The 57,671-nt window shown below is 33.7% G+C and carries 58 protein-coding genes, 1 tRNA gene, 1 pseudogene and 1 riboswitch (1 of these 61 running past the window's edge); of the genes and pseudogenes, 28 read left to right on the forward strand and 32 right to left on the reverse strand.

The features are described 5' to 3' along the window. Nucleotides 1-180: 180 nt before the first annotated feature. Nucleotides 181-1,092, forward strand: coding sequence for a carbohydrate kinase family protein (locus tag K8B81_RS12325; RefSeq protein WP_223681862.1), 912 nt, complete (start codon nucleotides 181-183; stop codon nucleotides 1,090-1,092). Nucleotides 1,093-1,306: 214 nt separating this feature from the next. Further along, entirely contained in the window at nucleotides 1,307-2,302 is a 996-nt protein-coding gene (locus K8B81_RS12330; RefSeq protein ID WP_223682054.1) for a substrate-binding domain-containing protein, read from the forward strand. Between the two features lie 61 nt (nucleotides 2,303-2,363). Here the strand turns inward: K8B81_RS12330 and K8B81_RS12335 are convergent, their stop codons facing one another. From K8B81_RS12335 to istA, 4 genes are all read right to left on the reverse strand, one after another. Further along, on the reverse strand, nucleotides 2,364-2,621 hold the full coding sequence (locus tag K8B81_RS12335; protein ID WP_223681864.1) for a hypothetical protein: 258 nt from the start codon (nucleotides 2,619-2,621) through the stop codon (nucleotides 2,364-2,366). A 508-nt stretch (nucleotides 2,622-3,129) separates the two neighbouring features. After that, nucleotides 3,130-3,597, reverse strand: coding sequence for an ATP-binding protein (locus K8B81_RS20980; protein ID WP_262902724.1), 468 nt, complete (start codon nucleotides 3,595-3,597; stop codon nucleotides 3,130-3,132). Next, nucleotides 3,582-3,869, reverse strand: a complete 288-nt coding sequence (locus K8B81_RS20985) for an ATP-binding protein (protein ID WP_262902725.1) — start codon at nucleotides 3,867-3,869, stop codon at nucleotides 3,582-3,584. Before K8B81_RS20985 ends, K8B81_RS20980 begins: the two co-directional genes overlap by 16 nt. Before the next feature lie 16 nt (nucleotides 3,870-3,885). Then, entirely contained in the window at nucleotides 3,886-5,433 is a 1,548-nt protein-coding gene (gene istA, locus K8B81_RS12345) for an IS21 family transposase (RefSeq protein WP_223681866.1), read from the reverse strand. Nucleotides 5,434-5,619: 186 nt separating this feature from the next. Here istA and K8B81_RS12350 point away from each other — a divergent pair, with 186 nt between their 5' ends. Continuing rightward, the gene (locus tag K8B81_RS12350) at nucleotides 5,620-6,048 is read left to right on the forward strand and encodes a hypothetical protein (RefSeq protein ID WP_223681867.1); all 429 of its coding nucleotides are present in this window, start codon (nucleotides 5,620-5,622) and stop codon (nucleotides 6,046-6,048) included. Nucleotides 6,049-6,092: 44 nt separating this feature from the next. On the opposite strand, the gene K8B81_RS12355 is transcribed toward K8B81_RS12350, so the two are convergent. Then, nucleotides 6,093-6,166, reverse strand: a tRNA-Met gene (locus tag K8B81_RS12355). 152 nt (nucleotides 6,167-6,318) lie between these two features. Between K8B81_RS12355 and K8B81_RS12360 the strand changes: the two genes are divergently transcribed. Continuing rightward, entirely contained in the window at nucleotides 6,319-6,711 is a 393-nt protein-coding gene (locus K8B81_RS12360; protein WP_163398998.1) for an START-like domain-containing protein, read from the forward strand. A gap of 54 nt (nucleotides 6,712-6,765) precedes the next feature. Next, a complete protein-coding gene (locus tag K8B81_RS12365) occupies nucleotides 6,766-7,602 on the forward strand; it encodes an aminotransferase class IV (protein WP_223681869.1) in 837 nt (278 codons plus the stop codon). On the opposite strand, the gene K8B81_RS12370 is transcribed toward K8B81_RS12365, so the two are convergent. The 5 genes from K8B81_RS12370 to K8B81_RS12390 form a co-directional block, all read right to left on the reverse strand. Beyond that, entirely contained in the window at nucleotides 7,599-8,159 is a 561-nt protein-coding gene (locus K8B81_RS12370; protein ID WP_223681871.1) for a YqgE/AlgH family protein, read from the reverse strand. The two genes, K8B81_RS12365 and K8B81_RS12370, sit on opposite strands and share 4 nt — an antisense overlap. 127 nt (nucleotides 8,160-8,286) lie before the next feature. Then, complete coding sequence (locus tag K8B81_RS12375; protein ID WP_223681873.1) at nucleotides 8,287-8,559, reverse strand: HU family DNA-binding protein; 273 nt, start codon at nucleotides 8,557-8,559, stop codon at nucleotides 8,287-8,289. Nucleotides 8,560-8,739: 180 nt separating this feature from the next. After that, entirely contained in the window at nucleotides 8,740-9,687 is a 948-nt protein-coding gene (fmt, locus tag K8B81_RS12380) for a methionyl-tRNA formyltransferase (RefSeq protein ID WP_223681875.1), read from the reverse strand. Continuing rightward, nucleotides 9,687-11,582 carry a RecQ family ATP-dependent DNA helicase gene (locus tag K8B81_RS12385; protein ID WP_223681876.1) on the reverse strand — a complete coding sequence of 632 codons (1,896 nt, stop codon included), beginning with the start codon at nucleotides 11,580-11,582 and terminating at the stop codon, nucleotides 9,687-9,689. Before K8B81_RS12385 ends, fmt begins: the two co-directional genes overlap by 1 nt. A gap of 66 nt (nucleotides 11,583-11,648) precedes the next feature. Beyond that, nucleotides 11,649-12,182: an AAA family ATPase gene (locus K8B81_RS12390; RefSeq protein WP_223681877.1), complete on the reverse strand. Its 534-nt coding sequence runs from the start codon at nucleotides 12,180-12,182 to the stop codon at nucleotides 11,649-11,651. Between the two features lie 318 nt (nucleotides 12,183-12,500). Between K8B81_RS12390 and K8B81_RS12395 the strand changes: the two genes are divergently transcribed. From K8B81_RS12395 to K8B81_RS12410, 4 genes are all read left to right on the forward strand, one after another. After that, the gene (locus tag K8B81_RS12395) at nucleotides 12,501-12,797 is read left to right on the forward strand and encodes a DUF493 family protein (RefSeq protein WP_209565298.1); all 297 of its coding nucleotides are present in this window, start codon (nucleotides 12,501-12,503) and stop codon (nucleotides 12,795-12,797) included. Between the two features lie 3 nt (nucleotides 12,798-12,800). After that, the gene (locus K8B81_RS12400; protein WP_223681879.1) at nucleotides 12,801-13,517 is read left to right on the forward strand and encodes a DUF4290 domain-containing protein; all 717 of its coding nucleotides are present in this window, start codon (nucleotides 12,801-12,803) and stop codon (nucleotides 13,515-13,517) included. A gap of 89 nt (nucleotides 13,518-13,606) precedes the next feature. Then, nucleotides 13,607-14,920 carry a UDP-N-acetylglucosamine 1-carboxyvinyltransferase gene (gene murA / locus K8B81_RS12405; protein ID WP_223681881.1) on the forward strand — a complete coding sequence of 438 codons (1,314 nt, stop codon included), beginning with the start codon at nucleotides 13,607-13,609 and terminating at the stop codon, nucleotides 14,918-14,920. Nucleotides 14,921-15,002: 82 nt separating this feature from the next. After that, complete coding sequence (locus K8B81_RS12410) at nucleotides 15,003-15,878, forward strand: cation diffusion facilitator family transporter (RefSeq protein ID WP_223681882.1); 876 nt, start codon at nucleotides 15,003-15,005, stop codon at nucleotides 15,876-15,878. 91 nt (nucleotides 15,879-15,969) lie between these two features. Here K8B81_RS12410 and K8B81_RS12415 read toward each other — a convergent pair. From K8B81_RS12415 to K8B81_RS12430, 4 genes and pseudogenes are all read right to left on the reverse strand, one after another. Beyond that, a pseudogene (locus tag K8B81_RS12415) lies at nucleotides 15,970-16,288 on the reverse strand (GIY-YIG nuclease family protein). Nucleotides 16,289-16,434: 146 nt separating this feature from the next. Then, a complete protein-coding gene (locus tag K8B81_RS12420; RefSeq protein ID WP_223681883.1) occupies nucleotides 16,435-18,924 on the reverse strand; it encodes a DUF5686 and carboxypeptidase regulatory-like domain-containing protein in 2,490 nt (829 codons plus the stop codon). Between the two features lie 70 nt (nucleotides 18,925-18,994). Beyond that, nucleotides 18,995-19,408, reverse strand: coding sequence for a type II 3-dehydroquinate dehydratase (gene aroQ / locus K8B81_RS12425; RefSeq protein WP_223681885.1), 414 nt, complete (start codon nucleotides 19,406-19,408; stop codon nucleotides 18,995-18,997). 132 nt (nucleotides 19,409-19,540) lie between these two features. Continuing rightward, nucleotides 19,541-20,101, reverse strand: coding sequence for a porin family protein (locus K8B81_RS12430; RefSeq protein ID WP_223681887.1), 561 nt, complete (start codon nucleotides 20,099-20,101; stop codon nucleotides 19,541-19,543). A 349-nt stretch (nucleotides 20,102-20,450) separates the two neighbouring features. Here K8B81_RS12430 and K8B81_RS12435 point away from each other — a divergent pair, with 349 nt between their 5' ends. After that, nucleotides 20,451-21,035, forward strand: coding sequence for an outer membrane beta-barrel protein (locus tag K8B81_RS12435; protein WP_223681888.1), 585 nt, complete (start codon nucleotides 20,451-20,453; stop codon nucleotides 21,033-21,035). A gap of 80 nt (nucleotides 21,036-21,115) precedes the next feature. Next, the gene (gene xerD, locus K8B81_RS12440) at nucleotides 21,116-22,012 is read left to right on the forward strand and encodes a site-specific tyrosine recombinase XerD (RefSeq protein WP_223681889.1); all 897 of its coding nucleotides are present in this window, start codon (nucleotides 21,116-21,118) and stop codon (nucleotides 22,010-22,012) included. A gap of 89 nt (nucleotides 22,013-22,101) precedes the next feature. Here the strand turns inward: xerD and rny are convergent, their stop codons facing one another. The 3 genes from rny to K8B81_RS12455 all read right to left on the reverse strand — a co-directional run bounded on the left by rny (nucleotide 22,102) and on the right by K8B81_RS12455 (nucleotide 24,458). Further along, the gene (rny, locus tag K8B81_RS12445) at nucleotides 22,102-23,661 is read right to left on the reverse strand and encodes a ribonuclease Y (RefSeq protein WP_223681891.1); all 1,560 of its coding nucleotides are present in this window, start codon (nucleotides 23,659-23,661) and stop codon (nucleotides 22,102-22,104) included. A gap of 207 nt (nucleotides 23,662-23,868) precedes the next feature. Beyond that, the gene (locus tag K8B81_RS12450; protein WP_223681892.1) at nucleotides 23,869-24,162 is read right to left on the reverse strand and encodes a cell division protein ZapA; all 294 of its coding nucleotides are present in this window, start codon (nucleotides 24,160-24,162) and stop codon (nucleotides 23,869-23,871) included. Nucleotides 24,163-24,167: 5 nt separating this feature from the next. Next, entirely contained in the window at nucleotides 24,168-24,458 is a 291-nt protein-coding gene (locus K8B81_RS12455; protein ID WP_163398981.1) for a hypothetical protein, read from the reverse strand. Between the two features lie 179 nt (nucleotides 24,459-24,637). Between K8B81_RS12455 and K8B81_RS12460 the strand changes: the two genes are divergently transcribed. Genes K8B81_RS12460 through K8B81_RS12475 form a run of 4 tightly spaced genes read left to right on the forward strand, consistent with a single transcriptional unit; the run spans nucleotide 24,638 to nucleotide 30,196 of the window. Further along, a complete protein-coding gene (locus tag K8B81_RS12460; protein WP_223681894.1) occupies nucleotides 24,638-26,332 on the forward strand; it encodes a M23 family metallopeptidase in 1,695 nt (564 codons plus the stop codon). Nucleotides 26,333-26,343: 11 nt separating this feature from the next. Next, nucleotides 26,344-28,809, forward strand: coding sequence for a TonB-dependent receptor (locus tag K8B81_RS12465; RefSeq protein WP_223681895.1), 2,466 nt, complete (start codon nucleotides 26,344-26,346; stop codon nucleotides 28,807-28,809). A 40-nt stretch (nucleotides 28,810-28,849) separates the two neighbouring features. Beyond that, the gene (locus K8B81_RS12470) at nucleotides 28,850-29,446 is read left to right on the forward strand and encodes a hypothetical protein (protein ID WP_223681897.1); all 597 of its coding nucleotides are present in this window, start codon (nucleotides 28,850-28,852) and stop codon (nucleotides 29,444-29,446) included. 30 nt (nucleotides 29,447-29,476) lie between these two features. After that, on the forward strand, nucleotides 29,477-30,196 hold the full coding sequence (locus K8B81_RS12475) for a CREC-EF hand family protein (RefSeq protein WP_223681899.1): 720 nt from the start codon (nucleotides 29,477-29,479) through the stop codon (nucleotides 30,194-30,196). 166 nt (nucleotides 30,197-30,362) lie between these two features. On the opposite strand, the gene K8B81_RS12480 is transcribed toward K8B81_RS12475, so the two are convergent. The 5 genes from K8B81_RS12480 to K8B81_RS12500 form a co-directional block, all read right to left on the reverse strand. Next, a complete protein-coding gene (locus K8B81_RS12480; protein WP_223681901.1) occupies nucleotides 30,363-31,064 on the reverse strand; it encodes a hypothetical protein in 702 nt (233 codons plus the stop codon). Between the two features lie 131 nt (nucleotides 31,065-31,195). Next, nucleotides 31,196-33,025, reverse strand: a complete 1,830-nt coding sequence (locus K8B81_RS12485) for an ABC transporter ATP-binding protein (protein WP_223681903.1) — start codon at nucleotides 33,023-33,025, stop codon at nucleotides 31,196-31,198. Nucleotides 33,026-33,221: 196 nt separating this feature from the next. Next, nucleotides 33,222-34,949, reverse strand: coding sequence for a phospho-sugar mutase (locus K8B81_RS12490; RefSeq protein WP_223681905.1), 1,728 nt, complete (start codon nucleotides 34,947-34,949; stop codon nucleotides 33,222-33,224). Nucleotides 34,950-35,079: 130 nt separating this feature from the next. Then, entirely contained in the window at nucleotides 35,080-36,036 is a 957-nt protein-coding gene (locus K8B81_RS12495) for a glycosyltransferase family 2 protein (protein ID WP_223681906.1), read from the reverse strand. An 8-nt stretch (nucleotides 36,037-36,044) separates the two neighbouring features. Then, a complete protein-coding gene (locus K8B81_RS12500; protein WP_223681908.1) occupies nucleotides 36,045-36,575 on the reverse strand; it encodes a DUF4199 domain-containing protein in 531 nt (176 codons plus the stop codon). 249 nt (nucleotides 36,576-36,824) lie between these two features. Here K8B81_RS12500 and K8B81_RS12505 point away from each other — a divergent pair, with 249 nt between their 5' ends. From K8B81_RS12505 to K8B81_RS12530, 6 genes are all read left to right on the forward strand, one after another. Then, on the forward strand, nucleotides 36,825-37,079 hold the full coding sequence (locus K8B81_RS12505) for a type B 50S ribosomal protein L31 (RefSeq protein WP_011921626.1): 255 nt from the start codon (nucleotides 36,825-36,827) through the stop codon (nucleotides 37,077-37,079). Between the two features lie 142 nt (nucleotides 37,080-37,221). Continuing rightward, nucleotides 37,222-37,797 carry a Crp/Fnr family transcriptional regulator gene (locus tag K8B81_RS12510; protein WP_223681910.1) on the forward strand — a complete coding sequence of 192 codons (576 nt, stop codon included), beginning with the start codon at nucleotides 37,222-37,224 and terminating at the stop codon, nucleotides 37,795-37,797. Nucleotides 37,798-37,850: 53 nt separating this feature from the next. Next, nucleotides 37,851-38,270 (forward strand): hypothetical protein, encoded by a 420-nt coding sequence (locus K8B81_RS12515; RefSeq protein ID WP_223681912.1) that lies wholly within the window; start codon nucleotides 37,851-37,853, stop codon nucleotides 38,268-38,270. Between the two features lie 5 nt (nucleotides 38,271-38,275). Then, nucleotides 38,276-38,803, forward strand: coding sequence for a nuclear transport factor 2 family protein (locus K8B81_RS12520; RefSeq protein ID WP_223681913.1), 528 nt, complete (start codon nucleotides 38,276-38,278; stop codon nucleotides 38,801-38,803). A 130-nt stretch (nucleotides 38,804-38,933) separates the two neighbouring features. Then, a complete protein-coding gene (locus K8B81_RS12525) occupies nucleotides 38,934-40,109 on the forward strand; it encodes a GlmU family protein (RefSeq protein ID WP_223681914.1) in 1,176 nt (391 codons plus the stop codon). 233 nt (nucleotides 40,110-40,342) lie between these two features. Beyond that, a complete protein-coding gene (locus K8B81_RS12530) occupies nucleotides 40,343-41,977 on the forward strand; it encodes an ABC-F family ATP-binding cassette domain-containing protein (protein WP_223681915.1) in 1,635 nt (544 codons plus the stop codon). 86 nt (nucleotides 41,978-42,063) lie between these two features. Here the strand turns inward: K8B81_RS12530 and K8B81_RS12535 are convergent, their stop codons facing one another. Next, on the reverse strand, nucleotides 42,064-43,560 hold the full coding sequence (locus tag K8B81_RS12535) for a S41 family peptidase (RefSeq protein ID WP_223681916.1): 1,497 nt from the start codon (nucleotides 43,558-43,560) through the stop codon (nucleotides 42,064-42,066). 232 nt (nucleotides 43,561-43,792) lie between these two features. Between K8B81_RS12535 and K8B81_RS12540 the strand changes: the two genes are divergently transcribed. From K8B81_RS12540 to yiaA, 5 genes are all read left to right on the forward strand, one after another. Then, nucleotides 43,793-44,302 carry an RNA polymerase sigma factor gene (locus K8B81_RS12540; RefSeq protein WP_223681917.1) on the forward strand — a complete coding sequence of 170 codons (510 nt, stop codon included), beginning with the start codon at nucleotides 43,793-43,795 and terminating at the stop codon, nucleotides 44,300-44,302. Then, the gene (locus tag K8B81_RS12545; RefSeq protein WP_223681918.1) at nucleotides 44,289-44,747 is read left to right on the forward strand and encodes a hypothetical protein; all 459 of its coding nucleotides are present in this window, start codon (nucleotides 44,289-44,291) and stop codon (nucleotides 44,745-44,747) included. The genes K8B81_RS12540 and K8B81_RS12545 overlap by 14 nt, the downstream gene beginning before the upstream one ends. A 63-nt stretch (nucleotides 44,748-44,810) precedes the next feature. Further along, nucleotides 44,811-45,338, forward strand: coding sequence for a DUF4252 domain-containing protein (locus K8B81_RS12550; protein WP_223682055.1), 528 nt, complete (start codon nucleotides 44,811-44,813; stop codon nucleotides 45,336-45,338). 11 nt (nucleotides 45,339-45,349) lie between these two features. Next, complete coding sequence (locus K8B81_RS12555) at nucleotides 45,350-45,889, forward strand: DUF4252 domain-containing protein (protein WP_223681919.1); 540 nt, start codon at nucleotides 45,350-45,352, stop codon at nucleotides 45,887-45,889. 178 nt (nucleotides 45,890-46,067) lie between these two features. Continuing rightward, nucleotides 46,068-46,466, forward strand: coding sequence for an inner membrane protein YiaA (gene yiaA / locus K8B81_RS12560; protein ID WP_223681921.1), 399 nt, complete (start codon nucleotides 46,068-46,070; stop codon nucleotides 46,464-46,466). 70 nt (nucleotides 46,467-46,536) lie between these two features. Here the strand turns inward: yiaA and carB are convergent, their stop codons facing one another. Together carB and rpmH are read right to left on the reverse strand one after the other, a co-directional pair. Then, entirely contained in the window at nucleotides 46,537-49,392 is a 2,856-nt protein-coding gene (gene carB, locus K8B81_RS12565) for a carbamoyl-phosphate synthase large subunit (RefSeq protein ID WP_223681922.1), read from the reverse strand. Nucleotides 49,393-49,538: 146 nt separating this feature from the next. Next, entirely contained in the window at nucleotides 49,539-49,700 is a 162-nt protein-coding gene (gene rpmH, locus K8B81_RS12570) for a 50S ribosomal protein L34 (RefSeq protein ID WP_008464848.1), read from the reverse strand. Between the two features lie 167 nt (nucleotides 49,701-49,867). Between rpmH and K8B81_RS12575 the strand changes: the two genes are divergently transcribed. Continuing rightward, nucleotides 49,868-50,383 (forward strand): DUF2892 domain-containing protein, encoded by a 516-nt coding sequence (locus tag K8B81_RS12575; protein WP_223681924.1) that lies wholly within the window; start codon nucleotides 49,868-49,870, stop codon nucleotides 50,381-50,383. A gap of 310 nt (nucleotides 50,384-50,693) precedes the next feature. Here the strand turns inward: K8B81_RS12575 and K8B81_RS12580 are convergent, their stop codons facing one another. Next, on the reverse strand, nucleotides 50,694-51,350 hold the full coding sequence (locus K8B81_RS12580; RefSeq protein WP_223681926.1) for an alpha/beta hydrolase family protein: 657 nt from the start codon (nucleotides 51,348-51,350) through the stop codon (nucleotides 50,694-50,696). Between the two features lie 258 nt (nucleotides 51,351-51,608). Between K8B81_RS12580 and K8B81_RS12585 the strand changes: the two genes are divergently transcribed. Continuing rightward, a complete protein-coding gene (locus K8B81_RS12585) occupies nucleotides 51,609-51,917 on the forward strand; it encodes a GNAT family N-acetyltransferase (protein ID WP_223681928.1) in 309 nt (102 codons plus the stop codon). A 137-nt stretch (nucleotides 51,918-52,054) separates the two neighbouring features. Here the strand turns inward: K8B81_RS12585 and K8B81_RS12590 are convergent, their stop codons facing one another. From K8B81_RS12590 to cobT, 6 genes are all read right to left on the reverse strand, one after another. After that, nucleotides 52,055-53,095, reverse strand: a complete 1,041-nt coding sequence (locus tag K8B81_RS12590; protein WP_223681929.1) for a YncE family protein — start codon at nucleotides 53,093-53,095, stop codon at nucleotides 52,055-52,057. A 4-nt stretch (nucleotides 53,096-53,099) separates the two neighbouring features. Then, nucleotides 53,100-54,878, reverse strand: a complete 1,779-nt coding sequence (locus K8B81_RS12595) for a TonB-dependent receptor plug domain-containing protein (RefSeq protein ID WP_223681930.1) — start codon at nucleotides 54,876-54,878, stop codon at nucleotides 53,100-53,102. Between the two features lie 102 nt (nucleotides 54,879-54,980). After that, a riboswitch (cobalamin riboswitch) is annotated at nucleotides 54,981-55,210 on the reverse strand. A gap of 56 nt (nucleotides 55,211-55,266) precedes the next feature. Continuing rightward, nucleotides 55,267-55,803 carry an alpha-ribazole phosphatase gene (cobC, locus tag K8B81_RS12600; protein WP_223681931.1) on the reverse strand — a complete coding sequence of 179 codons (537 nt, stop codon included), beginning with the start codon at nucleotides 55,801-55,803 and terminating at the stop codon, nucleotides 55,267-55,269. After that, nucleotides 55,788-56,573, reverse strand: coding sequence for an adenosylcobinamide-GDP ribazoletransferase (locus K8B81_RS12605; RefSeq protein ID WP_223681932.1), 786 nt, complete (start codon nucleotides 56,571-56,573; stop codon nucleotides 55,788-55,790). The genes cobC and K8B81_RS12605 overlap by 16 nt, the downstream gene beginning before the upstream one ends. A 239-nt stretch (nucleotides 56,574-56,812) precedes the next feature. Then, nucleotides 56,813-57,250, reverse strand: coding sequence for an IS200/IS605 family transposase (gene tnpA, locus K8B81_RS12610; RefSeq protein ID WP_223681933.1), 438 nt, complete (start codon nucleotides 57,248-57,250; stop codon nucleotides 56,813-56,815). 61 nt (nucleotides 57,251-57,311) lie between these two features. Beyond that, nucleotides 57,312-57,671, reverse strand: partial view of a nicotinate-nucleotide--dimethylbenzimidazole phosphoribosyltransferase gene (gene cobT / locus K8B81_RS12615; RefSeq protein WP_223681934.1) — the 3' end only. It continues 1,320 nt past the right edge of the window; the window shows 360 of its 1,680 coding nt (coding positions 1,321-1,680); its start codon lies off the right edge, out of view — the gene reads right to left on this strand; the stop codon is at nucleotides 57,312-57,314.

Genomic DNA, 57,671 nt, shown 5'->3' on the forward strand with positions numbered 1-57,671 from the left:
AAAGACTACTTTTGAAGCTATACACACACCGCAATTTAATTAAATTGCAAGAATTAGGAAAGCGAAAACTTTCCTTTTTTTTATGCCACAAAAAAAGCTGCCTCACTTTTGAGACAGCCTCTTTTTTATGAAATGAATTATGTTTTTATTTTAAATCGTAATTTTAGAAAAAAAAGTATAATGAACAACAATAAAAAAATAAAAGTCCTAGCCTTTGGAGAAATTCTTTGGGATATTTTTGAAAACGAAAAAAAGATTGGAGGAGCACCATTAAATGTGGCCATGCGAATGAAAAGCCTGGGTTGTGAAGTCTCCATAATTAGCGGTGTAGGAAATGATGAAGACGGGCATACACTTCTTCATGAAGTGGAAACGTTAGGAATTGATACTAATACAATTTCACAATCAGAAACATTTCCTACAGGTCTGGTAAAGGTAACATTAGATAAAAATGGCTCTGCAATTTACGATATTCATTATCCATCTGCCTGGGATAAAATAGAAATGAACGAGTATGCTCAAAAATTGGTAAAGAATGCAGATGTTTTAATTTACGGAAGTTTGGTCTGCAGGGATGATGTATCAAGAAAATCTTTAGAATCATTATTACAAAATGAAGTTTTTAAAGTATTTGATGTCAATTTAAGAAAGCCGCATTATTCATATAGAATTCTGGAGAAATTGATGCTGGAGGCAAATTTCATAAAATTTAATGATGAAGAAATTCTTGAAATTGCAAAAGAGTTGCAATCTCCTTTTGCCTCCTTAGAAGAAAATATGAATTTCATAGCTGCTAAGACCAATACACCATCGATTTGTGTAACAAAAGGCGAACACGGAGCAGTATTGTTATGGCAAGGGACATTGTATGAAAATACAGGTTATGCTGTCCGGGTTGTTGATACGGTAGGGGCAGGCGACTCGTTTTTAGCTTCGTTAATTACCTGTTTGCTTACAGGTAGTACACCTCAAAAAGCGATTGATTTTGCTTGTGCAGTGGGTGCTTTGGTTGCTGCATCAGCTGGCGCAAATCCGGACATCTCTTTAGCAGAAATTCAGAAAATGATTTCAGCAGATAATGATGAAAAATAAGAATTTGAATTTGTTTTCTGATTAAAATGATTGCTGTTTTTTTTTGTTTAAGATCAGCGAAGTGTAGTGAACTATTAAGTATTTATACACATTCTTTTGTAAATCTATGTCAAAAAAATAGGCAGAAAAAGATATATGGAATAATTAAATTAATTTTATAACTTTAATTCAATTATTTAACTTAAAGGCAAAAAATATCATAACAATAAAAAAAATAGCAGAACTAGCCAATGTTTCGCCTGGAACAGTGGACAGGATTATTCATAAACGCGGTCAGGTATCGCAGGAGAATATAGATAAGGTAAATGCCATTATTAAAAAACACGGATTTAAACGAAATATTTTTGCAAGTAACTTGGCTTCAAACAAAAAATGCAAAATAGCGGTCTTTTTACCTAAATCCGAAAAGCTGGAATACTGGGCAAGCCAGTTAAGCGGAATAGAAAAGGCAGCCGAAGAATTTAAAAAATTTGGTATCGAACTCCAGTATTTTCTTTATGATTTTGAAAGTAGTTTATTTCAGAAAATGGTGGCTGAAGTGCTCGATTTTGAATGCGACGGATTGCTCTTTTCTCCTATTTTTCATGAAGAATCAATTGCATTTCTGGATGAATACAAAAAGAAGAACAAACCTCTAGTAATGATAGATTCTGATATTAAAGATAAAATAGATCATTATTATATTGGGCAGGACGCTTTTAAAAGTGGCTATTTAGCAGGACGTCTTATTAGTTTTGCAGTAAAAAGTGAGCGCAACGTACTTATAGTCAAAATAGCGAAAGAAATAGACAATACTTCTGTCTATCTGCAACGTATTAAAGGATTTTATGCTTTTTTTGAAGACCATCCTGAACTCACAAATTTTAGTTTCTCTGAAATTACCATAAAAGAACCGGATGCGAATCTGCTTAATCTGGAAACGTTTAAAAATATCAGCAGCATATTTGTTCCCAATTCCCGTGCTTATGTTGTTGCTCAGTTTTTACAGAAACACAATATAAAAGGAACAAGAATAATAGGTTACGATCTTTTGAAAGAAAATATAACCTATTTAAATTCGGGAATAATTGACTTTTTAATTAACCAGAAACCAGAAGAGCAGGGGTATATGGGAATAAATTACCTGTATAAAAAAATTATTTTACAGGAAAGCTTAGATGCTACTCATTTTATACCGTTGGATATAATTGTAAAAGAGAATTATATGTAAGTGTTACATGTAAAAAATATCATTTTTTACTTCAACTAAGGCTTTGTTTATTTATACAACGTTATTTCTCCTGTTCTAAATTATCAGCTGCAGAAATCTGGTCTAATATATTGGTTTGGTTGGGCGAAATGTAGTTTTTTGTTTCGATTGGTGTTTCTTTCCTAAACAGAATATCTAAGGCATTGTATAGTTTTAATAAAACATCCCTGTCTTCTTTTGCAATGTCTAAAGCCGTATTAAAATTAAAAACATAATTATTCGAATTACGTACTTCTACTTTTATCGTTTTCGATGTGATTTTAAATTTGACTATATCCATATTATTTGAAATGTGCTTGTGAGATTGCAAAGTTATCGTAATTAACTTTATAAAATTAATTTCTTCAAATTTAAAGTAACTAATTTCAAAAGTTTAAAATTTGTTTTGGCAAACTTTAGTAAAATCATGTATTGCTTTGAATGAAATATAATAAAAAACCCTTAAACATTTACTGTTTAAGGGTTTGCCTTTGTAGCCTTAACAGGACAGAATAATGAACTTTTTGCTAAAGATTTAGACCGTTTACTATGCATTCCCGCTAAACAGTAATCTGTTTTTAAGATGAACTTTTGTACATAATTAAGCATACCTCTTTACTTGATTTTTTTAGATTTAGAGTGTATGCTTGCAAATTCCAGTGATATTGACCAGCCAATTCCAATTTAAAGTGACCACCTGATTCCAATTCAAAATGACCACCTAATTCCGGAGCAAATTGACCACCTCCGTTTTTGATTAAAAACTATATTTTTTCATCTGTTAATTAGTATTCAAATATAATAAAATATCACTCCTTGTTTACTGCTCTTTTCTTTCTCATAGATTCGCCATGTAATTCAAGCCTGTGAGATTGGTGTATAAGCCGGTCTAATATTGCATCGGCTATTGTCTTTTCTCCGATTATATCATACCATCCCTGCACCGGGATCTGTGATGTCACGATGATCGAGCCGTTATTATGTCTGTCTTCTATGATCTCCAAAAGAGTAATCCGGTTATGGCTGTCAAGCGCCTGGAGTCCAAAATCATCAAGTATTATAACATCCTGTCTTTGTATTTTGGTGAGTTCCCGCAGATAAGTCCCATCTGCTTTAGCTATTTTCAGTTTAGCAAACAATTTTGAGGTATTAAAATAACTCACCTTAAACCCCTGTATGCAGGCTTGATAGCCTAATGCGGTGCCTAAATAGCTTTTACCGACACCGGTGCTTCCAGTGATTAAAATATTTTCGTTTTTCTCTATATAAATTCGCATTCTGCCAGACGCAGCACCATGTTTCGGTCTAGGTTGCGTGATACATCAAAATTGATGCTTTCAATATTTGATTTGTAATGGAACTTGGCATTAGTGATACTCCGTTCAATACGGCGATTATATCTTTCATCCCATTCTGCATCGATAATCATCGATACAAACTGATCAAGGGTGTAATGATCGGTTTTTCCGCTTTCAATGGCTGTTTTAAAGGCATTAAACATGCCATAAAGCTTCATCTGTTTCATTTTGGCAACTGTGGATTCATTCATTTTTTCGAGATTTAATTTAGTTATAATAATGTTTTCCTCTTATGTTACTGTGATTGGGAAGTTCCTGCTCGGGCTCTTGATCAAAATCAATATGATCCAGATTGTTTTCTAAAATATTCTGTATGGTCTTAAAATTGTAAATTTTAAAATCAAGTGCCCGTCTGCAGGCATTTACCAGCCTCTGCCTGCCTACCTTTTTTTCAAAATTGAGTATCCCCAGACAGCTTTTATAGGCCTGTTCCGGATGATTTCTGCTTTCGATTATCTGCATTATATATTCTCCTACCGACTCATCAATATTATTTGCCCATTCAATGAAGCGGGCGGCGCTCCATTGGGCTACAAATTGATGCGTGCTGGCTAAATGCTCAGGGGTTGTTGTGTAGACATAAGGTTTGTAGTTTCGTGGATGTACGGCTATTCGATTGTATTTATAATAAATCTCTACCGTTGATTTGGTATATAACAGCTTTGCTTTCTTTTTCACATACTGGTACGGAACGCTGTAATAATTTTTGTCCTGGCTTAATTGAACATGACCGTTCTGCATCACTGTTGCAAAAGACTGGTATTTGATTTCAAAACGATCTTGCGGCAGCGGACGCAGCTTTTCCTTTTCGTCTTCTAAAAATAATTCCAAACGGGAATAAGGACGCCCTGTCAGCTTTCTATTGTTATGAGAGTCAAGCAATGTCCAGATCTGCTGGTTCAATTCTTCAAGAGAAAAGAACTTGGTTTCTTTCAGAGAGGCATAAATCCTTCGATATAATATCTTGACGGCTCCTTCAACTAATGATTTGTCTCTGGGTCTGTAAGCTCTGGCAGGCAGGATTGTAGTTTCGTAGTGTTCTGCTAAATCAGCCAGGGTTTCATTGATTGTCGGTTCAAAACGGCTGCTTTTTATTACTGCAGATTTTAAATTATCCGGAACAATGGCAGCAGGAGTGCCTTCAAAAAAACGCATGGCATTTTCCACCGAGTCAACAAAGCTTTCCTTCTGCTGGCTCATGGAAGCTTCAGCATACGTGTATTGGCTAGCGCCTAATATTGCTACAAAAAACTGCACTTCTTTGGTTTCTCCGGTATCTGTATCAATAATAGAGAGTGTCTTTCCGGCATAATCAACATACATTTTATCACCAGCCTTATGGTTCATATGCATAACCGGATTGACTCGTCTGCCCCATACTTTGTAATGATGGGCAAATTGAGAACTCCTGTAGCCATCTGGATTTACAGCAATATATTGCTCCCACATGTGCTGTACGGTAACGCCAACTTTCTTTAGTTCGCGTTCCATCTTAGGAAAAAAATCATAAAGGGTCTGTAATCTCGGGCTAATGGCCTCTACACTGGTCTGGGAGAATAAAAGTTCCAGCTCTGCATCGGTTTTCTGGTCGATTAATTCAAAACTTAATCCGAGAACTTCAAATAAAGAAATATATTTCTTTACCGTATTTCTTGAAAGGGATAAGTAGCTACTTATAAACAACTTACTCTTTCCATTACAATAAAATTTAATTGCTTTTCTAATTTTACTCATGTCTGTTATTTTGTTTGCCATAATCCGTATATTTTTAACGAATGTATGGTTCTAACAACATGAAAAAATCAATAGTTTTTAATAGTTAATCAACCACAAAATCTGGTGGTCAATTTGCTCCGGAATTAGGTGGTCAGTTTGCTCCGGAACGGGTGGTCAATTTATTCCGGAAAATGGTGGTCAAATTGACTGGTTTTTCCACATGACATGCTGATGCGTAATTATGAAAGTTTCGCTTCAGTTTTTGATGACAGACGAAAAAATGTAGTTGCCGAGATAGAGAAGTGCAATTTAAAACTTGGCAAGGCCAGGGATCTGCTGTTTGCAGAAAAACTTGATGCAGATGATTACAAAGAAATAAAAGACGAATGCAAGATTCGAATAGAAGATTTGGAGTTAGAACTTTCTGCTTACCTCTCAGAACGAAAAAATCATAGTATTAAACAAAACCTAAATAGTGCCTTGTCCAGTATTAGCAGTATCTCAGCTCTGTACAGGGAAGGAGATATTGAAACAAAAAGATATATTGTACGTTCGATATATCCCGAAAAGTTGGTATTTGACGGAAGCACGTATCGAACCCCAAGAGTAAATGTAATTGCGGAGTATATTTTTAGGAAGCACCTTAGGAGATAAAAAAAACCGGACAAATGATAAATTATATCAGTTGTCCGGTCTTGTAGCGAGGACGGGAGTTGAACCCGTGACCTCAGGGTTATGAATCCTGCGCTCTAACCAACTGAGCTACCTCGCCTGGACTGCAATCGAAATGTGTTCCTGATTGCGGGTGCAAAGATAGAAATAATATTAAAGCTTACAAGTATAAATCAAGAAAAAAAAATATTTTTAAAAATGCATTGTTTTTGGACAGATATTCTTATATTTCCAAAAAATTAAATGTATCACATGGATTCAAAAATACGTTACGAAATAGAGTTTCCAATCAATTCGTCGCCACAGTTATTATATCAATATATATCAACACCGTCAGGTTTATCAGAATGGTTTGCAGACAATGTAAACTCTAGAGGTGAGTTTTTTACTTTTATATGGAATGATTCGCAGGAAAAAGCGCGTCTTGCATCTAAAAAAACCGGTGAAAAAGTAAAGTTTAAATGGGTCGACGAGGCCAGTAAAGACACAGAGTATTTCTTTGAATTGCATATTTTGGTAGATGAATTAACCAAAGATGTTTCATTAATGGTGATTGATTTTGCGGAAAAAGAAGAAATAGGAGAGGCTAAACAATTGTGGGAGAATCAGATTTCAGATCTGAAACATCTTATAGGTTCTGTTTAGTAAAACTCTATTTTATGCCTTATATTTGCCCTGAACAAAATTCAGGGTTTTTTTATGATCAATTTTAACGGAAACATTGCACAGGGAGAAAATATACTAACTCAAAATCGTGCATTCTTGTATGGTGATGGTGTTTTTGAGACCCTGAAAATAGTAAATAACAGGGTTTTGTTTCTGGAGGATCATTATTTCAGGTTAATGGCTTCTATGCGTGTGGTGAGAATGGAAATTCCAATGGATTTCACTATGGAGTATTTTGAAGAACAGGTTTTAAATCTCGTTAATGAAATGGGTATCGCTGCATCGGCAAGAGCGAGAATAACGGTTTTTAGAAATGAAGGAGGATTGTATTTGCCAAAAACAAATTTAGTTTCTTATTTAATTCATGCAACACCTCTTGAAAGTGTCAATTATACTTTGAATACTGCAGCATATGAAGTTGATTTATATAAAGACTTCTATGTGACCAAGCAGTTATTGTCGTCGATTAAAACGACTAATAAGTTGATAAATGTTACCGGAAGTATTTTTGCTAATGAGAACGCTTTAGATAACTGTATTTTGCTTAATGATACTAAAAATGTTGTCGAGGTATTACAGGGAAATTTATTTATGCTTACAGGTAAAAAACTGACCACTCCACCAGTTTCTGAGGGTTGTTTGAATGGTGTTATGCGTAAACAAATTTTAGCATTAGCGAAAAAAATAGAAGGCATAGAGGTACTCGAAGAAATAATTTCACCATTCGATCTTCAGAAAGCAGATGAATTATTTCTGACAAATGTAATTACCGGGATTCAATCGATAACAAAATACCGAAAAAAAGAGTTTGCAAATAATTTTGCTCAGGTGCTAGTGCAAAAACTCAATGAATCCATTTCTGAAAATTAATTCAGATATGGATTCTCCGGTGCATTTGACCAGATGAGGTAATCGCCTCCAAGCTCCATAATTTGCTCTTTCCAAAAATGAGTGGCAGATTTTCCGATAATTTTATTTTTATAAGTGTTATCGGTTATGATCCAGGAATTCCCCTGCATTTCATTCTCAAGCTGATTTTCGTCCCAACCTGTATAACCTAAGAAAAAACGAATGTTGTTTTTGTGAATGGATCCGTCGTTTATTAAGTCTTTAGTCGATTCAAAATCACCACCCCAATAAATTCCATTAGAGATTTCGACACTATTTGGGATTAATTCAGGGATATTGTGAATAAAATATAGGTTATCCTGCTCTACAGGTCCCCCGTTGTATATTTTGAAATTCGCATCAATTTCTGGTATTAAGTCATTAATAGTGTATTTTAACGGCTTATTAATGATAAAACCTATTGATCCTTCTTTGTTATGGTCTGCTAATAAAATTACCGATCTGTTAAATGATAAATCTCCAATTATTGAAGGCTCGGCAATAAGCAGGTGTCCTTTTTTTAATTTTTCTGAAATCATACGGCTACAATTTTTATTAAATTTACTCATAAAATATTTAAAAAACCAATAAAATCGTTAAATCGTAAAAAAAAACCCTCAAAAATGAGGGTTTTAATTATATTATATGTGTAAGGAACTTTCTTACTTAGTTTACAGCTGCTTCTAATTCAGCTCCAGCTTTGAATTTTACAACATTCTTAGCGGCAATTTTGATCGTTTTTCCAGTTTGTGGGTTTCTACCGTCTCTTGCAGCTCTTGCAGATACTGACCAAGATCCAAATCCTACTAATGAAATTCTTCCACCTTTTTTCAAAGTAGTACCTACATTACCTAAAAAAGACTCTAAAGCTAATTTCGCCGCAGCTTTTGTAATTCCTGCATCAGCAGCGATAGCATCGATTAATTCTGATTTGTTCATAATAATTAGTTATTAATTGTTGGTTAAAAAAAATTGTTAATACACAAATTTAATAGGAAATCCGTTCCTTGCAAGTGATTTCTTTAAATTTAGCAAAAATTGTTAATAACTTGTTTTTTTTGTTCATAAAACAAAGCGTTTTAACGCTGAATACGGTTAGAGAGCCCTGTTTTGTTGGTATTAATAAAGTTTTGCATCCTCAGAAAAAGATACTCCATTTAATAATTCTGCAACCTGCATTCTTTTTTTGCCTGGTAATTGTAAGCTCACTAACTGTAAAAAACCATCCTCAACGGCAACTTTTAGCTCTTTTTTGCCGGAAATCAGTTTGCCAGTTTCTAGTGAATGTGCTTCTGAAACCAGTTTTGCTTCATATATTTTGATACTTATCTCTTCATTTTTGTCTTTCAGAAAACACCAGGATGCAGGGTATGGACTTAACCCGCGTATCAGATTATTGATTTCAATTCCGGACTTTGTCCAGTCTATTTTGCAGTTTTCTTTATTTAATTTATAGGCTGTTTTAATATCGCTACTATCTTCCTGAATGGTGGTGCTTACATTTCCGTTTTCAATCACTTTTAAGGTGTCAATAACAGTTTTGCTTCCTAAATGCATTAAGCGGTCATGTAATTGTCCTGCATTTTCTTCTGGCTCAATAGCAATCTCGGAGTTTAAAATCATTGCCCCAGTATCAATTTTATCGTCTATAAAAAAAGTAGTAACACCTGTTTTTGTTTCTCCATTAATGATAGCCCAGTTTATTGGTGCTGCGCCACGATAATTCGGTAATAGGGATGCATGAAGATTAAAAGTCCCAAATTGTGGCATTTCCCAGACTACTTTTGGAAGCATTCTAAAAGCAACTACTATCTGCAAATTGGCATTCAGCGCTTTTAACTCTGCTAAAAATTCTTCATCTTTTAAATTCATAGGCTGTAGCAAAGTAAGGTTATTGGCCAGAGCATATTCTTTTACTGCCGAATATTTTATTTTTTGTCCGCGTCCCGCGGGTTTATCTGCTGCTGTAATAACACCTACAACTTCATAATTGTTTTTAAGAATGGTGTCCAGAATGCCAACTGCAAATTCCGGAGTTCCCATGAATATAATTCGTAATTTTTCCATTAGGTTTTTAAAGTGTATTTATTGTTCGCTAAAATAACGATATGATTGTTTTCTAATAATTGCTGGATTGCTGATAAAACATCTTTTGTATCCAGTTTTATCTTATTTTGAATTTCGCGCGAAGTTAATGCAGTTGTTTTCAATAAATGCAGGATTTTATCAGCAATTGAATCGGCTTCTGTGATTTTTCCTTTTTGAGTAATGCAATAGGAGCAGACTCCGCAATTTTCCATCGTTTCTTCTCCAAAATAATCTAAAACCAATCTGTTTTTACAGGTTTTATTTTCTTTTATATAATGCAGGACAGACAGTAATTGTTCTTTTTTTAGCTGATTCTGTTTTTCCAGATATTTTGAAACCCTGTTTATGGTAAGATCATCTTCCCGGACTTCATTGAATAAAATGGTAGCATCATTATTTTTTGATTTGTATTCGATAATTCCTTTTTCTTTCAGCTTTTCTAAAACAGCCAAAACCTCTTCTTCTGTATGGTGTGATTTTTTTGCAATTAATGAAAGATTAAAGGGTGTTTTCATTTCGTAAATTCCGGGATACGTTCTCAAAATAGCCAAAATGATTTCTTCGTCATTTGGATTCAGGCTCATATACCGGATCACTTCTTTCGATTCGATTAAAAACTGCATCGTAATCTTCTCTGAAAACTCCTGAGAAAGCGTAATGATCCCCTGTTGATTTAAAAACTGTAGTGAGTTGTATGTTTTTAATGTAGGGAAATCATATTTATCGCAAAAATGATTTAATTTAAAAGAAAAAGAATCATCTAGTCCTTCACCATAAGCAATCTGAAAATAATTGCAAAGCTTTACATACATGGTTTTTAAGAAATTTTTGTCTGGCAAAATACTTAAAAACTGCTGTTCTGTCTGGTTCGCATCAGAATTATTGTAGAGTAAAATAGAGAAAGCTTTTTCTCCATTTCGTCCCGCTCTTCCGGATTCCTGGTAATAATTTTCTAAGTTTTCAGGCAGCTGTGTATGAATAACCGTTTTTACGTTGTCTTTGTCGATCCCCATTCCAAAAGCATTTGTGGCAACAATAACCTGCGCCTGTTCAGACATCCACAATTGCATATTTTTGTCTTTTTCTTTGGCAGAAAGTCCACCGTGATAATAAGTAGCCCGAAATCCTAACGATTGTAATTGAGTTGACATGTTTAAACACGATTTCCTGTTTCGTACATATATTATGGACGGCTGTGGATTTTTCTTTAAAATTTGTTCAACCCGATACAATTTGTCTTCAATTTCGAACACCATGTACGCTATATTTTTTCTTTCAAATGATTGTTGGAAAAAATGGGGTTCTTTCAAACCTAATTCCGTTTTAATATCTTCAATGACCCTTGGGGTTGCTGTAGCAGTTAAAGCGAGAAAGGGAATCTTCGGAAAGTGTTTTTTAAGCTCTGAAATTTTCAGATAAGCAGGACGAAAATCATGTCCCCACTGCGAAACACAATGTGCTTCATCGATTGCGATTAAATTTACCGGAAGGTTTTTAATGCGTTCCAAAATCCAGTCAGACTGCAAACGCTCAGGAGAGAGGTATAAAAATTTATAATTTCCATATTGGCAGTTGTCAAGAAGATCGATAATTTCTTCAGCATGAATTCCGCCTGTAAGTGCAATCGCTTTAATATCCCGTTTTTGCAAATTCGCTACCTGATCTTTCATCAATGCAATCAAAGGCGAAACAACAAGACAAATCCCTGGCTTTATCATTGCGGGAACCTGAAAACAAATTGATTTCCCTCCACCTGTGGGAAGCAGTGCAAAAGTATCGTGGCCTTCTAAAACCGAATCAATAATTTCTTTTTGCAGTGGTCGGAAACTGGTATGTTTCCAGTATTTTAAAAGAATATCCTGTGCTTCCTGCATGACCAAAGTATTAAAGTTAAAAAATTTAGAAATCAGTTTCTAGTTTTGCAACTTTAAATCTGGCTGCTAAATTTTGTCTAATATATAAAGAATTCTGTTTTCAACTGTGTCTTTCGGGACTTCAATTAAATCATAACCATACCTTTTGTAAGTCTCAATAAGATGTTTTTGTATTTTCAGTGCCTGTTCGAAATTCTCGTAACGTTCTGTGTCGCTTTCGTAAATTTCTTCCCAGGGCGGTAAAATAAATGTTTTGGAGTATTTGAAATCCTCACAGGCTTTAGTGAAGTGTTCGGGATATGCATCACCAATATAGTCCATATAAGCAATAACGTCAGGGATTCCGCGGTCTATAAAAACTACATTATCAGGTTCTTCCAACGCGCTTTTGAATTGTTCAATACGGCCTTCAAGCAGCATTTCACTAAATAATAAAGGCTGTTCCAGAAATAATTGGTCAATACCGCGCTGTTGTGCTTCGAGAGTAACTTGTCTGGAAATTTCAGGGTAACAGCAATAGCCACGAGCGACTAATTCGTTTATTAGCGTAGATTTTCCTGTGCCAGGACCGCCAAGGAGAACTATGATTTCTTTTTGCACTATTCTAAAAATAAAGCGCAAATTTACCTAAAGTTATTTATAATTAAAAAGATTATTTATCAAAAGCGAAAGATTTGGTATTTTTTTAAAGTTGGGGCAATTATTTTTGCTAGTTATCTTTATACATTGAAACCCGCAATAAAATAATAATACATAGTGATAAATATAAAATGGTGATTTTGTATTAAAAAAAAACTTTAAAATTAAGTATTCTAAATAATGTATTTCATTTCAAAAATATACAACGCTTTAATATCTTTTTTCAATTTAAAATATCTAAAACCAAAACCGTATATTTGCGTTTATTTTTAATTACGAATGGAGAACGATAAAGAAAAAAACACCGCCGAATTTTACGAAAGATTAAAGGTAGAGCTGGACAATTCAAACACCTGGCCTGCAGAATATTTGTATAAATTTATAGTGCCTTCGGTAGCTGATAATGTGGAGCGAGTTGAAAAAGCTTTTGACAGGATGGGTGCGGTTATCAAAACAACAAAATCTAAAACAGGCAAATTTACCAGTGTTTCTGTAGATGTCACAATGAATAGTGCTGATGAGGTAATTGGCAAATACAAAGAGGTTTCTACAATAGAAGGTATAGTTTCATTATAAATTATGGTCGAAAAATATAAAAAACAAAACGCAAACGACGTTGTTTTTAATTTAGAATACAATTCTGAAAGACAGCGTTTACTTATTCCCGAATATGGTCGTCATTTGCAAAAACTGATTGATCAGGCGACTATGATTGAAGATGATGAAACGCGTAACAAAGCGGCAAAATACATCATTCAGGTAATGGGAAGCCTGAATCCGCATTTGCGTGATGTGCCGGATTTTCAACATAAATTATGGGATCAGCTTTTTATTATGTCTGATTTTAAATTAAATGTTGAGTCACCATATCCAATTCCGTCACGCGATGTATTACAGTTAAAACCTGATGTTTTGCAATATCCGCAAAACTTTCCTAAGTACAGGTTTTACGGCAATAACATTAAGTACATGATTGATGTTGCTAATAAGTGGGAGGAGGGCGAAATGAAAAATGCTTTGGTGATGGTGATTGCCAATCACATGAAAAAATCTTTCTTAAGCTGGAACAAAGACACCGTAAAAGACGATGTAATCTTTGAACATTTATACGAACTTTCAGGCGGAAAAATCAATTTATTGCAAAGTACAGAGGAGCTTTTAAATACAACTGATTTGATGCGTACCAACAAACGTATGTCGAATAAAATTTCTCAGCCCGGACAGCCAAAAATTCAAAATAATAAAAACAATAAAGGCGGTAAAAAACCTTTTCAGAAAAATAACAATCAGAAATAAAAGAGGGCTAAGATGCTAAGGGGCTAAAATGCTAATATTTTTGGCTCAAAAACTCAGAATCTCAGAACCTTAGAACCTAAAAGAAATCTATGGGAATTTTTAAAATCGAAGGAGGAACTCCTCTAAAAGGAGAAATCACTCCGCAAGGAGCAAAAAATGAGGCATTGCAAATTTTATGTGCTGTGCTTTTAACAGGAGAGAAGGTAAAAATTAATAACATTCCTGATATTATAGATATCAATAAATTAATCACTTTATTGGGTAATTTAGGGGTGAAAATCCAACGTAATGAACCAGGTTCGATAACATTTCAGGCAGATGAGGTTAATGTTGGGTATTTAGAAACCGAAGCTTTCAAAAAAGAAGGAGGAGCGCTTCGTGGTTCTATTATGATTGTAGGTCCGCTTTTAGCACGTTTCGGAAAAGGATATATTCCAAAACCAGGAGGAGATAAAATTGGACGTCGCAGATTAGATACACACTTTGAAGGTTTTATTAATCTTGGAGCAAAATTCAGATACAACAGGGAAGACCACTTTTACGGAGTAGAAACTCCGGAAGAAGGCCTTCAGGGTACAGATATGCTTTTAGACGAAGCGTCTGTAACGGGTACAGCTAACATCGTAATGGCGGCTGTTCTGGCTAAAGGAAAAACCACAGTTTACAATGCTGCTTGTGAGCCTTACTTACAACAGTTATGTAAAATGTTGAATTCCATGGGTGCTAAAATTACCGGATTGGGGTCTAACTTATTGACCATTGAAGGTGTGGAAAGCCTTGGAGGATGCGAGCACAGAATTCTTCCGGATATGATTGAAATTGGTTCATGGATTGGTCTTGCGGCTATGACAAAAAGTGAAATTACCATCAAAAATGTAAGCTGGGAAAACTTAGGTTTGATCCCGAATACTTTCAGAAAACTTGGAATTACCATTGAAAAACGTAATGACGATATTTACATTCCGGCTCACAAAGACGGATATGAAGTAAAAACTGATATCGACGGTTCTATCTTAACTATTGCCGATGCGCCATGGCCAGGATTTACGCCTGACTTATTGAGTATCGTTTTAGTTGTGGCAACGCAGGCAAAAGGAGATGTTTTAATTCATCAGAAAATGTTTGAAAGCCGTTTATTCTTCGTTGATAAACTAATTGATATGGGAGCAAAAATTATGTTATGTGATCCGCACAGAGCTGTGGTTATGGGGCATAATTTCGAATCTCAGCTGAAAGCAACGACAATGTCTTCTCCTGATATTCGTGCAGGAATCTCATTGTTGATTGCGGCGCTTTCAGCAAAAGGAACCAGCACAATTCAAAATATTGAGCAAATCGACCGTGGATACGAGCGCATTGACGAGCGTTTGAGAGCAATTGGAGCTAAAATCGTAAGAGCGTAACAAATACAACTGCGAATTCACCAATTATTTTAATAATTCAAATTGGTGAATTCTTAGCAAAAAAATAATAAATGTCCGTTAAATGACAAACGAACAAAAAGCTATAAAAGCTACATACTTTAGTATAGCCGGAAACACCTGCTTAGCCCTTGCAAAAGGCTTCGCAGGTTTTTTTGGCAATTCTTATGCCCTGATTGCAGATGCAATCGAATCGACTACGGATATATTTTCGTCATTTCTGGTTTTATTCGGAATCAAATATTCAAATAAACCGGCTGATGAAAATCATCCTTATGGTCATGGCAGGGCAGAACCTCTGATAACGTTTTTAGTTGTTGGGTTTTTAATTACATCAGCAACAATTATTGGTTATGAAAGTATAGCCAATATCCAGACTTCGCATGATTTGCCAAAGCCCTGGACATTGTATGTTTTGGGTGCGATTATTATCTGGAAAGAATACTCTTTTAGGTTAGTAATGAAACGCAGTAAACAAACCAATAGCACTGCTTTAGCTGCTGATGCATGGCATCATCGAAGTGATGCGATAACTTCTGTGGCAGCATTTATAGGGATTTCGCTTGCTTTGTTTATGGGAAAGGGATATGAGTCTGCAGATGACTGGGCGGCACTTTTTGCAGCCTGTTTTATTCTTTATAACAGCTATAAAATTTTCAGACCTGCACTTGGTGAAATTATGGATGAGCATTTAAACGATGATTTAGTAGAAATGATTCGTGTTACGGCTTTAACAGTCAAAGGAATTTTAGGTACCGAAAAATGTTTTATTCGTAAAGCCGGTATGAAATATCACGTTGATTTGCATGCTATAGTTTCGGCAAAAATTTCAGTAAAAGAGGGGCATGATCTGGCACATAAATTAAAAGATACGTTAAGGGAACAAATGCCTGAATTAGGACATGTTTTGATTCATGTAGAACCAGATGATTATAGTTAACGAAAGCTGATGAGTGTTTTTTGTCACTTCGACGAAAGGAGAAGTCACAGAGGTAGAACATTAGTTAGTGTAGATTAAAGGGTTAAGAAATTTATTCAAAATGATGATTTAAAAATTCGAATTCAGAGTTAAATTCTTTTATTAAAGATAGTTTTTTATCTCTTCTCCATTTTTTTATTTCTTTTTCTCTGGCTATAACCTCTTCAATCCAAACAAATTTTTCATAATAAATTAGAAATTCTATACCGTATTTTGAGGCAAAAGTTTTGTTTCCTGTTTCAATATTGCATTTGTGTTGTTGAAAGTCTAAGTTTTAAATTATTTGTAACTCCAATATAAAAAGTTAAGCGATTTTTATTTGTTAAAATATAAATATAATAAGTATGGTAACCTTCTTTTGGATTAAGCATAGAATTGGTTTTAGTGAATGTTGAGTTGATTTTGTTGCTAAGAGATGAAAAAAATAAGGATGATAAATAATTAATAATTTAAAATTTCTCTCCCTCAGTGATTTCTCCTTCGTCGAAATGACAATATTGAGGATATAACGTCTAATTTAATTCAACACATTCAAAATTTTCAACCCAAATACAACGCCATTTTGCTGAACACCGCCCTGATAAGAATGTATATAATCAATCCTGAATAATTTAAATTTTCCAAATCCCAGATTATCTAAACCAATGGTAAACTCAGAATACGGCTTTCTATCCGGAATTGCCAAAGAGTGAAATCCGATATTCATTGTTGATTTTAAGAGATTGATCAGAGGAATTTTATTGGTTACAAATCCCATGTCATTGTGTTCCAGATGCATTTCAAAATAACGGATGTTTGTACTGTTTGAATAGTAAGGCATCAGATTGAAAACATTCAAATAGCGGTCTGTCGTGCCGATATGAGTCTGGTTTCCGTTAAAATGCCTGTAATCTATAAAAGAAATGTTTTCAGCATTGAAGAATTTTCCGGCCCTGAAATTTGTTCCCAGAACTCCTTTATTTCCCAATGTCAAATCATATTGAACAGAGGCGCCGATTCTTTCAAATTCATATTTTTTATCGTTCGCAGCGAAGGCTTTTTCAAATGCTAAATAAACTGTTGGATACTTGTCATTTTTGAAATTATACCTTCCGTCTGGTCTTGAAATGTATTTATTTCCGAAATTAATTCTGGTTGTGATAAGTGTTTTAAATAAATGATGGGTCTCAAAAGCAGGTGTTGTGTAATCATTTGGTGCTAAAGGATTATTGGAGCTATAAAAATCATCTTTTTTGAAAAAAGAATAATCAGTAGTGTTGAACAATGGCTTTCGCTGTTCGTAGCCAATTTGCCCTGTCACATTAACTCCGTTCGCAATATCCTGGCCATAATTGATTTGTGCAAATTCTAAATTGTACAATTTCATATAATTGTCTTTAAAGAATAAAGAACTTATGGAATTGATAAGTTTAGTGATGGGTAGAGAATTATTAAACTGCATTGTTTTTACACCTCCCGAACCCCAAATTGTGGCATAATTAATAGCGTTGAAACGATGGCTGAATTCTCCTGTAACCCGAAAACGCTCATCTGAAAAACCGTAATTAAATGTTGTGCTTATCGAGGTGCTTTTTCCTTCTTCTTCGTTCCATTTTCTGAAAGAAAAGCCAGAATCAAAATTAAAGCCCTGAACAGTATTGAAACTTAAAGACGCAATATTCAGCAGCCCTTTATAATTAAACGAATATTTTTTGAATGTGTTTTTGTAATCATAACCCGTTAAAATGTCCCAAATTTTGAATTTGTTGTTTTTGGCATCAATTGAATCAGTGTATTTCCTGGATTTACGAATTGTAAGTAAGCTATCTTTTTTGATATAATCAGTACTCTCTTCTATGGTCAGAGGAATCGGACGTATTTCATTCCAAAAAGCATCATCTTTTTTGTTGGCATTGGCATCAAAAGCTACAATTTCATTTCCGAAAGTTTTCTTTTGAAAAGAATCCGGGAACTCATAATTGGAATAAACGTAATTGAATTTTCCGGAGAATTTGGTTCCAAAAAAGCCTGCATTAAAGGAAAGTGTCTGCGCATTTTTTGCCCAGATTTTATGGGCGGCATTATAACCGAAGCTCTGTTTTAAACTCATTACTTCGGTAAATTCATTTTTCATTCGATAGCCTTTAATTTCCAAATCTATGGCATAAATGGCAAAACTATCGTCAACGATATAAATGTATCCCTCAAATACAGGTTCTTTATCACGTTTAGGGATTACTTTGATTTTGTTAATCTGGTGATTATTGTTGTCATAAAAAGTGCTTTCAAGGTTGTATTTGTAATAACTGAAAGCATTATCTGCAATAGGCGAAATGAGTTTTACGTCAAAATCTAAAGTGTTGTCGTAGAAATCATAAGTTGATAAAGCAGCTGTGTTATAACTGTATCCTCTGTTGTTTCCTGAAATTTTTGAGGCAATAATTTTCTCTTTTAATTTCTCAGGTTTTTCAAAAGTGACTTTAGAAATGGTTTCAGAGAGATATAAAATGCCTGTCCCTGTTGAATCTAAATTAGAGGCCATGTCTTCGCCAAGATCGACTTTTTGCCCAAGGATTTTTTTAGGAAGATCTTTTACTTTAAACATTCCTTTCGAATAAAAGTCGGCTGTATATCTCGAAGTTTTTTCTGAGTTTTCCTTTTTATGGGCAATAGCACTTTTAATAATTGCGTTTGCAGGATTGTTTTTTGGATCAATAATGACTTCATTCAAAGTAAAACTTTCTTCAGCCATTTTTACATCCAGAATTACAGTTTTTGAATCTGAAGCCACAGAAAGCTTTTGGGTTTTGTAGCCCAGATACTGAAAAATGATTTTGTTTTTGCCAGGTTCTTTTACGGTTAATTGATAGTTTCCCTGCTCGTTTGATGTCGTTCCGAAATACGTATTCTCTTCAAAAACAGAAACAAAGGGGAGAGGATTCCCTTTGTCATCGGTTATGGTTCCTTTTATCTGTGCGAAATTGGAAATCGAAAAAAATAAGAAGGAAATTAAAGTATAATTTTTCATGTAAAAAGTTTCTCTTACAAAAATAAAATAAGTCGAAAATGAGCTTATTAATTATTTGTTAAATAACTCCTTACAGGAATGACTGAATAGCAAGTTCGTAACTTTTTAATCCGAAACCCAAAATAACCCCTTTTGCATTTCCGGATAAATACGATTGATGCCTGAAACTTTCTCTTGCATAAGTATTAGAAATATGGACTTCAATAACAGGAGTGGTTATCGCTTTCATCGCATCGCCCAGGCCAATTGATGTATGTGTATAAGCCCCTGCATTTAAAATAATTCCATCAAATGTAAAGCCCACTTCCTGAATTTTTCCAATCAGTTCGCCTTCAATATTACTTTGGTAATACGAAAGTTCAATATTGGGGAATTTTTGTTTCAGTGTTTCAAAATAATCTTCAAATGTCTGGCTTCCGTAAACTTCAGGTTCACGTTTTCCTAACAGATTTAAATTTGGACCGTTGATTATAGCAATTTTCATAAATAATTTGATTTAATTTAAGGTGGCTTGAATCCATTTTACATTTTACGGAAACCCTCTCACGCAGTTTGTAAAAATAAAAAAACCGCCCTAATTAACAGAACGGTTTTTATAAAAGTATGTGATATTATTTTAGAACATAAATCCAGCAGACAGTTGTACTGTTGAATTTTTAACATCTGCATTTTTTGAAGCTTCAGTTAATCCTAAACCATAGCGACCCTGAATGAAAAAGTTTTCAGTTATTTTGAATCCTAGTCCGGCATTTACACCGAATTCAAAAGTTTCACCATTTTCGATATCGAAATCATTCCTTTCACTTAATAAGAAAGAAGCCTGTGGACCAACTTCAAGGCTGAATGAATCACTCAAATAAAACTTAGCCATTACAGGAATAGATAAATAACCTAATTCATTTTTAAATTCTTGCCCTGCATTTTTATAAGAAGCTCCCTGAGTAGAATACAAAAGCTCTGGCTGAACAGCAAATCTGTCTAACAATTTAATTTCGGCAACTAAACCAGCATGGTAACTTGTGATTCCGTCTTTATCAAATTCAATACCTTCAAAACTTGCATCCCCTGTCTGATTTGCAAAGTTAACCCCTGCTTTAACTCCTATTTTTAATAACTGTGCCTGAATGGATGCAGCTGTTCCAAAAAACAAAATGACTGCTAAAAGTACTTTTTTCATAATGTTAATTTTAAGATTTTAGATATACAAAGTAACAGTAATAAAAACTCAGGATATTTATAATTATTGCTGTATTTAGTTTCAATATTTCCATTTTTTCATTTAGCATTATAATCTTCTACGGTAATTAATTGTGTAAATGAAAGAATTTTACTAACAATTAATAGCTTTTTTTTCTCACTATTTTTAGTGATTTTAAAAAATGTAATTATTTGATAGTTAGTTTTTTGTTTGTTTTAATAGGAATTTTTATAACATATTGAAGTGTTTTTTTTAGAATAATGTTTGGTTCGTTAGTGTCAAATGATATAGATTTGCCCCATAATTAACTTAATTAATTTAAAAAAAAATGAAAAAAATTGTTTTATCAATGGTTGCTGTTTTAGCTTTTGGATTTGCTAATGCACAAGATTCTACAGGAAAAGGATTTTCTAAAGGTAATGTTTTTATTTCTGGATCAGTTGGAATTAATTCTGAAAAAGAAGGAGATGTTAAAGAATCTGGATTTGAAATTGCTCCAAAAGTTGGTTTCTTTGTTACTGATAATATTGCTATCGGTGGTAGATTAGGATACAGATCTGACAAAGCTGAAAATGCAGTTACAGATACTAGAGACGAGGCAAGATTATCAGTTGGTGCTTTCGGTAGATACTATTTTACACCATCTTCTGATTTCTCTTTATTTGGTGAATTAGGAGTTGACTACAGTAGTGTTGATGATAAATTAGCTGATGCTAAAGCTAATGAAATTGGTGCAAACTTAGGATTAGGTTTAAGCTATTTCGTATCTAGCAATTTCGCTATTGAGGCTACATGGGCCGGATTAGGCTTTACTTCAAACGATAATGGTGGAGATGGAGTAGACAAAACTAATACTTTTGGTTTAGGAGCTAATCTTGATTCAATCAACTTAGGTGTTGTTTACAAATTCTAATTTGTAATTAAGCTTATATTTAAAACCTTCCCTAGTCCGGAAGGTTTTTTTATGCCCGAAAAATACGTTACTTTGCGAATATGAATTGGAAAACGTACATAAAAGATTATCAGTCATATTTAAGGATTGAGCGTGGTTTGTCCAAAAACACAATTGAAAATTATAGTTTTGATATTGAACGGCTCTATCTTTTTTTAGAAGAAGGTAAAATAGACGTTTCTCCAATAAAAATTTCAGATGAAACAGTGCAGCAGTTTATTTATTCGGTTTCAAAAGAAGTGAATCCACGTTCGCAGGCCAGGATTATTTCGGGCTTAAAAAGCTTTTTTAATTATTTGGTTTTTGAGGATTACCGCAATGATAATCCCATGGAGTTGATTGAAACGCCAAAAACAGGGCGTAAGCTTCCGGATACGCTATCAGTAGAAGAAATTGATAAATTGATAGCTGCGATAGATTTAAGTTCAAATGAAGGGGAAAGGAACAGGGCAATGCTTGAAACTTTGTACGGCTGCGGGCTTCGTGTTTCTGAATTAATTTCTTTAAAAATTTCAGACCTCTTTTTTGAAGAAGGATTTATTAAAATTACAGGAAAGGGCAATAAAGAACGTTTTGTTCCAATTGGCGATTTAACGCAAAAGTATATCACGATTTATCAAAAAGAAATAAGGAGTCATTTGAATATCAAAAAAGGCTATGAGGATACCTTGTTTTTAAACCGTAGAGGCAGTCAGTTAACCCGGGCTATGATTTTCACCATTATAAAAGATTTGGCGGTAAAAACGGGTTTAAATAAAAATATCAGTCCACATACTTTGAGGCATTCATTTGCTACGCATTTACTTGAAAATGGAGCTGATTTGCGTTCGATACAATTAATGCTTGGTCACGAATCTATAACTACCACAGAAATCTATGTTCATTTAGACAGAAGTTTTTTGAAAGAAGTAATGCATACTTTTCATCCCAGAAGATAATTTATCCTATTTTGAGGTTCAGTTTGAAATAGGAAATAAAAAAACTTCCCGTTGCTGAGAAGTTTTTTTACGAAAATATTTTTGTGAATTTATTTAGCAATATTTACTGCTCTGGTTTCACGAATAACGGTCACTTTTACCTGACCCGGATAAGTCATTTCAGTTTGGATTTTTTGTGAAATTTCGAAAGAAAGATTTGCCGCATTGTCATCAGAAACTTTCTCGCTTTCTACAATCACACGAAGTTCTCTACCCGCCTGGATTGCATAAGCGTTTTTAACACCGCTGAATCCGTAAGCTACATCTTCAAGATCTTTCAGACGTTGGATGTAAGAATCCAAAACCTGACGTCTTGCGCCTGGTCTGGCTCCTGAAATCGCATCACAAACCTGAATAATTGGTGATAATAAAGATTTCATTTCGATCTCGTCGTGGTGAGCTCCAATGGCGTTGCAAACTTCTTCTTTTTCACCATATTTCTCAGCCCATTGCATACCTAATAAAGCGTGAGGTAAATCGCTTTCAGTATCCGGAACTTTACCGATGTCATGAAGCAAACCGGCTCTTTTGGCTAGTTTTACGTTTAAGCCTAATTCGGCTGCCATGATACCACAAAGTTTAGAAACTTCTCTGGAGTGTTGTAATAAGTTTTGTCCGTAAGAAGAGCGGTATTTCATTCTTCCCACGACTTTAATTAATTCAGGGTGTAATCCGTGAATTCCTAAGTCTATAACCGTACGTTTCCCTACTTCGATAATTTCGTCATCAATTTGTTTGGCTGTTTTAGCGACAACTTCTTCAATTCTTGCCGGGTGAATACGTCCGTCAGTTACCAGTTTGTGTAATGACAAACGTGCAATCTCTCTACGCACTGGGTCGAAGCACGATAGGATAATAGCTTCTGGTGTATCGTCAACAATGATTTCTACTCCTGTAGCAGCTTCCAAGGCTCTAATATTACGGCCTTCACGACCGATAATTCTACCTTTAACATCATCAGATTCAATATTGAATACAGATACACAATTCTCTACCGCTTCTTCAGTTCCAACACGCTGAATCGTGTTAATGATGATTTTTTTAGCTTCTTGCTGAGCTGTAAGTTTTGCCTCTTCAATAGTTTCCTGAATGTGAGACATAGCTTTACTTTTAGCTTCAGCTTTTAATCCTTCTACTAATTGTTCTTTTGCTTCTTCAGCAGAAAGTCCTGAAATCACTTCCAGTTGCTGTAACTGACTTTTGTGTAGTTTTTCAACTTCAGCCTGTTTTTTGTCTAGAAGCTCAATTTTGTTGTTGTACTCCTGAGTTTTTGCTTCGAAATCGTCGTTTACTTTTTTAGCTTTAGATAATTCATTTGAAACTTGTGACTCTTTATCGCGAACTCTTTTTTCAACTTCGGCAACTTTTTTGTCACGTGCTAAAATTACTTGCTCGTGTTCTGCTTTTAATTCAATAAATTTTTCTTTTGCCTGAAGAATTTTGTCTTTTTTAATGTTTTCTGCCTCTAAATTGGCATCTTTTAAAATTGAAGCTGCTTCTTTTTTAGCATTTTTGATTAGGTTAGAAATATTACTTTTCTCGATAATTTTAGCTATTGCAAAACCTGCTGCAATACCTACAATACCAATAATGATCGTTATAGTGTCCATGTTTGTTAAAGGTTTTATATAAAAAAAGCCTACATTAATTGCTTGAATAAACTCGTAAAGACAAGTTTTGAGCTAACTCACTGTTCAAGTTTCCAAGCCGAAGCATGGCATACTATAGTAGCGACGATTTGCTCATTCTAATTTGTTAGTGTTGAGTTTACCAATTGTGAACTAATGTAGGCAGTATCTTAGTTTATGTAAAGAACGTTAATTTTCGAGATATTGATCTAATAGCAAATTTAATTTTTTAATTCTTTCGATGGTTTCAAGCGCATCGTTAGTATTATCAATTTGTTTTTGTTCTACTTGTGATGCAAATTGCAGGGCACACATAGCCAATACATCTTGTTTGTCGCGAACTGCGTAATTTTCTTCGAATTGCTTAATCATCGCATCAATTTTTCTGGAAGCACTTCTAAGTCCTTCTTCCTGGGCAGGCTCAACCGTTAACGGATAAACCCGGTCTGCAACTGATACTTTAATTTTAAGCTTTCCGTCCATATTTACTAGTCTGATAGTTGTGCAATACAGTAATCAATTTCGCGAATTAATGAATTTATTTTAAGCTTTGTCTCTCTCTTGTTATTGTCGCTGCCGAGCAACGAATTGGCTATCTTAAGTGTTTCATATTGCTTCTTCAAAGCTTCAATTTCTTCAGACTGTTTCTGGATAATTTGCGCTGCTTTGTTTAATTCTAATCGAAGATCCTGATTGTTTTTTTCTAAAGCTTTTGATTTTGCAAAAAGCTTTTCAACTTTATATTCAAGAGTATCAATTATTTCAGCAATTACACTCATTGTACATCCTATTCATTACTTAATCCTACAAAGTTAATATTCCTTTTTATTAATGCAATTTTTTATCGAATTTTTTGCATTAAAAATAATCAAATTCATGAAATTCAGTGATTTGTATTTTTGGGGGTTATCCTTCGGTTTTTCCCTCCTTAATTTTTATCTTAGCAAAAATGTTATCTATGAAATTTTCAGCGTTTTTTTTATTTTTTTACAGTTTTGTTTTTGCACAGGTTCAATATCCTAAGGATTATTTTCGCCCGCCACTTGATATTCCGATGCAGCTATCGGGTAATTTTGGAGAATTAAGGCCCAATCATTTCCATGCGGGATTCGATTTAAAAACCAATCAAAGAGAAGGCTTAAATGTATATGCTGTGGCAGATGGATATGTATCCAGAATAAAAATTTCGACTTTTGGAAATGGAAAGTGTATTTATATCACGCATCCAAACGGATTTACAACGGTTTACGGGCATTTACAGACAGCAGTAGGGCCAATTCAGGAATATATACATAAAACGCATTATAATGAAAAGTCATTTGAAATTGAAATGTTTCCGAAACCGGATGAACTCCCGGTTACCAAAGGTCAAATAATTGCACTTTCAGGGAATACAGGTTCTTCTGAAGGGCCGCATCTGCATTTTGAGTTTCGGGATACCAAAACAGAATTTGTAATAAATCCTATGTTTTTTGGATTTGATCAGCATATAGCAGATAATAAAAAACCAACTATTTCAAGTGTATTTGTTTATCCAATGGACAATGTAACGGTAAATCAGTCTAAACAGCCTTTATTGTTGAATCTTTCACTTCAAAAAGACGGGACATATCTGGCCGGTAAAGTAAAAGCTAATGGGAAAATTGGTTTCGGAATTAATGCTGTCGATTTTGATGATGTCTCAAAAAACAGAAATGGAGTTTTTAATGTGACAGGTTTTTTAAACGGAGATCCGAAATACAATTATCAGTTTAATACTTATTCTTTCGATGAGATGCGTTTTATTAATGCCTTTATCGATTACCCAAGATATAAAAGAACGGGTCAGCGTGTGCAAAAGTTATTTATGAAAACGCCTTTTGCACTCAGTATTATAAAAACAGATTCGCTTCGTGGAATTATTCCGGTTGAACCTAATCTGGCTTCAACTTACAAAATTGAGGTTTCTGATTATTTTGGTAACATGAATTCAGTTACTGTTCCAGTCGAATATGATTCAGAAGTACCGGTTGTAGATGAAGAGCCCATCACATCAAAATATCGCATCCAATACAATAAAGACTCAAATTTTGAAAAAGATAATATGTCTGTTTTTTTTCCTGCCGGAACTTTTTATGAAGATTTTAATTTGAATTTTGATGTAAAAAACAATCGGATTTATATTCACGAAGATGTTGTTCCGGTACATTCAAATTTTACTGTTACTATAAAGGACAGTACGTATTCTGAAGCTTTAAGGGATAAACTTTTTATTGCAAGAATAAGCGGTAACAGTAAAAGTTATAATGCTACTACCAGAAAAAATGATGTTTTTACTGCGAAATCAAAAATACTGGGGCAGTATGCTTTGGTTTTAGATACAATTGCGCCAGTAATACAAATTGCAAAACCTATTCAGGATAAATGGATTAGTGATGTTAAAACTATTCAGTTTGTAATTAGCGATAATTTATCCGGGATTAAATCTTATAATGGATATTTAAATGGTAATTGGATTTTATTTGAATATGACAATAAAACAAAAAAAATAATTCATCGTTTTGATGATAATATAGTGGCTGAAGGGGGTAACGATTTAAAAATTGAAGTAGTTGATAATGTAGGGAATTCTGCTATCTTTGAAGCTCACTTTTTTAGAAGTCAACAAAAGTAAAATCTAAGCGTTTGAATAATTTTAAATTAATAATTGTTTTCCTTTTTTTGTGGATTGGTTTTAATTCATCTGCTCAAAGTGCACGTGTAAAGGGGATTATTTTAGACACTGAGAGCCATCCGGTTGCAGATGTAAATATTACTTCAGGAGATAAAGCTGCAAAATCGAATGCTAAAGGTCATTTTGATATTTTTGTGCCTTCAAATAAAAAGGTAGTTCTGGTTTTTACACATATTTCTTTGAAAATGGTGACGTTAACGGTAAACTTAAAACCTTACGAAACATTTGTTTTTAACCCCGTTATGAATAACTCCGAAGAGCAAATGGGAGAAGTTTTTGTGTCTTCGAAAAATAAAAAACGTGTCCAGGGTATTACAGTCATTGATCCTGCTACGATAAAAAAAGTTCCAGGCACAAATGCAGGAATCGAAAATATACTGAAAACATTACCCGGTGTAAACTCAAACAATGAACTGAGTACACAATATGCTGTTCGTGGAGGTAATTATGATGAAAACCTGGTTTATGTAAACGAAATAGAAGTCTATCGCCCTTTTTTAATTCGGTCTGGTCAGCAGGAAGGATTGAGCTTTACAAATACAGATTTGGTACAAAACGTAGATTTTTCAGCTGGAGGTTTTCAGGCTAAATTTGGAGATAAATTATCTTCTGTTTTAGATATAACTTATAGAAAACCAATTCAGTTTGGAGCATCAGTCGAAGCGAGTTTTCTCGGTGGAAGCATTTCTGTTGATGCGGTTTCAAAAAATAAAAAATGGTCTGCAGTTACTGGTGTACGTTATCGCAACAATAGCCTGTTGGTTAACAGCCAGGATACCCAGACAAACTATACGCCAACATTTGCAGATATTCAGACCAATATTAATTATGATGTCTCTCAAAAATGGCAGCTAAGTTTTTTGGGAAATATTTCGCAAAATAAGTATTTATATCAGCCCTTAACGCGCGAAACAAAATTTGGAACTATTGATCAGCCAATGGCACTGGCCGTTTTTTATCAAGGTCAGGAAAGGGATCAGTACGATACTTATTTTGGAGCCATAAAAACAACTTATAAAGCTTCGCCAACCCTTACTTTTAAATTAATCGGATCTCTATTTCACACTATTGAAAAGGAACATTTTGATATTTTGGCACAATACCGATTGGGAAATATTGATGAAAACGGAAATATAAATTCTGATGATGTCGATTTTACAAGAGGAATCGGCACCCAGCTCAATCACGCCCGAAATGATCTGGACGCTTTGATCGCTAACATCGAATTTAAAGGTTTTAAAGACTGGAAAGATAATAACCAGTTAGAATTTGGATTGAAATTTACAAGAGAATCAATACGTGACAGAGTAGTGGAGTGGGAAGTGATTGATTCGGCAGGATTTTCGATAAATCGGCCTAATTTAAATTTTCCTAAAAACAACCAGCCGTATGAACCCTACGCCGGGCCGCTTTTGCCATACCAAAATATTCTTGCTGTCAATTTTAATGATATAAACAGATTTTCAGGTTATGCACAATGGAGTAACAAGACTGATTTGGGATCCAGTCAATTCTGGTATACAGTTGGGGCCCGTTTTCAAAGCTGGCAGGTTTCAGGAGCAGCTGTAGAAGGTAAAAATCAGACTGTTTTTAGTCCACGTGTGCAATTTGCCTTAAAACCGGACTGGAACAAGGATATGATTTTCAGGCTTTCCGGAGGTTTGTATCATCAGCCGCCATTTTACCGTGAACTTCGGGATTTTAACGGAGAAGTTAATCCAAACGTGAAAGCCCAGCAGTCAGTTCATGTCGTTTTGAGTAACGATTATAATTTTAAAATGTGGAACAGGCCTTTTAAGTGGGTTACAGAAGTGTATTATAAATCGCTTTCAGATGTAAATACCTATTCGATTGACAATGTACGAATTCGCTATGTGGCAGATAATAATGCTAAAGCATATGCTCAGGGGCTTGATTTCAGGTTGAACGGGGAGTTTGTTCCGGGAACGGAATCCTGGATAAGTTTTGGTTATCTTAAAACGGAAGAAAATTATGAAGATAAAGGTTTTATAGCCAGGCCCACTGATCAAAGGCTGAAATTTGCAATGCTTTTTCAGGATTATATGCCAAATATCCCAAGTATTAAATTGTATCTTAATTTAGTTTATAATACCGGTTTACCGGGAGGTTCACCATCATATTCAGATCCTTATGTGTATCAGAACAGGCTGAACGATTACAGAAGGGCAGATGTTGGTTTTTCAAAAGTTTTTATTGATCATAATAACATATCCAAAACCCGTTGGTTGAAGAATTTTAAAGAGTTAGCATTAGGGGTAGAAATATTCAACCTTTTCAATAATCAGAATGCCATAACCAATACCTGGGTACGTGATGCATATTCTAAAAATCAATATGCCATTCCAAATTATATGACTTCAAGGGTTTTTAATATAAAACTGAATGCGAGGTTATAATCGAAAAACGTGAAAAAAAAAGATTTTTTACGTTCCGGGAATGATTTCTTTGGTTTTGATTCCGTTAATAAGTGTCATTTATTTTTTTAAAACAGACTCTTTTAAAGTTGATAGCTGTTTGGCTATTTCGGTTTCCACTAAAAAAGAATTTGAAAACTATAAGATTGAAAGTTTAAGAAAATATAAAACTTTTAAATTTAAAAAAGATAATTTTAAAGAATTAAAGGAGTTAAGATTTTTTGTTAGGGATGTTTTAAAGAAATATGATACAATTAATGGGGCTAAAATACATTTTGATTCAACTTCAGATTATAATGCATTTATTAGCGTTATTAATATTATAGTTGAAGAAGAAGCGGTTCTATGGGCACATTATAAAGATGATATTTATGTTTTGGCAAGTCCAAAGCCAAAGCAAAAACCCAGTAATCTGAAACCAATAAAATATTTTAGTTGCGGATATTACGAGGCTAATAAATCATATTTTTTGGAAATGGAGAGAAAAAGGCAATTTCAATATACTATATCGCTTTATAAAAAATACTGGATAATTTTGCTGAGCTATTTCGGAATTATACTTTTAAATATCTTCGCACTAGTAAAATTCAATAAAAACCAAAATTACAATCAAAAATAGTATATTTGATAATCGAATATAATTTTGCAGATGAAAAAGTACCTTAAATATACAGCCTTAGCAATTGCAGCAACATTTATCAGTTGCCGTGAGGAAGTTCAAAAGCCAAAAGTGAGTTACGATGTTTCAAACAAAGTAAGCGTTAGTAAGACAGATTCTACACAAATTGAAGTGGCAGATTTGCCAATTCAGATGGAAGGAACAGATTATTTAATTCATCCGGTTGGAGATTTACGTGTATTCGAAAAAGGATCAAAAGCACGTTACGGATCATCAACTGTAAATGATGTAAGTTTTACTATTTCTAATCTGGGAGAGTATGAAATTACAGGTTATTTGCAAAATTTGAAATTCCAAAAAACAGATTCAGATTCTATCCGGCCGCTATCTGATAAACCAATTTTAATTTTAACAGCGACATATTTAAAAACAATTGCTGATAAAACACAAAATAAAATTATGGTTTATACGCTTACAGATTCGGATACGAATAAAGATGGTAAAATAGATACCGGAGATATCAAAACCCTTTATCTGAGCGATATTAGCGGAGAAAACTTTACCAAAGTTTCTACAGATTTAGAGGAACTCGTAGACTGGAATATTGTTGAATCAAAAAATCGTCTGTATTTCAGGACAATTCAAGACACCAATCAAAATGGTCAGTTTGATAAAAATGATGTTTTGCATTATAATTACATCGATTTGGCTTTGAAAAACTGGGAAGTTAAAAATTATAAACCTATTTAAAGGTATTAAGCTTCTAAGTTGCTAAGTTTTTTTAGCTTTTAATAATAAGGATTCCTTGAATATTATAATATGAAACCCTGCTGAAATATAATTTTCAGCAGGGTTATTTTTTAAGCACAAAGATTGAAAAACCTTAGAATCTTAGCGCCTCAGAACCTCAGAAGCTTTATATCAAAATATCACTTTCCAGATCTGATTTTTCTATTTCTAATCCAAATCCTAAACGATCTACCAATTCAATTACCAGTTTTTTATACCAGTTTTCTGATTTGGGATGAATGTAGATCTTTTCTATTAGTTGATTAACATCTACGTTTATTTTTAATCCTTCATTCAGTTTTAAATTGCTTTGTGAAGTGTCAGTAATAATGCGGACTTCCCGTTCGTACTGAAAGCTTTTTCTTTTAAACAAAAAAGGAAAAAAAGAATCGTCAAACGGAATGTATTCTTTTTTGTAGTCGATATAATTTACCTCACCAATATACTGATCAAAATTTTGCTCCGGATTTACTGCTTTCTGTAATCTTCCAATTGTGGACTGAATAGCTAATCCTTCACTGTTTTGTGTGAAAATCTGCCACATTGCAAATGATTCATACTCGTTGATATGCCAGCTGCTGACAGCTACCTTTTCCCGGTGCGTTTTGTAATAATTTAAAAATTCAGGATTGTCAATCGCGAGTTTTTTAATTTCTTCATATGTTGGTTCACTAAAAGTACCTTCATACTGATCCTCAAATTTGTCAGATCGTGACATGAATAGTTTTTTTGAAAGTAGTAAATCAAGAAATTTAGATAAATCGAGATATTTCCACACAACAGTATCAGGATCGTCGGGCAGTTTTATGTTTGGGTTGTTAAGATACATTTTGAGCGCATTAAATGATTTATTCTTTAACGAACCTAAAGTTATAAAAATAAAAACAGATTAAGGAAGTTAAAATCAGTTTTAATGTTTCCTTAATCTGTGTAAATTATGAGGTAGTCGAGAGTTGTATCTTAAGATTCAAAAGACTGCATCGTTACCAGTTTGTTATAAGTGCCGTTATGTGCAATTAATTCTTCATGGGTTCCCTGTTCTACAATTCGACCTTTTTGCATTACAACAATTACGTCAGCTTTTTGAATCGTAGAGAGGCGGTGAGCAATAACAATTGAAGTTCTGTTCTGCATCATATTTTCAAGTGCCACCTGAACAAATTTTTCGCTTTCGGTATCCAGCGCTGATGTTGCTTCATCCAGAATCATAATAGGCGGGTTCTTTAGTACCGCACGTGCAATAGACAAACGTTGCTTTTGCCCGCCGGATAATTTGTTTCCGCTGTCGCCAATGTTGGTGTAAATTCCTAGAGGCAATTCTTTTACGAATTCAAAAGCGTTGGCTATTTTTAAAGCTTCAATGATTTCGTCATCGGTAGCATCTAATTTTCCTAAGGCAATATTAGCTTTGATAGTATCATTAAATAAAATGCTGTCCTGGGTAACCAAGCCCATTAAACTTCTTAGGGACTGGAGATTAATTTCTTTTATGTTTACCCCGTCAATAGAAATAGATCCGTCGTTAACATCATAAAAGCGGGTCAGCAGGTTTGCGATTGTACTCTTTCCGCTTCCTGATTGTCCAACAAGGGCAACGGTCTGACCTTTTTTGATTTCAAGTGAAAAGTCTTTTAAAACCGTCTCATTTTCATATTTGAAATTGATGTTTTGAACACTGATATTATGGTCAAAACTTGTTTTTTCCAGTGCTTTAGGTTGGGAAGCAATTGTATTTTCCTGTTCTAAAATTTCTAATACCCTATCAGCAGCAGCATTTCCTCTTTTTACAGCATAAGAAGCTTTTGATATTGATTTTGCAGGGGTAAGGATGTTGTAAGCAAGCCCCATATAAGCAATAAATGATGCACCATCCAGTGTTTTTTCAATCAAAACCATTTGTCCTCCGTACCATAATAAAATAGTAATAACCATGATGCCCATAAATTCACTCGCTGGAGAAGCTAAATTCTGGCGATGTCCAATGCTGTTTGATAATTTAAAAAATCGTTCAGTTGAATTTTTAAACATAGTATTGAAATAATTCTCAGCATTATATCCCTTTACTACTTTTAATCCTCCAATAGTTTCTTCAATAGTTGATAAAAAAGTTCCTTGTTCCTGTTGTGCTTTACTGGATTTCTTTTTAAGCTGTTTTCCAATTAATGAAATTATGTATCCTGAAACCGGAATGAACACAAAAACAAATAAGGTTAGTTTAGTGCTTATGATTAACATAGCAATGATAGTGAAAATAATGGTTAAAGGTTCTTTTACAATAAGCTCCAATATGGCTAAAAAAGAAGTCTGAACCTCATTTACGTCTGCAGAAATTCTCGAAATAACATCTCCTTTTCGTTTTTCAGAAAAAAAAGCCAATGGCAATTCCAGTGTTTTTTCATACATCGCATTGCGGATATCTTTCAATACGCCATTTCGCAAATAAGTAACAAAAAACATAGCCAGGTAATCAGCCAGGTTTTTTAATAAAAAAATAGAAATAATGATGGCTACCATAACAGAAAGTACAAAACCGGGGTTGTTTTGGTCAGTATTCATTGTGATATAATAGCTTAAGTAGTTTTCCCCATATTCTTTTATGTGTGAAATCCCTTCGTAAGTAGGCATGACAGTGTTTCTTTTTGTTTTGTCAAATAAAACCTGAATCATAGGAATTAATGCCATGAACGAAAGGGTACTAAAAAGGGCATATAAAACATTAAAAAAAATGTTTAGATAGGCATATTTTTTATAGGGGTATATAAAAGGTAGTATTTTTTTAAAATTACTCATTTATTATTTTGATATTGATTTCTTTATATAGCCATAACATTGGAGTGTTTTGGCAGGGATTTTTTTACCGCACAAAATTAGTCGAATTAGCACGTTTTTAATTTCTTTTTGCTTTTTTTTTATAAAAAAAAGCTCTGATTTGCATTGATAAAATACAAATCAGAGCTTATGAAAATCTTATTCTTAGTTTGTTGTGTTAACTCAATTGCATATCTGCAATGATATTCTGTATTTTTTGGTCTAAGAATTTTTCAGCTTCATCAAAGTCCAAAACCGATTCGATTTCAGCATTCACACTGATGTAGAATTTGATTTTCGGTTCTGTTCCGCTTGGTCTTGCACAAATTTTCGAGCCGTCTTCGGTGTAATAAATCAAAACGTTTGATTTTGGCATATCCATTACAGATTCCTCACCTGTCAATAAATTCAAAGCAACAGAAGACTGGTAATCCTCGACCATAATTACTCTTTGTCCGTTGATCTCTTTCAATGGATTCTCTCTTAAATTAATCATCATCTGATTAATTTCTTCTAAACCTTCAATTCCTTTTTTAGTTAAAGAAACTAAATATTCTTTGTAGAAACCATTTTCAACATAAAGCTGTAAAAGTTCTTTGTAAACAGAGCTTCCGGCTGCTTTTGCCTGAGCAGCAACTTCGCAGATTAATAAGGTAGCAGCAACAGCATCTTTATCACGAACAGCGTCTCCAACCATAAAACCAAAGCTTTCTTCACCGCCTCCAATAAATTCGAGCTCAGGGAAATCTTTAATCATTTTGGCAATCCATTTAAAGCCAGTCAGACCAACTTTGCATTCAACACCATAGCTTGTAGCCAGTTCCATAATCATTGGAGTTGAAACAATAGTAGAACCAACAAATTGTTTTCCGTTGATTTTGCCGGCTTTTTTCCATTGTTTCAAAAGGAACGAAGTCATCAAAACCATCGTCTGATTTCCGTTTAGCAAAATCATTTTTCCATCGTTATTACGAACAGCAACGCCCAAACGATCACAATCAGGATCTGTTCCTACGACAATATCGGAGTTTGTTTTGTCTGCCAAAGCCAAAGCCATTGTCAATGCTTCCGGTTCTTCAGGATTTGGAGATTTTACAGTAGGGAAATTTCCATCAGGAACAGCTTGCTCAGGAACAATATGGACATTTTTATACCCTGCTTCAGATAAAGTATCAGGAATTGATTTTATAGAAGTTCCGTGTAATGAAGTGAAAACAATATGCAGATTGTCTTTGGCTTCAACCGGGGTATTAAAACTTGCGTTTTCGATAGATGATTTTACAAAAGCTTTGTCTATTTCAGTATCAATATACTGAATCAGACTTTCATCAGCATTAAATTTGATCTTATCATAAGTAAGGCTTTCAATTACTTTAATGATAGCAGCATCTTCAGGGGGAACAATCTGGCCTCCGTCCTGCCAGTAAACTTTATAACCATTATATTCGGGTGGATTGTGCGAAGCAGTCAATACAATTCCGCACTGACAGCCTAAATATTTAAGTGCAAAAGATAATTCAGGCGTTGGACGCAAATCAGAAAACAAATAAACCTGAATTCCGTTTGCAGAAAAGACATCGGCCACTACTTTTGCCAGGGTATTACTGTTGTGACGACAGTCGTAAGCAATAACTACTTTTATAGGCTGATTAGGGAAAACTTCATGCAGGTAATCAGAAAGTCCCTGTGTGTTTTTTCCAAGGGTGTATTTGTTGATGCGATTGTTTCCAATTCCCATAACACCGCGCATTCCCCCGGTTCCAAACTCCAGGTTTTTATAAAAACTTTCCTCAAGTTCTTTTGGCGATGTGGTCATTAATTCCTTAACAGCATCTTGTGTTTCTTTGTCAAATGTTGGCGTAAGCCACTCGTTTACGGCGTCTAAAATATTAGGTGCTATATTCATGTAACTAATTTTTTTAAATGTTTAATTAAAGATAGGAATTTTTCAGGAGCTAATCCTGCTGTTCACTATATCTTTTGTGGTGAACCCCACCACAAAAGGATGCCGTTGCCATCAGGGCTAGGACATTACGTTAAAAATTAACCTCTCGGGCAACTTTGTATCGGGCTTCATTGCTTTTAGTGCGCAAAATAATTTCGCCTAAAAACCCTGCCAAAAAAAGCTGAGTTCCCAAAACCATTGTAGTCAGGGCAATATAAAACCATGGGTTATTTGTAACAAGGCTGTATTTCATTCCGGTATACATATGGTATAGTTTAGAAATACCAATGTATCCCGCAGCTAAAAATCCAATGATAAACATTAAAGAACCCATAGCGCCAAATAAGTGCATTGGTCTTTTTCCGAATCGTGATAAAAACCAAATCGTAATCAAATCAAGAAATCCGTTAATAAAACGCTCCATTCCAAATTTGGTTTCGCCGTATTTTCTGGCCTGATGTATCACTACTTTTTCACCAATTTTCCCAAATCCGGCATTTTTAGCTAAAACCGGAATATACCGGTGCATTTCGCCTGAAACTTCGATATTTTTTACGACAACATTTTTGTAGGCTTTCAGGCCACAATTAAAATCGTTTAGTTCAACACCTGAGGTTTTTCTTGCGGCCCAGTTGAATAATTTTGAAGGCAGGTTTTTTGCTACAACCGAGTCGTATCTTTTTTTCTTCCAGCCTGAAACCAAATCGTATTTTTGATTCGTAATCATTTCGTACAATCCCGGAATTTCATCAGGGCTATCCTGTAAGTCTGCATCCATAGTGATGATAACATCGCCTTGTGCTTTCGCAAAACCGGCATGTAATGCCTGCGATTTCCCGAAGTTTTTCATGAAGCGAATTCCTTTTACATTTGGGTTTTCGTTAGAGAAACTTTCGATAATATTCCACGAATTATCTGTACTACCGTCATCCACAAAAATGATTTCATAAGAGTAATTGTTGGATTGCATCACTTTAATAATCCATGAGTAGAGTTCTTTTAGTGATTCCTCTTCGTTTAGAAGTGGTATAAGTATAGATAAATTCATTTATTTTTTTATTCTTGTGTAGTTTTGCTTTTAAAAAATGCAGCTAAGATCAGACCTAAAATAGAGTAAAGCGCAATACTAAAACCTAATCCTTTAAGCTGCTCTAAAGTCGAAAAAGGGCTGGTTTCTTTCATCTTTGCTATTGTTTCGTTTATAGCAGAGGCAGGTGTCCCGAATTTTTGAAGCGTTTCAGCCATATATTTTATAAGATGTTCACTTATAACTTCTTTTGCATCAGGGTCAATTACATTAAATAAAATAACACTAAATGTTGTTGAGATTAAAAGAGCAATCAGAATGGTGATAAAATAGGTTGTAAATGCATCTTTGAAAGAAAAAAATCCATTTATTTCTTTTTTTGTTTTTGTTAGTAATATAATGCCGGTTACTACAAAAATGATAAATGTTGAGGCTCCAATCCAGCCAGAAACAAATAATTTTAGATCAATTGCATAAATTGTAGCTGTAATTAATGCTGAAATAATGCCTAAAATAATTCCATAAGTAATCCCATTCTTCTTTATAACTTCATTAATCATATTTTTATATGTTTAAAATTAATCCACAAATATAGCAATTCCCACTATAATCGAATATAAAAAAAGCTTTTTGAATTTAACTAAAAAAAAGCAGGCTAAGTATTTGTTTATTAAAAAAGAATTGTAAATTTGCACACTCAAAAATAATTAAATTTTTAAACAAAAAAGAGTATCCTTTGTTTATACCTTTTTCTAACCACGGAAAAGCTTCAAAATAAAAATGCTCTGAAACAATAAATAAAAGAAAAGATGAAAAAAGGAATCCACCCGGAAAATTACAGATTAGTAGCATTTAAAGACATGTCAAATGATGATGTTTTTATCACTAAATCTACTGCAGATACAAAAGAAACAATTGAAGTTGACGGAGTTGAGTATCCTGTTGTAAAAATGGAGATTTCAAGAACATCTCACCCTTTTTATACTGGTAAATCTAAACTTATCGATACTGCAGGACGTATTGACAAGTTCAAAACTAAATATGCAAAGCACGCTAAAAAATAATAGCTGTTTAAAATTATACAGAAGCCTTCCGTCCGGAAGGCTTTTTTTTATGCTTTTTTCTTAAGTTGAATGCCTGATAAGATGATTTTGACTAAATAATTAATTTTTATCTTTGGAATAGAATTTATCTTAATCAAAAGTAATGGAGTTTCTAAAAGATATTTTTATTGATAAACTGGGACTGGAAATACTTCATTTAGAAAAGTTTATTAGCTTAGCCAGGACAAAGAAATTAAAGAAAAAAGAATTTCTGATTAAGGAAGGGGCTGTTTGCGAATTCATAGGATTTGTCGTTTCTGGAAAACTTAGGTCTTATGTTCAAAATGAGGAACAGGAATTTAATAATGATTTTTATCTTCAAAATAGTCTCGTAACGGCTTACACCAGTTATCTGACACAAAACCCAACGAATTGCAATATCGAAGCTTTGGGTGATACGGAAATTGTCTATATTACGAATAAGCAATTTAATGTGTTGATTGAAGAAGATGTCCGTTTTTTGAAATTAGCAAAATATATTTCAGATGTTTTCTTCATTAAAAAATGCAAACGCGAAACTTCATTTCTGAAAAACTCTGCAACAGAAAGATTTGCACAACTTTGTAAAGCCTACCCCGGAATCGAACAGGAAATTTCGCAATACCATATTGCATCTTATTTAGGAATAAAACCGGAATCATTAAGTCGCATTAAACTCTTAACATACATCAATAAATAAGTGTAGTTTTAAATTGAATTTTGTACTTCAATAATCAATAAAATATTTGAAGTATGCCAGCAATTCATCTTAAAGTAAGTGGTAAGGAAAACCCTGCGTTAGCAAAAGGACTTGTAAAAACTATTAGCGGCCTCACAAATGAAATTCTTCACAAAAGGTCTGAAATTACAGTAGTAACAGTGTCTTTTATTCCGGATTATCTATGGTTTGTAAATTCAGAATCTTTAGCTGAATTAAAAAAGAATAGTTTCTTTTTGACTATCAAGATTTCAGATTCTACAAATCTAAAAGACGACAAAGCAAAGTATATAGAAGCTTTACACAAATCACTGTCTGATGTAATTGGGAATATTCATCCGGTGAGTTATACTGCAATTGAAGAAATGAAGGCAGATGCTTATGGTTATGAAGGACTAACCATAGAGTATAAAATAATCAATAATAAGATTTCAAATTTTAGAAAAGAAAAATAACAGGGATGGGAAAAATAAAAATAATGTTGATCTTACTTTTAATGGTGTTTTCTTTTTACGGCCAGGAAAAAGAGGATAATAAGAAAATAATAGCCTCAATTATTGATGCCTATTCGAAAAGTGTTATAGCAAAAGATTCTATTTCGTTTTACAGTTTATTTAATGATAAAAACGTAACCTGGTGCGCAGGATATAAAGACCGGACTCAGGCCAAAGAAATTGAAGTAAAAGGAGAAGCAAAAGCGGGCAGCAATTATTTTTCGGGGTCATACAAAGGATTTTTGAGAGGTCTGTTCAGATATAAGTCTGCTGAAGATAAGTTTGATAATATTAAAATCGTTGAAGACGGTACTGTAGCTTCAGTCACAATGGATTATAGCTTTTGGGCAGATGGTAAAATGAAAAATTGGGGCAGTAAGTATTTGAATATTATCAAAAGAGATGGAAAATGGAAGATTGTAAGTGTGATTTATTCCTTAGAACTAATAGAATATTTTAAACAACCGACACTTAAAGAGCGGCAAAGAAAATAAGTTGTGTTGTAAATTTTGGGGGATACTTGTTTCTTTCAGCAAAAAACATATTTATTGTTACAAATAAAATATTGTAACTTTGAATCTGATAACCAAATCAAGATTTTAACAAGTACCAAATTTATTCTTTATGAACTACATTCTTTTTGATGGTCCCGTTCGAAATGCTTTATTACCTTTTACTTTTACAAGACCTGTGGCTGATATTCTAATCGGAATTATGACGATTCGTCAAAAATGGGAAGCGCGTTTAGGGTCAACTATTACTACTATTACAGAGGAATATTTATCTGCGAAATTTCCAATGGTGGAAATGGAAGAAAACATTATGATAAATGCGGCGTATTTGCCAAATGATACACTTGTCGAAATGATTTCTGATTTAAAGGAAAATCAGGCAATCTTTAAAGGGGATGATGTAATCGCTTTTTTTACTACTGAAAATCAGGATGAGGTTGATTTTGATTCGTATGAAATTATTCATTACAATCAGGAATGTTTGACTGTTGAACATACATGGGATATTTTTTCTAAAAATGATGCTGCTATTCGTGCCGATTTTGAGTATTTGACTGAAGATCGTAAATCACAGCCCATTCCGAAAAGTGTCAATGTTATTTCACCGGAAAATATTTTTATTGAAGAAGGAGCGAAACTGGAATTTGTAACTTTGAATGCCTCAACCGGACCAATATATATAGGCAAGAATGCTGAAATTATGGAAGGAACCGTAATTCGTGGTCCTTTTGCTTTATGCGAAAATGCACAGGTTAAACTGAATGCAAAAGTGTATGGAGCCACAACGGTTGGACCAGGATCCAGAATAGGAGGGGAAGTTAAAAATGCTGTTCTTTTTGCGAATTCAAATAAGGGGCATGATGGTTTTTTAGGCGATTCTGTTTTAGGTGAATGGTGTAATATTGGGGCTGACAGTAATAATTCAAACCTGAAAAATAATTATGAAGAAGTAAAATTATGGAGTTACGAGACAGAAGGCTTTGCTAAAACAGGACTTCAGTTTTGTGGTTTAATGATGGGGGATCACAGTAAATGTGGTATCAATACAATGTTTAATACCGGAACGGTAGTAGGAGTGAGCGCCAATATTTTTGGATCTGGTTTTCCGCGTAATTTTGTTCCCAGTTTTTCATGGGGCGGTGCTGCCGGTTTTACCACTTATATCACCAAAAAAGCTTTTGAAACAGCTAAATTAGTAATGGGAAGAAGAAATATCGAATTTGATGAAACAGAAGCAGCTATCTTAGAACATGTTTTTGAAGAAACCAAAAAATGGAGAAAAGATTAATGAGTCAATGAGATAATTAATCAATGAGATAATTTTTGTAAACCCGACAGATTGTTAAAATCTATCGGGTTTTATTTTTTTTACAGATTCAGATAATTGTCTAATTGTTGCATCTCAAATTATCTAATTCTCAAATTGGCACATTATCTAATTAAAATCTATCTTTGCGGCTTCAAAAAAATACCTGCGCAGAAAATTAAAAGTCTAAGCAGTCTAAAATCTAAAGATCTAACATGATTACAGTTAACGATATTTCGGTTCAGTTTGGTGGAACTACATTATTTAGCGATGTTTCTTTTGCTATCAATGAAAATGATAAAATTGCCCTTATGGGGAAAAATGGTGCGGGAAAATCTACACTTTTAAAAATAATTGCAGGTCAAAGTAAGCCTTCTACCGGAAATATTTCTGCGCCTAAAGAAGCTGTTGTTGCTTATCTCCCTCAACACTTGCTTACAGAAGACGGTGCAACTGTTATGGAAGAAGCGTCAAAAGCTTTTGGTGAGATTTTCAGTATGAAAGCAGAAATCGATGAAATAAACGAGCAGTTAACTATCCGTACCGATTATGAAAGTGATGCTTACATGAAATTAATTGAAAGGGTTTCTGATTTAAGTGAGAAATTCTATGCGATTGAAGAAGTAAATTATGAAGCTGAAGTAGAAAAAATATTAGTTGGTTTAGGATTTGAAAGGGAAGATTTTACGCGCCAGACTTCTGAATTTTCAGGAGGATGGAGAATGCGTATCGAACTGGCTAAGATTTTATTAAGAAAACCCGATTTGATTCTTTTAGATGAACCTACCAACCACATGGATATTGAAAGTATTCAATGGCTGGAAGAATTTCTTTTAAATCAGGCAAAAGCAGTTGTGGTAATCTCGCATGATAGAGCTTTCGTAGATAATATTACAAATCGTACTATTGAAGTTACAATGGGAAGGATTTACGATTATAAGGCCAAATATTCCCATTATTTGGAACTCAGAAAAGACAGACGAATACATCAGCAGAAAGCATACGACGAACAACAGAAATTCATAGCAGATAATCAGGCTTTTATTGATAGATTTCGTGGGACTTTCTCGAAAACAGATGCTGTTCAGTCTCGTGTGAAAATGTTAGAAAAACTAGAAATCATTCAGGTTGATGAGGTCGATACTTCTGCATTGCGATTGAAATTCCCACCGGCTGCACGTTCCGGACAATATCCTGTTATAGTAAAAGAAATGTCAAAATCTTATGGTGATCATGTAGTTTTTAAAGATGCAAATATTGTGATTGAAAGAGGTCAGAAAGTAGCTTTTGTTGGAAAAAATGGAGAAGGGAAATCAACTATGATCAAAGCGATTATGAAAGAGATTGGTGTTGATTCAGGAAGTGTAGAAATTGGACATAATGCACAAATTGGATATTTTGCCCAGAACCAGGCTTCATTATTAGATGAAAATGCTACTATTTTTGAAACTATTGATGCAATTGCAGTTGGGGATATTCGTACTCAAATTAAAAACATCTTAGGGGCATTTATGTTTCAAGGCGATGATATTACCAAAAAGGTAAAAGTGCTTTCTGGAGGGGAAAAAACGCGTCTGGCAATGATTAAATTATTGTTGGAGCCAGTGAACTTGCTGATTCTGGATGAGCCTTCAAATCATCTAGATATGAAGACCAAGGATATTATCAAAGATGCTCTTCGTGATTTTGACGGAACATTAATCCTGGTTTCTCACGACCGTGATTTCCTTGACGGATTAGCAACTAAAGTTTTCGAATTTGGAAACAAACGAGTAAAAGAACATTTTGAAGATGTTGCAGGTTTCTTAGCGCATAAAAAAATGGATTCTATGAGAGAAATTGAAAAGTAATAATTGACTTTTTTCTTTATAAAAAATGCCTCCAAATAGTTTTTTTGACTATTGGAGGCATTTTATTTTGTTATGTTTTTTGTATTTTAAAAACCTGTTGTTGGGTTTTCTATGTACATTTCTTTTCCAAAACGACGCATTGATTTTGAGTCTGTAAAATAGGGAAGACTTTGGCCTTTCTTAGTTTGTATTCTTTTGGCTGTTGAAGAACCTATAATTCTTGAAACCGCAAGGTTAAGTAAAGGTTCGGATCCATCGTTTAAAACTCCAGTTGCCTCTCCTAAAATTCCATAGATGTCTATGTATTCTTGTATTTGGTAGGTTGGTGTTGGTTCTAGACCTCCTGTATAATCTCCAAAATTATCTTTATTAGTAATTTTAAAAACCAAAGGCTGCATGGCATATTTATGTGTCGGATTTACTTTTGTTTTTGTAAAGCTTTCAGAATCGTAAACCGTAATAGAGCCAACATTTTTGCCTAAAGTTGTTTCTCCAACTTGAATTACCTCAATATATGATTTTAGGCCATTAATGATCAATTCACTCGCAGAAGCCGTGCTTTCTGTTGCTATAATGTAAATCTTATTTAATTTTAAACTGTTTACAGAATTTCCATCAAATGTAGATACAAATCGATCATTTTGTGACTCTAACTGTTTTGAACTAAATTTTGCAGTTTGTTTGGCATTATATTGTGTTTTTGCAAAAATATCATTTGGGAATTGTCCCGTTATCATACTTGCTAATCTAATCGAAGAACGAACAGATCCTCCTCCGTTATATCTTAAGTCTAAAACTAAATCGGTAATTCCTTCAGTTTTTAATTTACCAAAAGCCTGATTCAGTTCGTTATCATATTCGGCATAAAAACCATTGTACATTAGATATCCTATTTTATGACCTTCTAAAGAGATTACTTTATTTATTAAAATTGGATTTTCTTCTAAAATCGTTTTTGTTAACGATACAGATTTACCGTTTAAAACAAAAGCACTACCATTATATTCGGCTAAATTTAATGTATAACTGTCAGAATCAGAATTAAAAAGTAATGATCTGTAATTTGATTCTGTAAGTGGTATTCCATTTACACTTGTAAATAAATCTCCACGTTTAATTTCTTTCTTCGAAGCATCTGAGTTTGGAATTATATAACGAACGTAACCTACCAAATTAGCAGATCCTGTAGATTGCCTGCCCAATCCAAGATCAATACCGCTGTTTTTTGTAATTCCGTTTAATTCCTGTTCTAGAACAGTATAGTCGTCCACAATCCAGCTAAAACGATCGATAGCTTCTCCAATAGGATATTTGCTTTTCGGTTTATTTAGTAAATCCTGGAATAAATTTTCTGGTTCAGAATATCCTTTCAGAAAAGAATTTAAATCAGTCTTAGTTGCAAAACGATTATCCGCTAAATTAGGAACATCGGCCTGCCATAAATAAACTTCATTCAATCCTCTCCAGATGAAATTATTTATTTGTAAATCTTTTGAAATGGCAACATCATCGTTATCTTCACAAGATTGCAGGCTGAATGTTGTTAAAAATAATAAAACTAAAATTCTTGATATCTTTTTCATAAAACAAGGGTTTCAATCTGGAATAAATGTAAAAATAGTACCTTTAGTTTTAACTATAATAAATGTGCAGTTTTTTTTACAATATTTTTTTAAGCTTACTTTGTAACAAAAATAATAGTGACTCGTCTTGATAATATGAACCAATCAATATGTTTGTTTTTTTAATATAATTGGTCAAATATTGATGGAAATATGTGAAGAATTGCCTAAGACTCATGATTAATAGCAAAATATGAACCAGGTTGCATTTATAGAATTAATAAATCCTTTTAAAGACAAAGTTTTTCGTCTGGCAAAGAGATTATTAACCAGCACAGAAGAAGCTGAAGATGCAACTCAGGAAGTAATGGTGAAATTATGGAACAAAAAAAACAATTTAGCCGCTTATAACAGTATCGAAGCAGTAGCTATGACCATGACAAAAAATTATTGTCTGGATCAGTTAAAGTCTAAAAGAGCAGATAATCTTAAAATAGTGCATAATAATTTTACGGATCGTGACCCTTTATTAGATAAAAAACTGGAAGATTCGGATAGTCTGGAATGGGTTGAAAAAATAATAAGCAAATTGCCTGAGCAGTTACAGATCCTAATTCAGCTGCGGGATGTTGAGCAATATGAGTTTGATGAAATTGCCAAGATTGTCAATATGAATGAAACAGCTATCAGGGTAGCACTTTCAAGAGCAAGAAAAAAAATACGGGAGGCCATGGTTAATACACACGGATATGGAATTAAATAAAATAGAAAAAATATTAGAAAAATACTTTCAGGGAGAAACTACTATTGCTGAAGAAAATGACTTAAAAGAATACTTTTCTTCTTCAAATGTTGCGCAGCATTTGGAGCAATACAAATCTATGTTTGGTTATTTCTCCCAGGTAAAAGAACAAAGGTCAATGCAGGAAATTCCACTACAAGCTAAAAAACGAAATGTGGCGTGGTTATCAATTGCGGCTTCTGCTGTTGTTTTACTCGGAATTGGAACCTTTTTTTATTTGAGCAAAAAAAGTACAACTCCTGTTGTAGCTCAATCAGAATTAGGAACCTATGATAGTCCTGAAAAAGCCTTTGCCGAAACGCAAAAAGCTTTGGCTCTATTGTCAAACCATGTTAATGTAGGTATTGAAAGTGTACAATACATTAAAGAATACGAACAATCAAAAAATAAAGTTTTTAAACAATAATTAAAAAATATAGAAATGAAATCAACGATTAAAGAATATAGAAAAGAGAGTAAAAAAGGAATGATTAAAAGTTTGACCATAACCATAGTTTTTACACTAATCAGCCATACATTTTATGCGCAGAGTGCTTTTGATAAATTTGACGGACAGGATGATGTGACTTCAGTTATTGTAAACAAAAAAATGTTTGACATAATGAGTAAGGTAAAAGTAGATCCTTCTGATAAAGAGACCCAGCAATACATGAATCTTATTAAAAAGCTTGACAATTTAAAAGTGTTTACCACAAAAAACGCAAAAATTGAAGCTGACATGAAACTTTCAGCTGATAAATACATCAAAACAGCAAATCTGGAAGAATTGATGCGTATTAATGATAGCGGAAAAAATGTAAAGATATATGTTAAGTCGGGTGCTTCGGATACCAAAATAAAAGAACTATTTATGTTTATTGATGGTGCAAAAAATGAAGATACAGTTTTGTTATCCTTAACGGGAAACTTTGATTTAAATGAAATTGCTGTCCTTACAGACAAAATGAAATTGCCTGGAGGTACAGACTTAAAAAAAGCTTCTAAAGGCAAAAAATAAATCCAATAAATATGAAAGCTAGTCTTTTTACCTCAGTTCTTTTAATATTGCTGATTTTTATAAGTTGTAATTCTGAGCCTTCTTTGCAAAAATATTTTGTAGAGAATACGGAGAATAAAGATTTTATTGCGCTGGATGTTTCGCCCAGTATTTTAAATGTTGATAAAACAAAATTATCGCCTGAACAAACCGAAGCTTTGAATTCGTTTGATAAAATGAATATACTGGCTTTTAAGGCAAATGATAAAAATCGAACACAATTTGAGCAAGAGAGGGCAAAAGTAAAATCTCTTTTGAAAAATCCTAAATATCAGGAATTGATGAAAGTTGGTTCTGGTAAAGATGGTGTTTCTGTGAGTTTTGTCGGTACCGATGAAAATATTGAAGAATTTGTAGTGTTTGCAAACAGAAAAGAAAACGGTTTTGCTATTGTGCGTGTTTTAGGAAAAAATATGAATCCCAATAACATCATAACTTTGATGTCGGTTTTGAAAGAATCCAAAATTGATATGGAACAGTTGAACCCTTTACAACAGTTACTTAAAAAATAATACATCTTATTTAGCAGTCAAGAAAAGCTCCTATTTTATATGGAGCTTTTTTTATAACAACAAATAGGATTATGCCTGTTAATTATTTTGTATTTTCATTTTGCCATCAATCAAATTTAATTACATTTACGAACTGAGATAAATAAAATCTCAGAAATCTAATTTAACCAGAATCAATATGATACAAAAAACTTCAAATGCCTTTATTGCGGCATCTTGGGTAGCCCTTGGAGCAGGAACAATCGGTTTTATAGTTGGACTAGCAAGAGCAGAAATGTTATTAAACGAAAAAGGATATTATTTTACCGTTCTAATGTTCGGTTTATTTGCCGTAGTTTCTTTGCAAAAAAGTGTAAGAGACAGGCTTGAAAATTTACCTGTTACAGACATCTATTACGGAATCTGCTGGTTCGGAACTATTCTTTCAATCGTACTATTAGTGATTGGGTTGTGGAATGCCACTATTCTTCCAAGTGAAAAAGGTTTCTATGCATTTGCTTTTTTATTAGCGTTATTTGGTGCAATTTCAGTGCAAAAAAATACCAGAGACAATATGAATTTTGGTCAGGGTGAATAACACCGAATTGATTTATAAAAGAAAAGCTCCAATGATAATTGGAGCTTTTCTTTTATAATAGAATCTGAAATTATTTACTCAAATACATTTTTCTTCTGGAGTACAATTCGTAGAATTGATCATCTTTCAAGTCATCAATAAACAAAATACTTTCTCCTGTTGATTTCATTTCTGGTCCTAATGCTTTGTTTACATTTGGGAATTTGCTGAAAGAGAAAACTGGCTGCTTGATTGCATAACCGTTTAATTGAGGGTTGAAATCAAAGTCAGTTACTTTGCTGTGGCCTAACATTACTTTTGTAGCATAGTTTACATAAGGTTCTCCGTAAGCTTTTGCAATGAACGGAACTGTTCTGGAAGCTCTTGGATTTGCCTCGATAATGTAAACTGTATCATCTTTAATTGCAAACTGGATATTGATTAGTCCAACAGTTTTTAAAGCTCTGGCAATTTTATGTGTGTGATCTTTAATTTGCTGCATTACAAATTCTCCTAAGTTGAAAGGAGGCAATGTTGCGTTACTATCTCCAGAGTGAACTCCGCAAGGTTCAATGTGCTCCATAATTCCGATGATGTAAACATTTCCATCAGCGTCACAAATTGCATCAGCTTCAGCTTCGATTGCTCCGGCTAAGTAGTGATCTAGTAATAATTTGTTTCCTGGAATTGCTTTCAATAAATCGATAACGTGCTCTTCAAGTTCTTTTTTGTTGATTACGATTTTCATTCCCTGACCTCCTAATACATAAGAAGGACGAATTAAAAGCGGGAAATCTAAAGTATCAGCTAATTTTGAAGCTTCATCAGCCGTTTCAGCGATTCCGAATCTCGGGAAAGGAATGTGTAATTCAGTTAGTAAGTCAGAGAAACGACCTCTGTCCTCAGCTAAATCAAGTGCGTCAAAGCTGGTTCCGATGATTTTTACACCATATTTAGACAATTTTTCAGCTAACTTAAGGGCTGTTTGACCCCCTAGCTGAACAATCACACCTTCCGGTTTTTCGTGTTGGATAATGTCATAAATATGCTCCCAGAAAACGGGTTCGAAGTATAATTTATCAGCCGTATCAAAATCTGTAGAAACCGTTTCAGGATTACAGTTGATCATGATCGTTTCGTAACCGCATTCTTTCGCTGCTAAAACTCCGTGGACACAAGAGTAATCAAACTCGATTCCTTGTCCGATCCTGTTTGGTCCGGAACCTAATACGATTACTTTCTTTTTGTCTGTTACGATACTTTCGTTGTCCACAAAACGTTCTCCGTTTGCTTTTTCGATTTCAGCTTCAAAGGTTGAGTAGTAATATGGCGTTTGTGCTTTAAATTCAGCCGCACAAGTATCTACTAATTTAAACACGCGGTTGATGTTCATGTCTGTACGTAAAGTGTGAACTTCACTTTCAAGACAGCTCATCATGTGTGCTAATTGTCTGTCAGCAAAACCTTTTTGTTTTGCTTCAAGTAATAATTCTTTAGGAAGATCAGCAACTTTATATTTTGAGATTTCTTTTTCTAAAGTATAAAGTTCTTCATATTGTTTTAAGAACCACATGTCGATTCTTGTAATTTCGTGAATTGTGCTCAACGGAATTCCCATTGCAATTGCATCGTAAATTACAAAAACGCGATCCCAGCTTGCGTGAGTCAGTTTGTCGATGATTAATTCGTAATCTTTGTATCCTTTTCCGTCAGCACCTAAACCATTTCTCTTAATTTCTAAAGACTGAGTGGCTTTGTGAAGTGCCTCCTGGAAAGAACGTCCGATTCCCATAACCTCCCCAACCGATTTCATCTGAAGACCTAAAGTTCTGTCTGAACCCTCAAATTTGTCGAAGTTCCAACGTGGTATTTTTACGATTACATAATCTAAAGTTGGTTCGAAAAGAGCCGAAGTAGATTTTGTAATTTGATTTTGTAATTCATCTAAGTTGTATCCTAAAGCTAGTTTAGAAGCGATTTTTGCAATTGGATATCCAGTTGCTTTTGATGCCAAAGCAGAAGAACGAGATACACGAGGGTTAATCTCGATTGCAACGATATCTTCTTTTTCGTCTGGAGAAACTGCGAATTGTACGTTACATCCTCCAGCAAAATTTCCGATACTTCTCATCATTAAGATAGCGTAGTCACGTAATTTTTGGAAAGTAGTATCTGATAATGTCATCGCTGGTGCCACTGTAATCGAGTCTCCGGTGTGGATTCCCATTGGATCCATATTTTCGATAGAACAGATAATAACAACGTTGTCATTTTTATCTCTTAAAAGCTCTAACTCGTATTCTTTCCATCCCATTAAAGCTTTGTCGATCAAAACTTCGTGAATTGGAGAAGCTTCAAGTCCGCGGGTTAAAAGCTCATCAAAATCTTCTTTTTTGTAAACAACCGCTGCTCCGGTTCCTCCAAGTGTAAACGAAGGACGTATTACAAGCGGGAAACCAAATTCCTGAGCAATTTCTTTTCCTTCTAAATACGAAGTCGCTGTTTTTGCAGGTGCAGTTGGTACATTTATTTTTTGTAAAAGCTGTTTGAACTGCTCTCTGTCTTCTGTAATATTGATTGCATTTACATCAACACCAATTAATCTTACTCCGAAATCCTGCCAGATTCCTTTTTCATCTGCTTCCAGACACAAGTTCAAAGCCGTTTGTCCTCCCATTGTAGGTAAAACAGCATCAATTTGTGGATGTTCCTTAAGAATCTCAATAATCGATTTTGTTGTTAATGGTTTTAAATAAATATGATCGGCCATAGAGGGGTCGGTCATAATAGTCGCTGGATTTGAGTTAATCAGGATAACCTCAATTCCTTCTTCGCGAATCGAACGAGCAGATTGAGATCCCGCATAATCGAATTCGCAAGCTTGACCAATAACAATAGGTCCTGAACCTATAATTAAAACGGATTTTATTGATGTGTCTTTAGGCATTTTGTATGTATTGTGTAGTTATAAAAGTATTTTAAAAAACGGTCTTAGTTTGCTAAAAACTAGAAAGTTGAGAAAATTTTTACCGACAAGGTATAAAAAAAGGCGATACTAAAAAAGTAATCGCCTTATGTATGTTTGTACAAACATTATTTTTTGTGTCTAGGTTCGCTAGAAACAGTCAATTTATGTCTTCCTTTTGCTCTTCTACGCGCTAGAACTTTTCTTCCATTCGCAGAAGCCATTCTGTCCATAAATCCGTGCTTATTTCTTCTTTTTCTTTTCGATGGTTGAAACGTTCTTTTGCTCATTGCTTTGTATCTTTAAAAATGGTATCTATTAACTCTTTCTTGGTTTTGGATATCGTTGTTCAAAAACCGAGTGCAAATATACAAAGACTTTTTTTTCTGGCAAGTACTTTAATAAAAATATTTTTAATTCATTTTACTATATTTGCAATCACAAATATACACCTATTATGTTTCATAAAAATATTAAACTTATTTTAGCCGGACTTCTTGTAGTCGCTGGCATTTGGCAATTTACAGAGAGCAATATCGGGAATGGAATTTTTCTTATTTTGCTGACTGCTGTTCCGGTTTTTTTATACTTTAAAAATGAATTTATCCTTTTAGCCTTTCTTAAACTCAGAAAACAAGATTTTGAAGGCGCTAAAAAATGGCTGGCATACATTAAAAATCCTGAAGCTTCGTTGGTAAGAAAACAACAAGGATACTTTAATTACCTGCACGGAATTATGTTGTCGCAGACTAATATTAACCAGGCTGAGAAGCATTTCAAAAAAGCAATCGAACTGGGTTTGTCAATGGATATGGATTTAGCAGTTGCTAAACTTAATCTTGCAGGAGTAGCCATGTCACGCAGAAGAAAACTGGAAGCAACCAATCTTTTAAATGAAGCTAAAAAATTAGACAAGCAGGGAATGCTGAAAGAGCAGATCTCTATGATGAAAGAACAGATGAAGAAAATCTAGTAGTCTTAAATTCCCAAAATATTGAATCCCAAATTCCAATTGTGAGTTTGGGATTTTTTTTGAAGCTGTTTCCTGCTATCCGCTATATCTTTTATGGCGAACACCGCCATAAAAGGATGCCACTTCTATCAGGGCTAGGGCGGTAGGTTATAAGAAACAATGATTTTTAATTTATGTTATTTTGGTGTAAGGAGGAGAAATAACGATTGTATTATTCCTTAATGCAAACTGACTTTTTTAAAGTTTAAAACTCGAACAAAGATTTTAACCGACAAATAGTTGGAATTTGGAATTTAAAAATTTGGAATTTCTACTCTAATATAATAGAAGGCAAATTTTCATTCAGCCATTTGTATTTATTCAGAATCATAATGTGTGTGCCGCCTTTTACAACAATGCATTTATTGATATATTTTATAGGAAATACATCATCCTGATCCCCGTGGATATGGATGACTTTCTCATCAATTTGACTTCTGTCCCACAAAATAACAGATTCAACTGCCCATTGTAAATAATTCAAATCCCGGACAGCCAAAAACTTCTCATATAATTTGATACGTTTATTGACTTTTTCTCCAAAAGAATATTTGGCAAGGTTCTCAATATTCAAAATAAGTTTCATCGGAATCAGTTTGTACGCTTTTGTGGTTTTCCCGATTTTCATTCTTCTGGGAAATTCGGCATTGCTTCTGACACTCGAAATAATAATCACTTTACGGGCTTCGATATGTCTGGCCATTTCCTGAACCAAAATTCCGCCAAAGGAAACACCAATTAAAACCGGGTTTTTATGTTTAATGTTTTTTGTGATTCGGAGGGCATAATCAGATAATGACTCTTTTAAATTTGGGATTTCCCATTCCAGTAGATAGGTTTCAAAAACAGTTTCATCTAATTTGATTCTTTCAAAAATCGTTGGACTAGCAGCTAATCCGGGCATAAAATAAACAGGAATCTTACTCATTTTCCAGAGGTTTTTAATTATGTGCTAAAATTACCTCTTTTACTTGTATGTGAGGCAAATCTTAGAACTTAATTCGGATAGAATTATTAAATTATCGTTGAGTTAATCATTTTATATATCTAAAGAAAATGTCTTGTATTGAAAATCAAATGATTATCTTTGTAGTCTGAATCTTTACAGATGAAAGCTTTAATTAAGCATTTTATCTAATGTTATTTTCACGTTCTTTTTCTAATATTTTTTATTAACCCCAAAAACATGATAAATATGGAACCTGCAGTAATGGAAATTAAAGACAACACTTTTGCAAGACAGTTTGAAGCCTCAATTCCTGAAGGCTTATTGAGTGTTGAGTATTCATTTCAGGAAAAAAAGATTTTTTTAACTAAAATCAATACGCCTGAAAATTTTGAAAACCAGCCAATAATTGATACGATGCTTAAAAATATAATGGAACTGAGTACACAGAAAAAATTCAGGGTAGTTCCTATTCATCCAAAAATTGCTGTTTTTTTTAAGAAAAACCCGAAATATAAGGAATTGCTTCCGCCAGGAATCAGGATTTAAAATTTCAATTTATAGACAAAAACGTAAAAAGGCTTTCAGAAATTATGAAAGCCTTTTTTCAAAAACAATTTAAAAACAAATTAACTAATTGATAATTATTTTTTTATTTCTCCTTATCTGTGTTTGTCAAGAGTTTATTAATCATTAAAGTAAAAACCGTTTGTTCCTATACCAGTTGTTAATTCTTTTAGTAAATTTCCGCTTAAATCATAAATGTAAGCTGAACCGTCTTTTGTAAAGTCTCCATGAGAGATATAAATACGATTATCATTTACAGCAAATCCATAAACATAACTTGCAGGAGAAGTAACAATTGAAGTAGTTGAAGCCGCTGTTGCATTAGCATTGATTGCATAAACTGAACTTCCGACAGTATAATAAATTTTGTCATCTTCAATATCCATAAATCCAGCTCCGTCTAAAGTTTCAGGGAAAGTGATTTTAGAAATCGATTTATCAGATAATTTTACTTTTACGATTTCGCTTCGATCCGTATAAGGAGCTCTTAAGATATACAACGAGCCATTTTGTTCTTCAATGCAATCAGCATTGGAGCCAATTTCAATAGGAGTTTCAAGTGTTTTGGTTGCAATATTAACAACCAATAATTTAGTACTGTCGTAAGGTTCTGTAATGTATAGTTTTCCATTTTCTAAAACCAAACGATTGCCTGTTGCATTCAAATCAATTTTAGATTCATACTTATTGGTTTTTAAGTCGATAATAGCGATATAATCATCCGTGTATCCAGCAGGATTTTTAGTTGAACCATATGTATTTGCATTTGTTACATAAGCTTTACCATCTTTTACGACACCATATCTTGGATTTTCAAGGCCTGTTTCTATTTTGCCTACTAGTTTAAAAGTATATCTGTTAACAACATTAATTACATCAGAACCACCTGAAATTATATAGGCATTATCTCCGTCAAAAAAAATGTTTTGCAGATAACCACCCGGGTTATCCTTATTATTTGCTGAGCCATATATATCTTTTGTGAAAGCAGCTAAGTCATCGGTTAAAAAAGAAACAGTTCCATGGTCAGAACTTCCTTCATTCAAAATGAAAACACCATTATCGTAAATCCCTTTTGGGTCGCTAGACTCTTCGTCATTTGAACACGAAACAAAAAGTGAGGCACTAAATGCTATTAAAAATAATTTACTAAACTTCATTATATTAAAATTTTAAGATTAAATACATATTAAAATTGCGACCCGGCATAGGTCTGTTTTCGAGACTTTCATATGCTTCATTAAATATATTTAGTGCCTGAAAGCCTAATTTGAAAGAGTCAAGAAATTTAAAATCATAATCAATTCCTATGTTGGATATCATATAATCATTTATAATTTCATCAGGATCGTTATCGGCTCTGGTGTAAACAAATCCATTATATAAAAATTGATAATTAGCAGAAATTCTATTTCTTGAATAAGCAATTGCTGCTGTAGCTTTATCAAAAGGAACAAAAAAGAGCTGTTTTTTGGTGTCAATATTTTCAGAAATAGTATGTGCGTAGGTGGCATTGACTGAAAAAATATTTTTACCAAATTGTTTTTTCCAGCTTAGTAAAGTTTCTGCTCCGTAGCTGTTCACCTTGTCTGTGTTTTGAGGAGACCAAATACCATTATTACCTGGAACCCATTGTAGCAAGTCTTTTATTTTGATGTAATAAAAAGTCTGGGTTAGTGTAATATTGCTGAATGTAAATACATTTCCTATTTCAGCCTGATAGGAACTTTCAGGTTTTAAATCGCGATTTCCACCTGGTTCCCAATATAAATCATTAAAAGTCGGGATTCTGAAATTACGTGACAGATTCAATTTCAAATTGTACAATTGACCAAACTGATAAGACGAACCTAAAGAAAATAAAACAGGTGATTTGTAATTGTCTGTGAATTCTTTTCGAACACCAAATTCATTTATCCAACTCGTAGAAATATTCTGTTTTACTAATAAAGATGCTGAAGTGATTTCACGGGTATTGGTTCCAAAACCGCTTCCTGTTCCTGTGGTTTTATTATAATCTACAATCCCGTTTATTTGGGTCGATTTAAATAGAGTATAACCAAAATCCGCTTTTGTAATTAAGCTCTCTGTTTTTCCGTAAGTATAATTGTTTGTTGAATTGTCAGCATAATATTGGTAGTTTTCGAATATATATGCTGTTTTGAGATTTGCCGTGAGTTTACCAAAACTACCATCGTATTCTAATAAATTTCTATTGAAACCATTGATATATTTACTTGGAGTTTCAGTTTCTGTAATTAAAGAAGTATTTCGGTCTGTATTGGATGTCTGACTGTATAACTTAAGAAAGTTCTTTGCATTAAATTTGTAGCCTAAATTGGCACTGATCGTAGAAATATTGTATTCACCATTTCGGTTCCAGCGCTGTTCTCCTTTCCAGGTGTATTTATTCAGGTATTTGTAATCGTTTGTGGAACTGTTGTTGGAAAAACCAATCTGAGCACTCCATTTTTCATTAGAAATATTGGTCTTATAATTAATTCCAATTGTATTAAAACTCCCGTAATCTAGTTTTAAATTATTCTCAAAACGATTATAAAAGTCTAAATTATTATTTAAATGCACTGTTCCTCCAATAGCCCCGCTACCATAGATTACGCCTCCGCCTCCGGCTTTTATACTTACTGAATTATAATCAGAACCTGAAATCGTATTAAAATCAGTGCTTCCGTTCATTTGAGAATTGATATTGATTCCATTCCATATTACAGCTGTCTGAGAAGAAGTTGTTCCTCTAAAAGAAACTGTAGAAAGCATTCCACGTCCGTATTCTTTAAAATAAAGTGTTGAATTGAAATTTAATAAATCGGTTAATAGAGCCTCGTTTTTATTAATAATCGAATCATTGAGTTTTAAAACCGACTGAGAATCGGAGTACTTTTTAAGATTGGAGTCAGAAACCAAAACTTCTTTCAATTTCATAATAGAATCGTTCTGCGCCGAAATAATCTGGCACAAAAGCAGCAAGCAAAAAGCAAAACGTATTTTTAAAGTCATAATTTCTACACTCTTTTTCCCGAGAGTTCGATATTTGTTAATAAGGCAGGTCTCCTGGCTTGCGTCTTGTTGTTTACCTTCCCATCAATAAATGACAGTGGTCTTGTAGCTAACAACAAGCATTCTAAAAAAGAACTAAGCTTACAGTTGCGGGTACAGCTCAAGATTTATGATTTTAAATAATTTAAGATCAGTGACTTGATTCCCTTTTAATGTGTTTTAGTAATTAAAACACAACCTTAATTGGCTGCAAAGATAAAGTTAAATAAGTGTAAAATTCAAATTTGTGTTTACTTTTCTAATTAAAAAAGTTTTAAAAATCTATTTTGATGACTTCCCCAAAGTCAACTTTGTTCTGAAAAGCATCTTTCAAAGGAAGCCCGGATTGATGACATAAAAAGCTTCTGATAACACCGGCGTGCGTAATGATAATTATTGGTGAGCTGATTTTTTTTGTCTTTTGTTCGGCTAAAAAATCGCTGACTCTTTCATGTAATTCAACAAAAGATTCTCCATTTAAAACTTTGATATTAACAAAATCTTCCATCCACGGATTGAGCTGCTTAGACGGTATATCATTCCAGGGTTTTAATTCCCAGTCGCCAAAATTCATTTCTTTTAAACGATTGTCCTGTTGAAAAGAAATTGTCTTTATGTTTTCCTGAATGTATTTTGCTAAAATGACACAACGTTTTAAAGGACTTGAAAAAATCAAAGCCTCTGATGATAATTGAGAAAGGATATTTTTAAAAACAGTATCAAAAGGTTCAGCGATATCGACATCCGATTGTCCGTAGCAAATTCCCTTTTCGCAAATCGTTTCAGTATGACGAATTAGATAAATTTCCATATAAAAAGAATGCTTAAATAATAAACCACTTCGCAAACCTGCTGTGTCGCACCGAGACAATCACCGGTATAGCCGCCAATCCATTTTTGAAAATAACGAGCTAAAAAATAACGAGTCAGGAAAACGGGAATTAAAGCTAAAGATATTTTATATTGAAAACAGGAGAGTGCCAATAGCGGAATTAACCCAAAGAAAAAGGAACCCAGTATTTCTTTCCAGCTATGGTTTTTGGCAATGGGCTTGCTTTTGCTCGAAGCATCATCCCGTGAATATTCATGAGTAAAAATAATTGAGATGGCTGCTAAACGACTTACTGAGTGAGCAGAAATAAACAGCAGGAAAATCAAATAATTGTGATTCGAAAAAAGCAAAACAGATTCTGAAAGCAATTTGAATTTCAATAAAAAAAGTAATACCAGGCCAATCGCACCATAAGCACCAATGGCACTGTCTTTCATAATCATCAGGATTTTTTCTTTCGTCCAGCCCCCTCCAAAACCATCACACACATCAGCAAAGCCATCTTCATGAAAAGCACCTGTTGTTAATATTGAAGCAATAAATCCTAAAATTACCGCAGTTTCTGCAGAAAGAAAAAGGAAAGAAATATAGAAAGCAAGAAATGAAATGCTGCCAACAATCCAGCCAATCAAAGGAAAATAACGGGTAGCTTTGTTGAGATATTCAGGATCATGGCTGATGTTTTTCGGACACGGAATCCGGGTGTAAAACATTAGACATGTAAAAAAAATATGTAGTTCTTTTTTCATTTTAAATGTGGGTAATTTGGATAAAGCCTTTCTTTGTGGGTTAATATTTTTCCAACATCTAAAGATGTTGGCAATTCAAATTATATTTGATTTTTGATGTTTTAATTTAGGATAAGATTTATTCAGATTAATTTTAATACCTCTGATTATCGGCAATATATTCGAAATTATTTTGAATTGCCTCCAGATTTATCTGGAGGTGCAAAATTAGGCTCAAAGAAAGGCTTTAGCCAAATTTTTTATTTAGATTTTTTTTGAAATCCAAATTTAATCATGAATTTATGATATTCTTCCTGAAATGTTTTCTTTTTATGATGCTCCTCTTGATTTTTGATATAATCGCGAACTTTGTCAACTATAGATTCTGAAACAGAAACAGCAAAATATTCATCTTGCCATTCAAATCTTTCTTTTGTTAATTGATTTTTATTAATCCAATAAGAAGATTCTCCTTTTAATAATTGTATCGTTTTTTGAATAGTTTGATCATTTCCTAATGAAATTAAGCAATGGCAATGATCTGAATATCCATTGATAAAATCAAGATATATTTCTTTACTTAAAGCATTCTCTTTTATGTGATGCCAAACTTTTTGACGTAGTTCAACAGAATCTAAAAATGGAAATCTGTTTTTAGTACTCCAGACACAATGAATATAGACTTTGGTAAATGGCATATAATAATTTTGCTTTAATATTAAATTGAAATTTGCAATTGATATTGATATTGCAATTTGTTTATTTCCTGCTAACTCCGGCACTTTCAAAACTCGCCATTTCGTTTAAAAAAGCTTCAGCAGATTTTAAAATTGGAAAAGCAACAGCACAGCCGGTACCTTCACCAAGGCGCAAATCTAAATTTAAAATTGGTTTAGCCTGCAGATAATTCAATAATTTTTGATGTGCTTTTTCGGCAGAGCAATGGCAGAAAAAAGCATTTTGTATAATCTCAGGATTTATTTTAAAAGCAATTAAAAAGGCAACACTGCAAATGAAACCATCAACGAGTATTATCATGTTATTTTCGAAAGCCGTTAACATTCCGCTTGTCATTTGTATGATTTCAAAACCTCCAAAGTAGGCGAGTTGTGACATTAA

This window comes from Flavobacterium hibisci (assembly GCF_020026925.1).
Taxonomy (GTDB): Bacteria; Bacteroidota; Bacteroidia; order Flavobacteriales; family Flavobacteriaceae; genus Flavobacterium; species Flavobacterium hibisci.

Coding starts and splice junctions, on each gene's coding strand:
- K8B81_RS12325 (WP_223681862.1), top strand. CDS start 181: ATGAACAACAATAAAAAAATAAAAGTCCTAGCCTTTGGAGAAATTCTT.
- K8B81_RS12335 (WP_223681864.1), bottom strand. CDS start 2,621: ATGGATATAGTCAAATTTAAAATCACATCGAAAACGATAAAAGTAGAA.
- K8B81_RS20980 (WP_262902724.1), bottom strand. CDS start 3,597: ATGCGAATTTATATAGAGAAAAACGAAAATATTTTAATCACTGGAAGC.
- K8B81_RS20985 (WP_262902725.1), bottom strand. CDS start 3,869: ATGAATGAATCCACAGTTGCCAAAATGAAACAGATGAAGCTTTATGGC.
- istA (WP_223681866.1), bottom strand. CDS start 5,433: ATGGCAAACAAAATAACAGACATGAGTAAAATTAGAAAAGCAATTAAA.
- K8B81_RS12350 (WP_223681867.1), top strand. CDS start 5,620: ATGCTGATGCGTAATTATGAAAGTTTCGCTTCAGTTTTTGATGACAGA.
- K8B81_RS12360 (WP_163398998.1), top strand. CDS start 6,319: ATGGATTCAAAAATACGTTACGAAATAGAGTTTCCAATCAATTCGTCG.
- K8B81_RS12365 (WP_223681869.1), top strand. CDS start 6,766: ATGATCAATTTTAACGGAAACATTGCACAGGGAGAAAATATACTAACT.
- K8B81_RS12370 (WP_223681871.1), bottom strand. CDS start 8,159: ATGATTTCAGAAAAATTAAAAAAAGGACACCTGCTTATTGCCGAGCCT.
- K8B81_RS12375 (WP_223681873.1), bottom strand. CDS start 8,559: ATGAACAAATCAGAATTAATCGATGCTATCGCTGCTGATGCAGGAATT.
- fmt (WP_223681875.1), bottom strand. CDS start 9,687: ATGGAAAAATTACGAATTATATTCATGGGAACTCCGGAATTTGCAGTT.
- K8B81_RS12385 (WP_223681876.1), bottom strand. CDS start 11,582: ATGCAGGAAGCACAGGATATTCTTTTAAAATACTGGAAACATACCAGT.
- K8B81_RS12395 (WP_209565298.1), top strand. CDS start 12,501: ATGGAGAACGATAAAGAAAAAAACACCGCCGAATTTTACGAAAGATTA.
- K8B81_RS12400 (WP_223681879.1), top strand. CDS start 12,801: ATGGTCGAAAAATATAAAAAACAAAACGCAAACGACGTTGTTTTTAAT.
- murA (WP_223681881.1), top strand. CDS start 13,607: ATGGGAATTTTTAAAATCGAAGGAGGAACTCCTCTAAAAGGAGAAATC.
- K8B81_RS12410 (WP_223681882.1), top strand. CDS start 15,003: ATGACAAACGAACAAAAAGCTATAAAAGCTACATACTTTAGTATAGCC.
- K8B81_RS12420 (WP_223681883.1), bottom strand. CDS start 18,924: ATGAAAAATTATACTTTAATTTCCTTCTTATTTTTTTCGATTTCCAAT.
- aroQ (WP_223681885.1), bottom strand. CDS start 19,408: ATGAAAATTGCTATAATCAACGGTCCAAATTTAAATCTGTTAGGAAAA.
- K8B81_RS12430 (WP_223681887.1), bottom strand. CDS start 20,101: ATGAAAAAAGTACTTTTAGCAGTCATTTTGTTTTTTGGAACAGCTGCA.
- K8B81_RS12435 (WP_223681888.1), top strand. CDS start 20,451: ATGAAAAAAATTGTTTTATCAATGGTTGCTGTTTTAGCTTTTGGATTT.
- xerD (WP_223681889.1), top strand. CDS start 21,116: ATGAATTGGAAAACGTACATAAAAGATTATCAGTCATATTTAAGGATT.
- rny (WP_223681891.1), bottom strand. CDS start 23,661: ATGGACACTATAACGATCATTATTGGTATTGTAGGTATTGCAGCAGGT.
- K8B81_RS12450 (WP_223681892.1), bottom strand. CDS start 24,162: ATGGACGGAAAGCTTAAAATTAAAGTATCAGTTGCAGACCGGGTTTAT.
- K8B81_RS12455 (WP_163398981.1), bottom strand. CDS start 24,458: ATGAGTGTAATTGCTGAAATAATTGATACTCTTGAATATAAAGTTGAA.
- K8B81_RS12460 (WP_223681894.1), top strand. CDS start 24,638: ATGAAATTTTCAGCGTTTTTTTTATTTTTTTACAGTTTTGTTTTTGCA.
- K8B81_RS12470 (WP_223681897.1), top strand. CDS start 28,850: ATGATTTCTTTGGTTTTGATTCCGTTAATAAGTGTCATTTATTTTTTT.
- K8B81_RS12475 (WP_223681899.1), top strand. CDS start 29,477: ATGAAAAAGTACCTTAAATATACAGCCTTAGCAATTGCAGCAACATTT.
- K8B81_RS12480 (WP_223681901.1), bottom strand. CDS start 31,064: ATGTATCTTAACAACCCAAACATAAAACTGCCCGACGATCCTGATACT.
- K8B81_RS12485 (WP_223681903.1), bottom strand. CDS start 33,025: ATGAGTAATTTTAAAAAAATACTACCTTTTATATACCCCTATAAAAAA.
- K8B81_RS12490 (WP_223681905.1), bottom strand. CDS start 34,949: ATGAATATAGCACCTAATATTTTAGACGCCGTAAACGAGTGGCTTACG.
- K8B81_RS12495 (WP_223681906.1), bottom strand. CDS start 36,036: ATGAATTTATCTATACTTATACCACTTCTAAACGAAGAGGAATCACTA.
- K8B81_RS12500 (WP_223681908.1), bottom strand. CDS start 36,575: ATGATTAATGAAGTTATAAAGAAGAATGGGATTACTTATGGAATTATT.
- K8B81_RS12505 (WP_011921626.1), top strand. CDS start 36,825: ATGAAAAAAGGAATCCACCCGGAAAATTACAGATTAGTAGCATTTAAA.
- K8B81_RS12510 (WP_223681910.1), top strand. CDS start 37,222: ATGGAGTTTCTAAAAGATATTTTTATTGATAAACTGGGACTGGAAATA.
- K8B81_RS12515 (WP_223681912.1), top strand. CDS start 37,851: ATGCCAGCAATTCATCTTAAAGTAAGTGGTAAGGAAAACCCTGCGTTA.
- K8B81_RS12520 (WP_223681913.1), top strand. CDS start 38,276: ATGGGAAAAATAAAAATAATGTTGATCTTACTTTTAATGGTGTTTTCT.
- K8B81_RS12525 (WP_223681914.1), top strand. CDS start 38,934: ATGAACTACATTCTTTTTGATGGTCCCGTTCGAAATGCTTTATTACCT.
- K8B81_RS12530 (WP_223681915.1), top strand. CDS start 40,343: ATGATTACAGTTAACGATATTTCGGTTCAGTTTGGTGGAACTACATTA.
- K8B81_RS12535 (WP_223681916.1), bottom strand. CDS start 43,560: ATGAAAAAGATATCAAGAATTTTAGTTTTATTATTTTTAACAACATTC.
- K8B81_RS12540 (WP_223681917.1), top strand. CDS start 43,793: ATGAACCAGGTTGCATTTATAGAATTAATAAATCCTTTTAAAGACAAA.
- K8B81_RS12545 (WP_223681918.1), top strand. CDS start 44,289: ATGGAATTAAATAAAATAGAAAAAATATTAGAAAAATACTTTCAGGGA.
- K8B81_RS12555 (WP_223681919.1), top strand. CDS start 45,350: ATGAAAGCTAGTCTTTTTACCTCAGTTCTTTTAATATTGCTGATTTTT.
- yiaA (WP_223681921.1), top strand. CDS start 46,068: ATGATACAAAAAACTTCAAATGCCTTTATTGCGGCATCTTGGGTAGCC.
- carB (WP_223681922.1), bottom strand. CDS start 49,392: ATGCCTAAAGACACATCAATAAAATCCGTTTTAATTATAGGTTCAGGA.
- rpmH (WP_008464848.1), bottom strand. CDS start 49,700: ATGAGCAAAAGAACGTTTCAACCATCGAAAAGAAAAAGAAGAAATAAG.
- K8B81_RS12575 (WP_223681924.1), top strand. CDS start 49,868: ATGTTTCATAAAAATATTAAACTTATTTTAGCCGGACTTCTTGTAGTC.
- K8B81_RS12580 (WP_223681926.1), bottom strand. CDS start 51,350: ATGAGTAAGATTCCTGTTTATTTTATGCCCGGATTAGCTGCTAGTCCA.
- K8B81_RS12585 (WP_223681928.1), top strand. CDS start 51,609: ATGATAAATATGGAACCTGCAGTAATGGAAATTAAAGACAACACTTTT.
- K8B81_RS12590 (WP_223681929.1), bottom strand. CDS start 53,095: ATGAAGTTTAGTAAATTATTTTTAATAGCATTTAGTGCCTCACTTTTT.
- K8B81_RS12595 (WP_223681930.1), bottom strand. CDS start 54,878: ATGAAATTGAAAGAAGTTTTGGTTTCTGACTCCAATCTTAAAAAGTAC.
- cobC (WP_223681931.1), bottom strand. CDS start 55,803: ATGGAAATTTATCTAATTCGTCATACTGAAACGATTTGCGAAAAGGGA.
- K8B81_RS12605 (WP_223681932.1), bottom strand. CDS start 56,573: ATGAAAAAAGAACTACATATTTTTTTTACATGTCTAATGTTTTACACC.
- tnpA (WP_223681933.1), bottom strand. CDS start 57,250: ATGCCATTTACCAAAGTCTATATTCATTGTGTCTGGAGTACTAAAAAC.